Raw genomic sequence first — 56,967 nt, forward strand, 5'->3', positions numbered from 1 at the left:
GTGTGGGTGGGCGGGAGTGGGGTGGGCGGGAATGACTAAGGCCCCGCCGGGGGTGGCGGGGCCTTTGGTCGTGTCGGGGCGGGCGGGCGGCTAGATCGTCGCCTCGGCCTCGGCGGGCCAGCTCATCCGTATCTGGACCCCCTTGGGCGTGGCGGCGATGTCCACATCGTCGGCGAGCCCGGCGATGACCGCCAGCCCCAGCTCCGCCGTACCCTCGCCCAGGCCGTACTCGAGCTCGTCCGCGTCCAGGGCCGTCGGGAGGTCACCCGGAGTGCCGTCGCCGGGCACGGTGTCGCTGACGGTCACCTCGAAGCGGCGGTCGGCGCCACTGAGCTCAAGGCGGACGGGCTCGTCCGGGCAGTGCCGGCGATGCGCCTCCACGGCACGCGAGCACGCCTCACCGACCGCGAGCCGGACCTCGTCCAGCAGCGGCTCGGCGACGCCGCTGCGGCGGGCAACGGCGGTCACGATCAGGCGTGCGGTCCGGACGTGGACGGGCAGCGCACTGAAGGACAGTTCAACGGTCGCCATCTCAGCTACAGGCCGCCTACTTGGCGCCCTTGCGCTTCTCCTCGGCCTCGGCGATCGAGGTGTGGATGCCGAAGACCTTGGTCAGCCCCGTGATCCGGAAGATCTTGAGGATGCGCTCCTGGGTGCACACCAGTTCCAGCGAGCCGTCGTGCGCGCGCACCCGCTTCAACCCGCCGACGAGGACGCCGAGGCCGGTGGAGTCGAGGAACTCCACCTTCTCCATGTCCACGAGCAGGTGGAACTTGCCCTTGTTGACCAGGTCGATGAGCTTCTCGCGAAGCTTCGGCGCCGTGTAGACGTCGATCTCGCCCTCCACGTTGATGACGGTGAGGCCATCGTCGGTGGTGTAGTCGTTCACCTTCAGGTCCACAGATCCTCCACGCGCCGTGCAGCACTATCCGATCCCGATGTCCGGGCCACCGGACGGTGACCGACCATCGAGACTTCGCCGTGATTCAACCACGCTCCGGCGTCGTGTACGCAGGTAATCGCCCACTCGGGCGAAAGTTCGCGCCATCCCGTCTGACCTGCTGATCTACCGGCCAGGGCAGGGGGTACGGGCCCTCCGGCGCCGGGGCGTTCCCGTAGTTTTGCCCAGGCTGGCAAACTGAAAACCTGATGGGCGCCCAAAGATCTTCAACTCCGCTGGACCGGCTCCTCGCCGACCCCGCACGGCGCGATCGCATCACCCATGTGGAGAGCGTTCCCGCACGTCAGGGCCGCCGGGCCGGGTGGCCGTCCTGGGCACCGCCGGTACTGGTCGAGCGGCTCACCGCGGCGGGCATCCAGGCCCCCTGGGAGCATCAGGCCGTCGCCGCCGACCACGCCCATGCCGGACGTTCTGTGATCATCGCCACAGGGACCGCGTCCGGTAAATCGCTGGCCTACCTGCTGCCTTGCATCGAGGCGATCTATGCGGGTGAGGAGAACCCGCGCCAGGAGGGGACGATCCTCTACCTGTCGCCGACCAAGGCGCTCGCCGCCGACCAGCTCCGCGCGCTCCGCTCCCTGCGCCTCACCCGGGTGCGGGCGGCGACCTACGACGGCGACACGCCGTGGGACGAGCGGACGTGGGTCCGGCAGCACGCGAACTATGTGCTGACCAATCCGGACATGCTGCATCGGTCGATGCTGCCCGGACATGCCCGCTGGTCCTCCTTCCTGCGCCGCCTCCGGTACGTGGTCATCGACGAGGCCCACGGATACCGGGGCGTCTTCGGGTCCCACGTCGCGCAGGTTCTGCGCCGCCTGCGCCGGCTGTGCGGGCGGTACCACTCCTCGCCGGTGTTCATCCTCGCATCGGCGACCACGTCCGAGCCCGCGTCCACCGCGTCCCGCCTCACCGGGCTGGACGTGGTCGCGGTCGACGACGACGCCTCGCCGCGCGGGCCCGCCACGTTCGCGCTGTGGGAGCCGCCGTTGACGGAGCTGCGCGGCGAGCGAGGCGCCCCTGTTCGCCGTGCCGCCACGGCCGAGGCAGGTGACCTTCTGGCCGACCTCGTTACGGAGGGCGTCCAGACACTCGCATTCGTCCGTTCCAGGCGCGGGGCAGAGTCGGTGGCGCTCAGCGCCAAGCGCGCGCTGCACGAGGTCGCCCCGCCCTTGGCCGACCAGGTCGCCGCCTACCGCGCCGGTTATCTGCCCGAGGAACGGCGTGCTCTGGAGGAGGCCCTGCGCTCCCGCTCGATCGTCGGGCTCGCCAGCACCAACGCGCTGGAACTCGGCGTGGACGTCTCCGGGCTCGACGCCGTCCTCGTCTGCGGCTGGCCCGGCACCCGCGCGTCCCTCTGGCAGCAGGCCGGACGCGCCGGACGATCCGGACAGGCCGCGCTCTCCGTTCTCGTGGCCCGGGACGATCCGCTCGACACGTTCCTCGTCCACCATCCCGAGGCGATCTTCGGGACACCGGTCGAGGCGACCGTCCTCGACCCCGACAACCCGTACGTCCTGGAACCGCACCTGTGCTGCGCCGCGTCCGAAATGCCGCTCACCGAGGACGATCTGCCGCTGTTCGGCCCGGAGACCGCCGGCCTGCTGCCCGACCTCGTCCGCCGCGGCATGCTCCGCCGCCGCCCCGCCGGCTGGTACTGGACGCGCCGCGACAAGGCCATCGACCTGGCCGATATCCGCGGAGCGGGCGGCGAACCCGTCCAGGTGGTGGAAACGCCGACCGGGCGCCTGCTCGGCACGGTGGACGAACCGTCCGCGCACACCACCGTCCACGAGGGTGCCGTCTACATCCACCAGGGCGAGTCCTACATCGTCCAGACACTCGACCTGGACGATTCGGTCGCGCTCGTAGAAGCGGCCGACCCCGACTACTCGACGACCGCCCGCGATGTGACCGACATCAGCATCGTCGAACGGCTCCGCTCGATCTCCTGGGGTGAGGCCACGCTCTGCTTCGGAACCGTCGACGTGACCCGGCAGGTGGTCGCGTACCAGATGCGCCGCCTGCACACCGGTGAGATGCTCGGCGAGAAGCCCCTGGACCTGCCGCCCCGCACGCTCCGCACCCGCGCCGTCTGGTGGACGCTCTCCGAAGGCCAGATCGCCGCCCTGGACGACCTGGACCTGGCCGGCGCCGCCCACGCCGCCGAACACGCCTCGATCGGCCTGCTCCCGCTGTTCGCCACATGCGACCGCTGGGACATCGGGGGCGTGTCCACGGCGGTCCACCCTGACACCGGGCTCCTCACCGTCTTCGTGTACGACGGCCATGAGGGCGGCGCGGGATTCGCCGAACGCGGCTACGCGGACGCCTCCTCCTGGCTCCGCGCGACACGCGACGCCATCGCGTCCTGCGAGTGCGACTCGGGCTGCCCGTCCTGCATCCAGTCCCCCAAGTGCGGCAACGGCAACGACCCCCTGGACAAGGCGGGCGCATTGAAACTCCTGGCCGTCCTCCTGGACCGGGCCCCCTGAGACCGCCCGTCCGTCAGTTCGGGGCGACGCGCTGGGCCGGCACCGGGGGCTGGTCGTCCATGCCGCGCCGCGCCTGGGCGAGCGCCTGCTGCAGCCTCCGCCGCTCCATCTCCAGCGTCTGCAGGGACTCCTCGTGCTCGTCCCGCAGGTCCCGCAGCTCACGCCGCACGTTCATCGCCCGCCTGAAGCCGAGCGCCGCGACCATCACCCCGGACATGAACACGACCGCGACCACGGCCCCGGCCATGAAGACGTGCCACTGCTGCGTGATCCCCGGAATCTGCTCACCGAACATGGACATCTGGACGTCGCCGGTGTTGTCCAGCACCACGGCGACACCGGCCACGGCGGCGGCGAGCGCCACGATCAGGCCCAGGAAGATCATGCGGGGGTCTCCTCTCCATCAGGCCCTGCGGGGGACAGGACCGAGGTCTCGGACGACAGGGACGCATTCCCGGACGATCCGGGCGTTCCGACTGGCAAGGCAGCCTAGACCCTGCCCAAACCCCCTCGCCACCGTCCCGCCCAAGCCGACACGGCGAGGTCACCCCCGCGGGGTTACTTGCGGCGATGGCCGCGCTTGCGCCCTTCGGCCGAAGCGGACTTGGCCGAGGGAGGCTTGGCCAGCCGGACGTTCACGCCGCCGGAGCCCTTGCCGAGGGTCGCGGGACGGCGGCCCGCCTTCGGCTTGGTGGAGGCGTTGCGCGGCGGCACACCGGGCCTTGCCGGCTTGGCGCGCTTGCCGGAGATGACGGCGGACATGACCGGCGCCGTCTTGGCGCGGGCCTCGGCACGCGCGATCTGTTCGCGCGCCTTGCTCACCCGCTTGCGGCCGGTACCACTGCGCGCCGCACGGGCCGCCATGCCGGTGTTGCTCGTGCCCGCCTGGGCGACGCGCAGCCGGCGCGTCCAGGTGCCGAGGTGCGCGGCGACGATCAGGAGGACCAGCGCGATGCCCACGCTCTTGCCCCACTGGAGCCTGTCGGTCGCCGCGACGTCCTGCGCCTTCGGCGAGTCGGTGGCGATCTGTGGCGCCGGGTAGGTGAAGCCGGGCGTCGCACCGTCCGGCTGGACGGACGGGAGCGTCACCGGCGACTCGTTGTTGAACGGCGTCAGCGGCGTCCCCGCCCTGGGCACGCTGGAGTTCGAGGGGAGGGACGGAACCGTGCCGCCGGGCAGCGCCCCGGACCCGCCGCCCACCGTGGCGGTCGCCGAGGAGGCGCCGGAGTACAGCGACCCGCCCGTCCCGGTGGAACGCCTCGCCCGGACGCCCACGGAGACCGTGCCGCTCGACCGGGTCAGCGCCAGGGTGGTGGAGCAACTCGTCCCCTGGCACAGGGAACCCAGGGAGCCGGACTTGGACTTCACACCGGACCCCGAGAGCGCGTAGCCGATGAGGTCGTCTTCCATGCCGCGGTTCCATTTCACGACGAGCCTGCGGCCGGACACGTCCGCGGACACGCCGGTGGGGGCGGCAGGGGCGATCCGCACGGTGACGGTGTTGGAGTCGTAGACGCCGCCGGTCTGCTTGCCCTTCAGGTAGACCTTGTAGCGGCCGTTCTGAGTGATCGGGAAGGTCCCGGACATGTCCCCGGAGAAGCCCTTCTCCGCGAGGAAGATGTCACCGATCCCCGGGCCGGCCACCCGCAACTGCATCGTGATCGCGAAGTCGAAGTGGGCCTTGGCGGTCAGCTGGGATCCGCTCGTGATGACCGCGCCGTCCGCCGGGGTGATGACGCTCGTCGTCGCGGCCCGCGCGGGCATGGCGCCGAGTACCGGGAAGCTCATCGCAAGGGGCGCCGCGAGCACGACCGCACCGATCCTGCGAATGATGGTCACCTAATCCTCCGAAGGATGTCCTGGCCTTCAGGCCAGGGAGGAATTCGGACTCCGCCAGGAGCGGCCCGGCGCAGTGTCCTGCTCGTCCCGTCCCGCCAGGGGCCTCGCGGGGCTGCACACCGCGTCCGGTGATAACCGTGGGCTTACGGCAGCGTAACGCACCCTCGGGTGGCAGAAGTCACAGGACGATGACAAAGCGCAACGTGTCGGCATCCTCCGCGACCCCTTCCACTCTATTGACACTCAGTGCAACGAGCCGTGCCGCGTCAGGTTACGCCGTCTCGTCCCACAGGACCAGCCCTGGCCCGGGAAACAACCCGCAGGCCCGCGCCCCCCATCGGCACCTTCAGGGGGACGATCACCGAGACATCGACGACGTCTCCGCTCACCCGGCAGCGCGACAACCGGGCACCCGACTCGGCCGCGACGCCCCTCGCCCGCTCGCACGCGGCCCCCTCGCCCTCGGCCACCCGCGCCGCGCCCGCCAAGGCCGCCATGTCGGCCGCCGCGTCACCCCGGTGCCTCGCCCCCCGCACCCCGCCGACCACGATCGCCGCCACACCGACCACCCACACGACGGCCGCGAACGCCACCACCCAAACCGTCCCCGACCCCCGATCCCCCCTGACCGCCCCCCACACCTTCACCAGCCCCTCCATTCACTCAAAACCAGCCTCACCTGCACTGTCGTCCTGATGTGGCGCATCACCCCCGCACGGACGCCGATCGGATTCAGCCGTACCGGGGTGGACGCCGGGCTCCGTATGCCGCGTATCACCTCTTTGTGGACGGCCGGGCCACCCATGGGTGAGCCAATGAGCGCCGAGCAGCTCGCGACACATCACCTCCTTGTGGACGGCTTGTCGGGTCCGGCGGCGCCGGGAGGAACGCCGGGTTCCGTTGCGGCTGCTACGTGGGCGTGGACGGTCAGGGGTGGGAGGCCGGACGCCGCGGGCGGTTCGACCGGGGCGGAGACGTCCACATGGACGGTGGCCTCATCGCGGCGGACCCGCACGGTCGCCTCCTTCGGGACGGCCCTCACCACGAGATCGCGTACAGCAGTGAGGGACTCACCCCGGGCGGCGGCGCGCGCCCCGGTTCGGGCCGCGTCCGTACAGGTGAGCTGGACGGACACGGCCACCAGTGCCCACAGCGCGACCGCGGTGATCAGTACCAGGGCGGGGAGTGCCACGGCGATCTCCGCCGTGGCCATCCCGCGATCGCTCAGCCCGCGAGCCTGAGTGCCTTCTCGATGATCTGTAAGAGCAGCGACTTCACCTGCGAACTGGTCACGATCTTGAACAGCAGGCCGGCGAAGGCCGCCGCCGCGATGGTTCCGACCGCGTACTCGGCGGTGGACATCCCCCGATCCCTGCACGCCCCGGACCATCGCCGCACCACCATCTTCATCGCCCGCATGGGGCTCCTTCCGCTCGTGGTTCCCCTCAAGGCTGCCGACCCGAGAAGCACCCCGGCACCCGAACCCGCTTCTGTGGAAAACGGAATCGCCACCACGGCACCAGCCGAACTCCCTCGGCAGCCGCCCCCCACGTGGTGGCCTAACGGCCATTCCGTCGGCCCTGCCCTTGCTCCAGCGGACAGGGGGCCGCGGTTCCCGCAACCCGCAGCCCCGGGTCGCTTACGCGCTTAGCCCTCGCCCCGCTCCACCATCAGCAGGTCGCCGCGCGGGGCACGGCCGCCGGCCGATCAGCATGGCGCCACGGTCACTGCAGGTCAGCGGGCACACGGTCCGAGGCAGGAACGGCCCGGTGGTCGCCGCTCAGAAGCCCGGAAACCGCTCGGAAGCCTGATGACACCAGGTGTAGAGGCTGTAGCTGCGGGCTTGGGTCGTGACCACTTCTGGAAGCCTGTCAGTGAGGGCGAACCCTGCCGCCTCAGCCACGGCAATGCTGGGGTGATTATCCAGCTCGATCTCCAACAGCACTTGAGGCAGCCCCAACGTCTGATGCGCGTATTCAGTCATCAGCAGGAGGGCACGCGTTGCCAGGCGTTGGCCTCGGTGTGCAGCTCCCACGATGTAGCTGATACCGCCGGTAGAGAGGTTGATGCGCACTTCGCCCTTGGGGTCGCCGCCTTGGGTGATCGCCAACTGGAGGTGCCGTCCGGTCGTGTGGTGCAGCCGGGCTTGATCAAGGTATTCACGGGCGGCACGCAGAGTGAAGGGCGAGGCGAGGGGGGTTCGGAACGCCACTTGCGGATCGTCGAACAGCTCCACCATGACCGGCAGGTCGTCATCCCTCCATGCCCGCAGCACCAGGTCATGCCCCGTGATCCGGAGAGAGCGCCAGTCGTTGAGCGCCCTTTGATCTTCCACGTGGTCATTCTGGCAGCCTTCTGCGGCCTGATACCGTCCGCGCCCGCCTACCGCACGCAGTCATCGGTGGCCGTGGAAAGTGCCCATGCTGATGATTTGGTTCCCAACCAACAGTGATGACGGTCCTGGCGGCATCCCCGGTAGGCGTGCCTCTCCCACCAACTGACGTCCTTGAACCGTCCTCTCGTCGGGGATGTCGCTACGCACACGGCCGACACTCCGGCCGGACGGCTCAGCACCGCCGTGTCATGGCCCATGCACGTCCGCCAGTCCAGCACGATCCCCCACCGGCCGACCATCCGGTGCGCCCCTCGGCGGGGGTCGGGTTCAGCCGAGGGACGCACGCTTTTGGCGAGGTGATTAGAGCGGGATCACTTAACCCAGCTGACACCGCTCATAGCTCACCTCCTAGTAGCTGGTCGATGTGCTCGCGCAGTGTGCGGAGCATGGGCGGGTAGCGGTCGGCGTGAATCTGGAGCACCCTCACCAGTTCGGGGCCGAAGTAGCGCCGATGCCGCCCCTTCTCCTCGGGACGCAGACAAGTGATGACGCCCTTGTCCGCCCAGGAGCGCAGGCGTGAAGCCGGTAGGTCCAGGAGCCCCGCCGCGATGGTCGGAGTGAGCCACGGGCCTTCCTCCAAGCCGTGAAGCGCGGCGATCCAGCCCCAGGCCAGGCGCTCGGTCGTGTCCTGAACATCTATGTCCGGCCGGAGCGTCATGCCATCACTGCCTGCTGCATGACGGACAGTTCAGACCAGACGACCTTCCCCCACGGGGCCACGGGGTAGAAGCCCCAGCCGACCGAGAGAGCATCCACCATGTAGAGGCCGCGCCCGTTCTCACGCTCGAAGTCCAGCGGTAGAAGCTGCGGTTCGCTGGGGCACCTGTCCCAGACCTCCACCGCAACGCTTGACCCGAAACCGAGCAGGCGGATGCGGATCAGCTTGGACGTCGGCATTCGCTTCCACTGCCCGTCCGCGTACTGCTCGCAGACCTTGATGGCGTTCGTCACCAGCTCGGTACCGACGGTGAGCATGTCGTCTATGACGTGCGCTGCACGCCAGTGCTGGAGCGTTCTTTTAAGAAAGATGCGGGCGACAGCTGTTGAGTCGGGCACGGCCACGATGTCAAGGGTGTCGCTGAAACGTACCGGTTTCTTGAGGTGTGTGGCGTGCTTGTAGATCATGCGCCTTTCCCTCGGGGTGGGGGTCATGGTCGGGGTGGTCTGACGGCACCCCTCCATCGGCTACCACCAGACCGCGCCTGGTCACTGCGACGTGACGCTCCGAAGTATTCGCCGCAAGATTCCGATGTGCAAGGCTTTCAGATAGAAATCATGCTGATCGGATTCCACGTATGGGAACCTTGCTTGCAGACTGGTCGATCGGGTGCTTTCATTACGGATGAAAGACCCGGGTCAGAGAGGTGATGCGATGCCGACGCGGCCCACCGGAACGACGGTGCCTCGCCGCCAACTCGGGCGACATCTGCGCGAGTTGCGCGGTAAGGCTCGTCTTACCGTCAAGGCAGCAGCGGAAGCCATGGAATGGTCAGAGACGACCATTTGGCGAATTGAAAACGGGCACACGTCTGTACGCGGGCACGATGTTGAACTGATGTGCAGAATTTACGGTGCTCCTATCAAGCTCACCGAGGGTCTTGTCGGCCTTGCCAAAGAGACGAAGAACGGAAAGTCGTGGTGGCACGCCTACGGCGACGTAATCCCCGAAAGCTTCGACCTGTACATCGGATTGGAGGAGACAGCCGAACGGCTGTCGTCCTACCAGTCCGAGCGAGTGCCGGGCCTGGTGCAAACCGAGGACTACGCCCGAACCCTTATTCGGGCGGACAACCCCAGCGAGAGTGACGAGGAGATCGAACGGCGCGTCCAGGTTCGCGTCCAGCGACAGGCGTTGCTCACCCGGATCGTTGAACCGCCTCAGATCAACTTCGTGCTCCATGAGGCCGTCCTGCGTCCGGCGATCGGCAGTAACGAGATCATGGCTGGTCAGCTCGCCCATCTGGCCGAGGTGAACCGGCTCCCCAACGTCTCGGTGCGCGTAATTCCGTTCGTCCACGGTCTTCACCCCGGCATCATGTCCGGCCAGTTCGTCATGATGCACTTCCCTGCCAATGGGGATGGTCGTCCGAGCGAGCCGACGACCATCTACGTAGAGGGTTTCACCGGAGCCCTCTACCTCGAAAAGCCGGAAGAGGTTGAGCGATACCAAGCCGCCTTCACGTCGACCTGGAATGCCGCTCTCAGTGAAGCGGACAGCACGAGTTTCCTCCACCAAGCAGCAAAGGGCTTTCAGCGTGAGTGACATCGACAAGGAGCGGACGACGTGGCGCAAGTCGAGCCGCAGCAATGGACAGCAGGAATGCGTAGAAGTGGCTGCGGCAGGAAAAGGCCGGGTGGCCGTGAGGGATAGCAAGAACCCATCCGGCCCCATGCTGCTGCTTACGTCCGCCGACTTTGCCGCGATCAGGCGTGGCATCATCGCGGACAAGCACCACGGGGCGTAACCGCCCTCGGATCGGGGAAGCATCGCGCCCGATCAGCCGAGGCTGATCGGGTGCTTCCCACAGCAGTGGACGCCCCGCGATCCCTGTACATCCCAGAGCATCACTACACCACCATCTTCATCGCCCGCATGGGGCTCCTTCCGCTCGTGGTTCTCCTCAAGGCTGCCGACCCGGAAAGCAGCCCGGCGACCGAACACGCTTCTGTGGAAACCGGGTTCACCGGGGCAGGAGGATGGTCGAGGCGATCCCGGCGATGGCTGGGACGACGCCGAGGAGGACGAAGGCGGGCAGGAAGCACAGGCCGAGCGGGGCCAGTGCCCGGACGCCCGCCGCGCGGGCCTTAGCTGCGGCCTCCGTCCGGGCGGCGCGGCGCTGGTCACGCGCGAGGCGGCTGAGGGACGGCGCCAGCGCCGCACCCGTGGACGTGGCCCGGACGGCCGTCCGGGCGAGGGGCGCGAGCATCGGCTCCCTCGTGAGCGCGAGCCACACCTCCGCAGGGTCGGCACCAAGCCTGATCTGGACGGAAACAGATCGCAGTTCATCCCCGAGCGGCCCTCCCACCGCGTCCGCTACCGCGGCCACGGCATCGTGCCAGGGCGCGCCGCCACGCAGACACGCGGCGAGGAGATCCACCGCGACGGGCAGGTCCGCGATGAGGCGTGCCCTCCGGCGCCGGCGTTCCGCGTTCCCGACGCGACCGAACGAGAACCAGACGGCCACCGCGACGAGCGCGCCGATCACTCCGCCGGTCAGGCCACCCACCGTTCCCAGGCCCAGGAGCCCCGCCGCCCCAGCAGCCGCACACCGAAGACGAAGGTCGCGCCGCCGGGCAGCTTCTGAGCGGCTTCCCTCCTTCCCGTCATCCGTCCGCCTCTTCACCTGGCCGTCCGCTCGGCCGAGCACATGGCTCTTCGTCCGTCCGTGGGAAGACGGGTCGACGCGGGTGCGGTCCCAGAGCCGTGGAGCCTGTGTTCTGGTGGCCGCATGCCTCGGTGAGGATGCTCGGAGCTGACCTGCCAGCCGCTGCGCGGCGGCGTTCCTCTCCTTGGGGAGAAGAAAGGCCGATGCCGCCGCGCAGAGCACAGCCGCCAATGCCGTCATTGCTTCACCTGCTCCTCCTCGTTGACCAGGCCACTGTCGTGCGGCTCGGCCGGGACTTCGGCCCGGTGCGAGGCCATGTCACCCATTACCGCCACCGCCTGAGCACACCGCGCGGATCACGGCTCGGGTCCACGCTTTGGCCGCTCCCCCCTGAGAGGAAGGGGATTCTTGAGGCCCCCGCCATGGAGATGTGCGGGGATTCCCCGCTCGGGCCGCCTTCTGCCCCGGCGGGGCAGGAGGTCTTCCACATCAACGCCGTCCCGGTTCAGCCCCGCCCGGACGAGCATCACACGCGCGGAGTTCTTGTCCCTGGGCGAGACGGCTCCGCACACAATGCAGGTGAACGCGATCCTGGAAACGCGCGGTCGGCCCCCGGATGGGCAGGTGTGGCCGCCGTGGGGCGTGACGGCCTTCGGGGAGGCCGGTCCAGGGAGTCTTCCAGGAGCACGGGGGTGACGGTCAGTGGGGTGACTCGGCGTTCTTGGCCAGGTGGCGGGTCCAGTAGAGGCCCAGGAAGTTGAGGGCCATGCCGACGATCAGGCACGCCAGGCCGGGGAGGGTCCCGCAGAGGAACGGGATCGGGTGAGCGCCCAGGGCCGCGGCCATGGCCAGGCCGAGAAGCGGGAGGACGGCGAGCAGCCTGGCCGTCGCACGCGGGCCGGCGAGCTGGACCGACACGTCCTGCCGCTGGGCCTCTTCGGCGCGCAGCGCGCCCGCCAGGCCGTCCAGGACGGTCGCGAGCGTGCCGCCGCGTTCCGCGCCGATGCGCCAGCAGGCCGCCAGGAGACGGAGCCCCTCGGCTCCTGGCCGGGCCGCCAGCTCGTCCAGGTGGTCTGGCGGCGGGCGGGGGATGCGAAGGAGCTCCTCGGACACCTGCGGGTCCAGGACGGCGGCCGCCGCCGTGAACGCCTTGTCGGGGGTCCGGCCGGCGGACAGTTCGGCGGCCATGGCGTCGCAGAGTTCGATGACGGACGTCCGCCACCGCTGCGGGCGGGTCCGGCGTTCTCGCAGGGCCTCGGCTCTGGCTCTCAGGAAGCGCAGGGGGTCGTCCGGCGGCGGGGTGACGAGCCGGTCGAGGCGGTGGGCCGCCGGAGAGGGGGTCAGGAGCATCCAGACGGCGGCGGCCGAGCAGAGCACCGCCAGTGCGATGATCATCGGTCTTCCTCCAGCCGGGTGTGGAGGGCGTCCGCACCGGGGGCCGGAACGACCTCGCCGGACGCGGTGAACGACACGGCCGGGACGGCACCGACCAGGCCGTCGGACGCTCGGCGCAGAAGGCAGATCTCGGCCACGCGGCGGCGTCCGCCGCCCGGGTCGCGGACCAGGTGCACGACGATGTCCAGTGCGGCGGCCAGTTGGCTGTGCACGGCCTCCCGGGTCAGGCCCGCGGCGCACGCCAGCGCTTCCAGGCGCGCCGGCACGTCCGCGGCCGTGTTGGCGTGGAGGGTGCCGCACCCGCCTTCGTGGCCCGTGTTCAAAGCCTGTAGGAGAACGACGACCTCCCGGCCTCTGACCTCGCCCACGACCAAGCGGTCGGGGCGCATGCGGAGTGCCTGGCGGACCAGGTCGTCGAGGGTCACTCCTCCGGCGCCCTCCACATTGGGCGGGCGGGCCTCCAGGCGCACCACGTGCGGGTGGGCCGGTCTCAGTTCGGCGGAGTCTTCGACGAGGAGTAGCCGTTCGGCCGGATCGACCAGCGACAGCAGGCTGCCCAACAGGGTGGTTTTGCCCGTTCCGGTGCCGCCGGTGATCAAGAAGGCGGCTCGGGACCGGATCAGCGCGGCGAGGAGATCCGCGCCCTCGGGCGGGACGGTCCGGGCCGTGATCAGCTCGTCCAGCGTGAAGGCGCGGCGCCGCGGCAGCCGCAGGGACAGGCAGGTGCCGCCCGCGGCCACCGGCGGCAGGACCGCGTGCAGCCGCACCCCGCCCGGCAGCCGGGCGTCGGCGTAGGGGGCCGCGTCGTCGAGCCGGCGTCCGGCGGCGGCGGTGAGGCGCTGGGCCAGGCGGCGCAGGGACGCCTCATCGGTGAACCGCACGGAGGTGCGGACGAGCCCCGAACCCGTATCGGCCCAGACCTCGTCCGGGCCGTTCACCAAGATGTCGGTGACATCGGGGGCACGCAGCAGCGGCTCCAGCGGCCCCGCGCCGACGTACTCGGCGCACAACTCGTCCGCCAGCGCGAGCACCTCCCGGTCGCCGAGCAGCCGCTCCTCCGCGCGCAGGGCCGCGGCGACCCGTCCGGTGGTCGCCTCCGCGCCGTCGTTGGCGAGTCGCTCCCGTACCGCGTCGGACAATCTCGTCATGACGCCTCCTTGGTGACGAGCACGTGGTCAGGCCGCTTCTCGGTAGGCGTAGGGCTGGAGGGCCAGGTCGGCCAGGACGGTGGTGCAGAAGTCGGTGAGGGGGCCGCGCCGGCAGGCCCGTTCCAGGTCGCCTTCGTCGATGGCGGCGGGGAGGCGGCGGTCGCGTTCGAAGGCGCCGGCGGACGGGAGGCCGAGGGCGGTCGCGACCGCGTCCGGGGTGAGGCCGCCCGGGGCCGGGCCCTGGACGACGAGCCGCAGGTCGGCGGTGTCCCGGCGGAGGGCGGCGGCGAGGCCGTCGGCGGCGACGGTGGCGCGGACCTCTGCGGGGACGAGCAGGAACGTGACGTCGGCGGAGCGCAGGGCGGCGCGGCCGACGTCGCCCGGGTAGCGGGGGACGTCCGCGATGACCAGGTCGAAACCGCGGGAGGCGGCGTCGAGCAGGGCGCGGGCGGCCTCGTCGGGGACCGGGACGGGCTCACCGCGCCGCCACGACAGGACGGACAGGTCGCCGGAGCGGGGCAGGGTCTCGCGGAGGGTGGCGGCGCTGAGGCGGCCGCGCCGTTCGGCGAGGTCGGGCCAGCGGGCGCCCTCCCGCGATTCCAGCCCCAGCATGAGCTCGACGCCGCCGCCGAACGGGTCGGCGTCCACGAGGAGGGTGCGCAGGCCCTGGCCCTCGGCGGCCAGGCCGAGGGTGGCCGCGAGGACGCTGGCGCCGGCGCCGCCGCGGGAGCCGACGACGCAGAGCGTCGTGGCCCAGCCGCCTTCGGGTTCGCAGGCCGCGGCGAACGCGTTGATCAGCCAGTCCTCATGGTCGGGCAGGGCGGCGACGTCCTGCGCGCCGGCCTCGACCGCGAGCCGGTACGCCTCGGATGTGGCGCCGTCGCCGGTGACGAGGACGACGCCGGGGCGGCGCTGGAGACCGGCGGACGCCACGTCCGCGGCCATGTCGGCGCCCACGAGGATGAGGGCGGGCCACGTCCAGGCGGGTCTGGCCTCATCGGGCCCGTAGGCGACCTCCGCGTGGGCGTCGGCGGCGGCCGCGAGGCGGAGCAGGCCGTCGGCGAGGGCGGGGTCGCCCGTGACGATCAGTGCCGCGAGGTTCATCGGATGGCTCCTTCGACGTTCGGAGACATCCACCTTGCGGGGCGGGGCGGGGGCACGGACGGCGTTCGGCCGACTGTGGATAACTTCGCCGGAGTGCCTGGTGAGCGGGCCGGGCGGTGGTGCCACCGCCCGGCCGGCTCGAAAACTGGACGACCCCCGCCGGGGGGGAGAGCGGGGGTCGTCGGGCGGGTCCGGCTCCGGGGGGGTAGAGCCGGGTCCGCTTTCCAGGAAAGCCTCAAGGGAGTTCGGCCTGGGCCGTAGGTAAGTTCGTCCTATGGGAGAGGCAAACTCACTCACTCCAGTCTAGGCATATACAACATATGCTGCCCGATCATCGAGAGTGGCGTCGAGGTGCAAAGCCGTCCGGCGGATGACGAGTTTTCTCATCTGGCTGGAACATCGCGCACCGCGAGGTGTCACAAGGCGCAGGCCCCTCCACGACAGGGCGTCCCGCCCCGCGCACACGGCGTGCATAGGGACGGAAGTGGGAGCGTACAGCAGAACTAAAGATCTTTCCGTCCGCACGGCTGATCGGCCGCCAAAAGGAAACGGTCACGGTGAGTGATCAATTCCGGATCCAGCACCCAAATTCCGGATTGTCCGAAATATCCTTAACCAGCCCCGCCGGGTATCGATGTCCCGTCCGGCGCGGCCCGCGGCAGTGCGCCACGATTACCGAACAGGGGCTTGTCAGCGGGGCGGAGGGGGCGTAGACAGGTGTTACGGACCACGTGTCCGTGCACGGCAACCGGGTACCCACGCGCGACCAGCCGCGGGAGGCGCGTCGAGACGGGCTTGACCCGATCCGACGGACTTGAGATGCACGCTTGGTAACCCGGTGTGACGTGCCTGGCGGCGGCGTCCTGGAACGGGGCGCCGCTCGCTCCGTCAGGGGCTATTCCCGGACGTCCAGCCCGAGGGCCGTCGCCAGAACGATCGCCTGGTAGGGGTCGATCACCGCGCCCTTCAGCGCGGCGCCGAACGGGTCGATGGCCGAGATGTCGCTACCGCGCAGATCGCAGCCGGAGAAGTCGGCCTGGTGAAGTGACGCACCCGACAGGTCGACGCCGCGGAACTCCGCCCCCGCGCACCTCGCACCGGTGAGATCGACCTCGCGCATGCGCACGTCCGTGAACGACGCACGGCGCAGATCGGCCCCCGGCAGGCCCGTGAACGACCAGTCGCCGCCCTTCACCTTCAGCAGGTCGTACGTGCAGGAGTCGAACAGGCCGCCCACGAGTTTGCATCCCGTGAAGGCGGCGTCGAAGAACCCGCACCGGATGAACGTGCAGTTCAGGAAGGCGGCATCGGTATGGGTCGACGCATTGAAACGCACACCGCGAAACGTGCAATCGGTGAACACGGCACCGGTGCCCGTGGCCTCGGTCATGTCGACGTCCACGAACAGGACGCTTTCGTGGGTCTCCCCCGTCAGGTCGCGCGAATCCCAGTTCGCCGACGAGATCGTGGTCTCGGTGGGCGGTGCGGGGCGCCCGTGCATGCGATCGACCATGCGCACCAGCATGGCAGCGCCCACCGACAGGATCAGCCCCGCATGAACGCTTCGCAGATCGCCTGCGAGTCCCGTGCGGCGGCGGCCACAGCGGACGAACAATGCACGATCCACCGCGCGACACCCTCGGACGTACCGGACGCATAGTCCCGCAAGGCCGGGGCGTAGTCGTCACCCAGTTCCAGGTGCCCGACCTCGGGAGCCACCAGCGACTTGGGGTCGAACCCACGGGACACCAGCGTGAGGCGCTGCGCCGCACGGGCGACGAGCCCGTCCCCCAAGCCGAACGGACGCAGGGTCAGCAGCTCGCCGTGCACGACGGCCGCGACCACCAGCGCCGGCGCCTTGGTCGACTCGGTCAGCAGCCCGCTGAGGGCGTCCAGGCGCGCCGCCGCCTCGGACGGCGAAGGCGGCTCACCCAGGCCCAGGACGTCCTTCACGGCGGCGCCGGCGGAGCGCGGACGCCCCAGCTCGTCACCGTCCACCACGTCCGCCGCGGCGAGAACGTGGAGCCGGGCGAGCGCCTGCCGGGGCGCCTTCCGCCAGGTCTCCGTCAGCGTCCCCAGCTCGGCCGACACGCGCAGCGAACCCTGCACGACGGGGTCGGACGGGCTCTCGCCGGTCCGCAGCTCGTCCAGCGTGACCGAGGCACCGTCGAGGACGGCCGACGCCCGTGCCCCGCGTAGCGCCGACTCCGTGGACACCTCGGCGCTGCGCCGCCGCAGGATGCGATGGCCGAGCAGCCGGTCCACGGCCTTACGCGCGTCGTCGACGGCATCGGCGACACCGGACAGTTTCGCTACTTCAGCAAGGGCATCGGTCACGGCCCGACCCTATGCGGTCCTCCGCGACGCTCGCGAAACGGCCTGTGGAGGCGTAGAACGGAAGCGGTTCCCCGAACGCGGGCGGGGAAGGTCCGTTGTGCCGGGGGTCACACCACCGGTTGTGTCGGGGGTCACAGCACCATCCGGATTCATGAGGAGCCCGCCGCGTTCGTCTTCCACATCAGGGATTCCGGCCTTGTGGAGACCGGGAACTTCCTGGTGAAGTGGGGATACCGGGCGACCCCGCATCACCTAGCAAGGAGTTCGCGTTGAGCCAGAGCCAAGAAACACTGTCGAACCTTCTGCAGGAGACGCGTCGCTTCGCCCCGCCCGCGGACCTCGCCGCCTCGGCGAACGTCAAGGCCGACGCGTACGAGCAGGCCGCCGAGGACCGCCTCGGCTTCTGGGCCGAGCAGGCCGACCGCCTCACCTGGACCAAGCGGTGGGACGAGGTCCTCGACTGGAGCAACCCCCCGTTCGCCAAGTGGTACGTGGGCGGCGAGCTGAACGTGGCCTACAACTGCGTAGACCGGCACGTCGAGGCCGGGCGCGGAGACAAGGTCGCCTACTACTGGGAAGGCGAACCGGGGGACAGCCGTACCCTCACCTACGCCGACCTCCAGCGCGAGGTGAACAAGGCCGCGAACGCGCTGCTCGAACTGGGCGTCCGCAAGGGCGACCGGGTCGCGATCTACATGCCGATGATTCCCGAGCTGCCGATCTCGATGCTGGCGTGCGCGCGCATCGGCGCGACCCACTCGGTCGTGTTCGGCGGCTTCTCGGCCGAGGCCCTCCGGACCCGTATCGACGACGCGCAGGCCAAGCTCGTCATCACCGCGGACGGCGGGTTCCGGCGCGGCAAGCCGTCCGACCTCAAGGGGATCGTGGACGAGGCCGTCGCACAGACGCCGTCGATCGAGCACGTCCTCGTGGTGCGCCGCACCGGCGAGGAGGTGGCCGAACACGACCGCGACCTGTGGTGGGACGACGTCGTCGGCCGGCAGAGCGAGGAGCACACGGCCGAGCCCATGGACTCGGAGCACCCGCTGTACATCCTGTACACCTCCGGGACGACGGGTAAGCCGAAGGGCATCCTGCACACCACGGGCGGCTACCTGACCCAGTGCGCCTACACCCACTGGGCCGTGTTCGACCTGAAGCCGGAAACGGACGTCTACTGGTGCTCGGCCGACATCGGCTGGGTGACCGGGCACTCCTACATCGTGTACGGGCCGCTCGCCAACGGGTCGACCAGCGTCATCTACGAGGGGACGCCCGACACCCCCAACAGGGGACGCTGGTGGGACGTCATCCAGAAGTACAAGGTGTCCATCTTCTACACCGCCCCCACGGCGATCCGCACGTTCATGAAGTGGGGCGACGACATCCCGGCGCAGTACGACCTGTCGTCCCTGCGCGTGCTCGGGTCGGTCGGTGAGCCGATCAACCCGGAGGCCTACATCTGGTACCGCAAGAACATCGGCGCCGACCGTACGCCGGTGGTCGACACGTGGTGGCAGACGGAGACCGGCGCCATCATGATCAGCCCGCTGCCGGGCGTCACGGCGGCCAAGCCCGGGGCGGCGATGCGTCCGCTGCCCGGGATCACGGCGGACGTGGTGGACGACCAGGGCCGGTCCGTGCCGAACGGCGGCGGCGGGTTCATGGTGGTCAGGGAGCCGTGGCCGGGCATGCTCCGCACGATCTGGGGCGACGACGAGCGGTACGTCAAGACGTACTGGTCGCGTTTCGACGGCCTGTACTTCGCCGGGGACGGCGCCAAGAAGGACGAGGACGGCGACATGTGGCTGCTCGGCCGCGTGGACGACGTCATGCTCGTGTCCGGGCACAACATCTCCACGACGGAGGTGGAGTCGGCGCTGGTGGCGCACCCGAAGGTCGCCGAGTCGGCGGTCGTCGGCGCGACGGACCCGGTGACCGGCCAGGCGATCGTCGCGTTCGTCATCCCGCGCGGCGAGGGCGGCGGCGACGTGGAGGGCGAGGACTTCCTGCGGGAGCTGCGCGACCACGTGTCCAAGACGCTCGGCCCGATCGCCAAGCCCCGGCAGATCATGATCGTGCCGGAGCTGCCGAAGACCCGCTCCGGGAAGATCATGCGCCGGCTGCTCCGCGACGTCGCCGAGAACCGCAGCATCGGTGACGTCACGACCCTGGCCGACAGCACGGTCATGGACCTGATCGCGGAGAAGCTCCCCGCGGCCAAGTCCGACGGCTGATCCGCCTCGGAACGGCCCGCGCCCGCCCCGCCTTTCGTGGGGGGCGCGGGCCGTTCCCATGCCCGCGGCCCCGTCACAGGTGGGTCTCGCCAGGGGCCGCACCTGGGCAGACCCACTAAGGTGGAGTCCGGTGTGCCGGGAAGGCTGGTCGGCAGGTGACGTCCCGTAGTGGTTGCGGGCCGGGCCTTGACCGACCGTCCGCCTCCTTCCCGAAGGTTTCCGCATGGCGCGCACACCCGTGAAGCGCCGCGTCGCCGCGACGTGGCCGTTCCGTCCGACCGTCCGTTACAGCACTCAGGTCGCCAACGCGCTGCGGTTGGAGACCTACGGCGGCATCGTGATGCTGCTGGCCGCGGTCGCCGCGCTGGTGTGGGCCAACACACCGTGGGCGAGCACCTACAAGAGCCTGCAGACATTCGAGATCAGCCCGCATTGGCTGCACCTGGGGCACATGGACCTGCAGCACTGGGCGTCGAGCGGGCTGCTGGCGGTGTTCTTCTTCATCGCCGGTCTGGAGCTGCGTGAGGAACTGACGCACGGCGAGCTGCGCAATCCGCGGGACGCGGCGCTGCCGGTGATCGCCGCGGCGGCCGGCGTGGTGATGCCGGCGCTCATCTTCCTGGCGGTGAGCGCCGGGGAGGCGGGGGCGGCGCGGGGCTGGGCGGTGCCGACCGCGACGGACATCGCGTTCGCGCTCGCGGTGCTCGCCGTGACGTTCACCTCGTGCCCGGCGCCGTTGCGGGCGTTCCTGCTGACGCTCGCCGTGGTGGACGACCTCATCGCCATCGCCATCATCGCGCTCTTCTACACCGAGACCGTGCACTGGACGCCCCTGGGGCTCGCGGTGGTCCTGGTCGGTGCGTATGGGTTCCTGCAGTTCAAGGACGTCCGCTCGCCCTGGGTGTATGTGCCGCTGGCCGTCCTCGCCTGGTACTTCCTACAGCGCAGCGGGATCCACGCAACGGTCGCCGCCGTGGCCATGGGGATGCTCACCAGCCCGAAGGAGACCCCGGACGGACGGCCGACGAACGCGGAACGGGCCGACCACGTGCTGCGGCCGTTCTCGGCGGGCGTGTGCGTGCCCGTCTTCGCGTTCCTGTCGGCGGGGGTCGGGCTCGGCGCGGCCCAGCTGGGCGCCGTGTTCACCGACCGGGTGGCCCTCGGCGTGATCGCCGGGCTGGTGATCGGTAAGTTCGTGGGAGTCCTGGGCGGCGCGTGGGCGGCCGTGCGGCTCGGCTTCGCGACGCTCGGGGAGGATCTGCACTGGCATGAGATCGCCGGGGTCGCGCTCCTCGCCGGGGTGGGTTTCACCGTTTCGCTGCTGATCGGCGGTTTGGCCTATACCGACCAGGCACAATTCGAGAGAGTGACGACTGCGGTCCTGATCGCGAGCGTTCTCGCTTCGGCGGCCGCGGCCGTCGTCTTCCGGAGAAGGGTGCGTGTGCGCGCGCGCCCGGACTAAGGAGAAAGCCATATGTCCGAGGCTCTACCGGGCGAGCGCATCGAGGACAAGTCCCTCGGTGAGCTGGTCGCGCTGGCGTCGAGCAATGTCTCCAACCTGGTCAGGGCGGAGATGGACCTGGCCAAGCTGGAACTGAAGGCCGACGCCAAGAAGGCCGCGCTCGGCAGCGTGATGTTCACGATCGCCGCGCTGATCGGCGGGCTCATCGTGATCCTGCTGTCGATCGCGTTCGCCTACGGCCTGGTGGCCCTCGGGATCTGGCACTGGGCCGCGTTCCTCATCGTGGCGGGCGTGTACCTGGTGCTGGCGCTGATCCTGATCGCCATCGGCTACCAGCGCATCCGCAAGATCGACGGGGCGAAGCGGACCCGGAAGACCCTCAAGGCCGACATCTCCGCGCTGCGGCGCCGCGGCGACTCCGGCGAGCTCGAGCCGACGGACTGACCGGCGCCGTGTCCGGGCACGACGCGTCGCTGATCGAGGTGGACGGGCCGTGGACCCACCGGCAGGTCAGCGCCGGGGGGACGCGGTTCCACATCGCCGAGGCCGGCGAGGGGCCGCTCGTCCTGCTGCTGCACGGTTTTCCCGAGTTCTGGTGGTCGTGGCACCACCAGCTCGTGTCGCTGCCCGCGGCCGGCTACCGCGCGGCGGCCGTCGACCTGCGCGGATACGGCGGCAGCGACAAGCCGCCGCGCGGCTACGACCTGGTCACGCTGGCCGGGGACGCCGCCAGGCTCGTCCGCGCGCTGGGCGAGGCGAACGCGATCATCGTCGGGCACGACTGGGGCGGGCTGCTCGCCTGGACGGCGGCCGTCTACCACCCGAAGATCGTCCAGCGGCTGGCGGTGGTGAGCGTCCCGCATCCGCTGCGGCTGCGGCAGGCCCTCGCCGGTGACCCGCGCGGCCAGGGATGGGCGGCGCGGCACACGCTCGGCTTCCAGGTGCCGCTGTGGCCTGAACGGCGTCTGGTACGTGACAATGCGGCGCTGGTGGGCAGGCTCCTGCACGACTGGTCCGGCCCAGGCTGGCCGGACGAACACACTGAGCAGCTTGTGCGGAAGGCAGTGCAGATCCCTGGCACGGCCCACTGCGCGCTGGAGTACCACCGCTGGCTCTTCCGGTCGCTGCCCCGCCCGGACGGTATCCGCTACGCGCACCGGATGCGCACACCCATCCAGGCACCCACACTCCACCTGCACGGCGCGCTCGACACATGCGTCCTTCCGGCCAGTGCCCGGGGCTCCGGCCGCTATGTGGCGGCCCCCTACCGCTGGAAGCTCATCGAGGGCGCCGGTCACTTCCCCCACCAGGAACGTCCTCACGCGTTCGACAGGCAACTTCTCGGATGGCTCGCCGACCCGGAACCCGAACACTGATCTCCGGGCGTACGGTGGACCCATGCGGGATCGCGACCAGATTGGACGCCCACGCAACGCACGCCCACGGGACGCGTATGGCCGTCCGCTGCCCCATGGAGCCACCGGCATCCCCACCATGCCGGACGACCTCACCATGCCCCCGGCGAAGGCACTGGAAGAGGCACAGCGTCTCCTGGACGCCGACCGCCCGTTCCACGCCCACGAAGTGCTGGAGGCGGTCTGGAAAGCCTCTCCGGAGCCCGAACGTGAGCTGTGGAGGGGCCTGGCCCAGGTCGCCGTGGGGATAACCCATCTCCGCCGTGGAAACACCCGCGGCGCCGAAGCGCTCCTCAGCCGCGCCGCCGACCGGCTCGTCCCGTACGAAACCGAGACTCCGCACAGCATCGACGTCAAGGGCGTCGTTCAGCGGGTACGCGAGCTGGCGGTGCACCCCGAGAACGGTCCTGTGACCCTGCGGCTCACGATCTAGTCAGAGCAGTTCTGCGTGGACACCGGCGCCGTGGACTGCGCGCCCACGCGCGCATCAGGCGCGACCTCGTCCGCGGTGAGCGCGTAGCCGGTGGACGGGGTGTCCAGTGCCGCCGCGAAGATGACGCCGTACACGCGTCCGTCCGTGGACAGCAGCGGCCCGCCCGAGTTGCCGGGCTCGACCTTGCCGCGGAGTGCGTAGATCTCACGGCTGACCTGGCCGGAGTGGTAGATGTCCGGGCCCCGCGCGGTCTGCCGGGCACGGATGCGGGCGGCCCCCGTCGTGAACGGCTGGTTCTTCGGGAACCCGGCGATGATCGCGTCGTCCCGTACGCGGGCCTCCCTGGCGAACTGCAGCACCGGAGCCCGCAGCCCCGGCACGTACAGGACGGCGATGTCGCGCTTGGGGTCGTACAGGACGACCCGTCCCTTGGTGGTGGCGCCGTTCATCGTCGCCACGAGCGAGGCACCGCGCGCACCGGCGACGACGTGCGCGTTGGTCATGATGTGCTGCGGCGCGAACACGAACCCGGTGCCCTCGATGCGGCGCTGGCACTGCGGCGCCGTGCTGACCACCTTCACGATGCTGTTCTTGGCGATCCTGAGGCCCCTGGTCTTCAGCACGGACTCGTCCGGCGGCGGCACCTGCACCACCGACTCGCCGCCGAGCCCGTTGAAGACCTGCGGGAACTCGCTGCCCCGCACGAAGCCCTGGAAGGAGGTGAACCAGGTCTGCGCCTGTGCGGGCATCACGCCGTTGATGCCGCTGATGATCGAGGAGCCCTTGACCTGGGTCCGCAGGGGCTTGAAGTCGGAGTTGGCGACCAGGCTGCCGAAGAACCACGCCACGATCAGCAGCGACGTCGCGCTGACGAACGTGCCGCCGACCGCGTCCGCGGTGCGGGCGTTCATGCCGGTGACCCGGTTGCGCAGCACGGCGCCGAGCGACGAGGCGATCAGCTGCCCGAGGGTGGCGGCCAGGAACGCGATCACGATGGCGAGGAGCGCCTGCTGCGCGGCGCCGTCCACCGTGGCCTCGGCGATCGGCGGCGCGATCAGCACCCCGGCGACACCGCCGCCGACGAAGCCGACGAAGCTCAGCAGGCTCACGATGAAGCCCTGCCGGTAGCCCGAGACTCCGAACAGCACGACGAGCACGAGCAGGATCAGATCGAGAATGTGGTCGTGCAGCACCGCTTCACCGTATAGGTCCGCGCAGCGGGTTCACGTCCCCTCGCCGTACCGGTTTCGGACGTGGCGGGTAGCCGTCCGGAGTGACACGCGGACGTGACCGGAGCCATGCCGGCCGAGAACCCGCCCCTGACCTGCGGATCATTCACTTGACCTTGGAAAAGGCGCGGTCTTGCCGCCGTACGGGGGGTTCTCAGCCGCGCGCGGCGAGGTTCAGGACCTCGGGCGGCAGGTCCTCGACGTGAGAGGTGTCCCACGGCCGGTTCCAGCCGCCGGCGTCCAGCACCTGGGTGAGCAGCGCCGCCGTGAACCCCCACACGAGCATGTCGCGGACGCGGAACGCGGGCCCGAGCCTGATCCCGGAGGGGTGCCGGACCATCAGCCGGTTCTCCGGGTCGACGAGTTCGGCGAGCGGGACGCGTGCGACCATCGCGACCTCGCCCGGATGGCCGGGCGCGACCTCCGACGGCTCCCGCCACCAGCCGGCGACGGGCGTGATGCGGTGCTCGCTGCGCGACAGGTAGAGCTCCGGCAGCGTGCACAGGACGTCCACGCCGGACGGTTCGACACCGGCCTCCTCCCACGCCTCGCGCAGCGCCGCCGCGACCGGGCCGTCGTCCTCGGGGTCGATGCGGCCGCCGGGGAACGCGGGCTGCCCGGCGTGCTTGTTCAGCGTGGCGGCGCGCTCGGTGAGCAGGACGTCCGGGCCCGCCGGCCCCTCGCCGAAGAGGATCAGGACGGCGGCGGCGCGGGCGCCGGACGCGGGCCGGAACATCGGCGGCACCGGTATCCGGGGGCCTTCCACGCGGAAGCGGTCGAGCCAGGCGGGGCTGCTGGGGGTGGTCTCGGTCACGTCCGTCCCAACTCAGGAACGCCCGCGTTCCTTCCCGTCATGAGAACGCCCGTCATGAGAACGGCCCCGGCTTCACGAGCTTGCGCGCGGTCTCCTCGTCGGTCGGCCCTTCACCGAAGGACGGGCACAGCCGCGCGAGCGGGCACACACCACAGGCCGGACGCCGGGCATGGCACATCCGGCGGCCGTGCCAGATGAGCCTGTGGGAGAGCATCGTCCAGTCCTTGCGCGGGATGAGCGTGCCGACCTCCTGTTCGACCTTGACGGGGTCGTCTTCGGTCGTCCAGGCGAATCGCCGCGCGAGGCGGCCGAAGTGGGTGTCGACGGTGATCCCTGGGACGTCGAACGCGTTGCCCAGGACGACGTTGGCCGTCTTGCGCCCGACACCGGGCAGCTTGACGAGGTCCTCAAGGCGTCCTGGGACCTCGCCTTTGAACTGGTCGCGCAATGCGGCGGACAGCCCCATGACCGACTTGGTCTTGGCGCGGAAGAACCCGGTGGGCTTCAGGATCGCCTCGACGTCCTCGGGGTCGGCCGCGGCCAGGTCCTCCGGGGTGGGGTACTTGGCGAACAGCTGGGGCGTGGTCAGGTTGACCCGCACGTCCGTGGTCTGCGCCGACAGGACGGTCGCGACGAGGAGCTGGAACGGGGTGCCGAAGTCCAGTTCGCAGTGCGCGTCCGGATATGTCTCGGCCAGGATCCGGTTCATCCGGCGCGCCCGCCGCACGAGCGCCAGCCGGGACTCGGGCTTGCGCCCGCCCGCGGGGGACGATGCCGTCGTGGTCGCCATCCCGCCAGCGTAGAGCCTTCCTTAAAAAAACATACATGTTCTTTTATGTTAGGGTCCCCGCATGATCCTCGACTCCTCCCGGTGGGCCGCGACCCTCACCGGACGGCGCGTGCTGATCACGGGCGCGGCGCGGGGCATCGGCGCGGCCCTGGCGGCGCGGCTGCACGAGCGCGGCGCCCGCGTCGCGCTCGCCGGTCTGGAACCCGATCTACTCGGGGCCGTCGCGAGCGGGTGCGGTTCCGCGCCTTGGTGGACGTGCGACGTGACCGACCGCGGCAGGGTCGAGGAAGTCGTGAACGACGCGGTCAAGGAACTGGGCGGCCTGGACGTGGTCGTGGCCAACGCCGGTGTGGCCGCGCAGATGCCCGTCATCGGCGGCGACCCGTCCGTACTGGAACAGAGCCTCCGGGTGAACGTGCTGGGCGTCCACAACACGCTCCGGGCAGCCGGACCCCACATCAGCCATGAACGCGGCTACGCGCTGGCCGTGGCGTCCTTGGCGGCGGCCGTTCATCTGCCTCTGCTGGGCGCCTACAGCGCGTCCAAGGCCGCGGTGGAGGCGCTGGGCAACACGCTGAGGGTCGAGCTGAGGCCGTGGGGCGCGAAGGCGGGCGTGGCCTACTTCGCGGAACTCGACACCGACATGACGCGGCGCGGGTTCAGCACTGAGGCGGCGTCCGCGCTGATGGGTTCGGGGCCTGCGAGCAGCCTCATTTCAGGAGTCGCGCCCTTGCGGGTGGGGATCGACGCACTGGAACGCGGAATCGCCCGCCGCTCCAAGCGGGTCGTCGCTCCATGGTGGGTGGGGGGCGTCCTGCCCGTCCGGATGCTCGCGCAACCCGTGCTGGACCGCGTCGTCCAGCGCAAACTGCGCCTCACTCTGGAGGTCGCGCGGAACGAGCAGGTCGAACTGACCACGCCGCAACCGGACTCTCACCTGTGAGTCCTTCCCGCCGGCGGACCCCGCGGGCCTGCGCGCCCCGCGTCGCACCAGGCGGCATCGGCGACATCGGCGTGGTGAACTGGCTCGCCTGCCGCGTCGCGGGCCGGGCCGCCGGAACCGGGCCGCCCAACCTGTTCCTGACCCTGGCACGCCGGCGCGGGCTGTTCCGCGGCTGGCTGTGGTTCGCCGGACGGCTCATGCCCGGCGGCACCCTGCCGCGCCGCGAGACCGAACTGGTGATCCTCCGCATCGCGCACCTGCGCGACTGCCGCTACGAGTTCGACCACCACGTCCGCATCGCCGGCCGTTCGGGCGTGCGGGGGCGGGACGTCGAGCGCGTCAAGGCGGGCCCGTCCGCCGCCGGCTGGACGCCGCGCGAACAGGCGATCCTCGCCGCGGCCGACCAGCTCCATCACGCACGGGACCTGGACGACGAGACCTGGGCACGGCTCCGCACCCACCTCACCGAGGGCGAGTGCGTCGAGCTGACCGTCCTCGCCGGTCACTACGAGATGCTCGCCACCGTGATCACCGCCCTGCGCATCCGGCCCGACCGCCCCCGGCGTCCCGGCCGAAGACCGCAGGAGTGAGCATCACAGCACCTCAGACGGCAGGTCGGGCGTCCAGGACCCCCGCTCGAAGCAGGAGGCGCACATGCTCGGCGACCGGCGGCCCGACCGCCCGCAGCGCCTCCATGTCGCCCATCGCGACCGCCGGCGTCACCATCGTGCTCACCGCGGACACGACGATCTGGCACGCGAATTCGGCCGTCTCGCCGGTCACGCCCATGAGCCCCGCCAAAGCCCCGGCCAGATCGCGCTGCATGGCGGAACGGCGCCGGATGGCCTCGGGCCCGGCCGCGTACACCTCGACCAGGAACAGCCGCGCGTACCCCGGTTCGGACGCCAGCGCCTCCAGGTAGGTGGTGAAAGCCCGCTCGAACCGGGCCGCCGGATCGCCCTCGCCCTCCGCGGCGCCCTCCAACCGGCGGCGGAGCAGCTCGCCCGCCTTGTCGAACGCCGCCATGAAGCAGTCGAGCTTGGACGAGAACAGCCCGTAGAAGTTCTGCCTGGACACCCGGGCCCGTTTGAGGACATCCTCAACCGAGGTTCCGACGTATCCTTTCTCCGCCATCGCCGCCGCCATGGCGGCGCAGAGCCGGTCCCGGTGCACGCGCTCGACCTCCGAGCGGGACAGCGCGTGACGTCCCCGGGGAAGCCGGCGCGGTGTGGAGCGGGGGCCGGAGCTCTGCATCCGCTCAGGGTAAGGCACCGCAGGCAGGAGCCCATCTCGCCCGATTCCGGGTGATTGAGACCGGTGTGATGGCATTCACCCGCTGGTCCGTACACTGGGCAAACGGGACCGTGACCCGCCGCGGGACGCACGACCCCGGTCCCGCGTTTCGGCGCGCCGTGACCTTGCCCTCACGCACGCGGTGGGACGTACGTCACACTAGGCATGTAGGTGTTCGAGGAGGAGAAGCGTGACCGATCGCGACGTGGACGTTCTGAGTAGAGCCCCGCTCTTTGAGGCCCTCGACGAGCAGGGCGCCAAGGCGCTGCGCGCCAACGTGACCGAGGTGCGTCTCGCGCGCGGTCAGACGCTGTTCAACGAGGGAGAGACCGGGGACCGGCTGTACGTCGTCCTGGAGGGCAAGATCAAGCTGACCCGGACGGCGCCCGACGGCCGGGAGAACCTGCTGAGCGTGCTCGGCCCGAGCGAGATGTTCGGCGAGCTGTCCCTGTTCGACCCGCGCCCCCGCACCGCGAGCGCCATCGCGGTGACCGAGTGCCGCCTCGCCGGGCTCGGCCACGACGACCTGCGGCCCTGGCTCACCGGGCACCCGGAGGTCGCCGTGCAGCTGCTCCGCGCCCTGGCGCAGCGGCTCCGCAAGACCAACGACGTGATGGCCGACCTCGTCTTCACCGACGTTCCCGGACGCGTCGCCAAGGCGCTGCTCGACCTCGCCGAGCGTTTCGGGCAGCCGTCCGAGGCGGGGCTGCACGTCCACCACGACCTCACGCAGGAGGAACTGGCGCAGCTCGTCGGCGCCTCCCGCGAGACCGTCAACAAGGCGCTCGCCGACTTCGCGCAGCGCAACTGGCTGCGCATCGAGGCGCGCGCCGTGGTGATCCTCGACATCGAGCGCCTCCGCAAGCGCTCGAAGTGAGCCGCGCTCAGCGGCCGTTCAGATAGTCCAGTTGCGACTGGACCGACCATTCGGCCGCGGGCCAGAGGGACTTGTCGACGTCGGCGTAGACGCGTTCGACGACCTCGCGCGCGGTGCGCGCGCCCGCGGCGACGGCCGCCTCGACCTGTGCGAGGCGCTCCCTGCGATGGTCGATGTAGTAGTCGAGGACGGCGATCGGGTCGTCCAGCTTGGGGCCGTGGCCGGGGAGGATGGTGGCGGCCTCAACATCGGCGGAGAAACGGCGCAGCCGGTCGAGCGAGTCAAGGTAGTCGCCCAGGCCGCCTTCCAGGACCGTCGTCCCGTAGCCGAGAATGGTGTCGCCGGTGAGGACGGCACCGTCCGCCGGAAGCCAGAACGTGAGCGAGTCGTGGCTGTGGCCCGGCGTCTCCATGATCCGCAGTTCCAGGCCGCCCGTGGTGACGACGTCGCCCTCCGAGAGCCCCTCGTCGCCGAGCCGGTGCCGGGGGTCGAGGGCCCGTACCTTGACCGAGCCGCCGGCCAGCTTCGCGAACCTGCCGGCCCCGGCGGAGTGGTCGGGGTGGCCGTGGGTGAGCAGGACGAGGCCCACGCGACGGCCCTGCGCCTCGACCGTTTCCAGCACGCGCCGGAGATGCGCGCCGTCCTTGGGGCCGGGGTCGACGACGACGGCCTCGTCCGCCCCCGGCTCGGCGATGATCCACGTGTTCGTGCCGTCCAGGGTCATGGCGGACGGGTTCGGAGCGAGCACGCAAGTCGCCCTTTCGGTACCCATTCCGTCGATCTCCGTCATATCTCCCATCCTGCCCGAGGTCCGATCCGGGTGACGGGCCGGGTTCCAGCCGAGACGTTCGAGATGCCGGAGCGCCGAGGTGCCCGCCAGCCGCCGCATGAGGGCCTGGGCCGGTGGCATCCGGCGCGCGCTCATCCCCGGGGGTAGTGCTGCGCGGCGCCCTCGGGCAGGACGAGGTACGCCTCGCCGTCGATGATCTCCGCCATGGGCTCGTGGACGACGATCTCCCGCCGCGCGGCCAGCACGTCCGCCACGGTGTCGAACTCGGCCAGCTCCGCCAGCGTCGCGATCGTGGGCGGCAGCATCATCCACTCGCCCTTCAGCGCGCGCTCGGCCGCCTCCTCCGGACGCACCCACGCGACCCGGTCGGCCTCGGTGCTGACGTCCCCGGCCCGCTGCCCCTCCGGCATCGCCGCGACGAAGAAGCGCGTGTCGTAGCGCTTCGGCTCGATCGCCGGGGTGATCCAGTGCGCCCACGGACGCAGCAGGTCCGCGCGCAGGACCAGGCCGCGCCGGGCGAGGAAGTCGCCGAACGACTGGGACCGGTCCAGCAGCGCCCGCCGGTCCGCCTCCCACTCCTCGCCGCGGGTGTCGTCCACGACCGTCTCGCCCGTCGGCCCCGCCAGCAGCACGAGCGTCTCCTCGAACGTCTCCCGGACCGCCGCGCACACCAGCTCCCGGGCCAGCGTCTCGTCCGCGTTGAACGCCGCGCCCCACTCGGCGGGCGGCGGGCCCGACCAGGCCGGCGCCGCCTCGCCGTCACGCGGGTCGACCGAGCCGCCCGGGAAGACGTAGGCGCCCGGCGCGAACGCCATCGACCGGACGCGCCGCAGCAGGAACGCCTGCAGCCCGTGCCGGTCGTGATCGCGGAGCACGACGACCGTCGCGGCGTGCCGCGCGGGCACGGGCTCGGCCCGGCCCGCCCGGATGTCCTCGATCCGCTCCCGGAAGCTCGCCGGCAGCTTCAGCCCGTTCACGATGCTCATGACGGCCCATTCGGGCATACCGAATGGCATTCCGTCAAGCCTCGGGAGCTACTGGACCTCGGCGATGAACTCCACCTCGACGGGCACGTCGCTCGGCAGGACGGCGACGCCCACGGCGCTGCGCGCGTGCTTGCCCGCGTCCCCGAACACCTCGACGAGCAGGTCGCTCGCCCCGTTGATCACCTGCGGCTGGCCGGTGAAGCCGGGGGCGCTCGCGACGAAGCCGACGACCTTCACGATCCGCACGATCCGCGACAGCTCACCGACCTCGGCCTTGAGCGCGGCGATGCCGTTCAGCCCGCAGATCCGCGCCTGCCGGGTGGCCTCCTCCACGCTGACCTCGGCGCCGACCTTCCCGGTGACGCCCAGTTCGCCCTTGACCACCGGAACCTGGCCCGCGGTGTAGACGAGCGAGCCCGTCCGCGCGGTCGGGACGTACGACGCGACCGGCGGGACGACGTCCGGAATCTCGATCCCCAGCTCACGCATCCGCTCTTCGGGCGTGCTCATGACCATTCCTCCTCGTTGAGGTACTGCTCCGTTACGACCGGGCTTCGTTGCAACCGGCTTCGTTGCGACCGGCTTCTAGGACTGGACTTCGCGCTTGAAGTAGGCCACGAGGTTCTCCGGGTTCGGACCCGGCAGGACGGTGACGAGTTCCCACCCGTCCTGGCCCCAGTTGTCAAGGATCTGCTTGGTCGCGTGCACCAGCAGCGGAACGGTCGCGTACTCCCACTTCTTCATGGCGTTCACCCTACTGATTGCCCCGTCGGACCGGCTTCGGGCGGGTCGTCCCGCCGCTCCGCGCGGAGCATCACGCGGCGCAGGAGGTCGGACAGGGTGCGGCGTTCGCCCGGGGTGAGGACGCCGAGGAGACGCTCCTCCTCGGCGCCGACGGTGTCCATCGCGTCCCGCCAGGCGGCGCGGCCCGCGTCGGTCATCTCGACGATGACGCGGCGGCGGTCGGTGGGGGACGGCGTGCGGCGGACGTAGCCGTGGCGTTCCAGCGCGTCCAGCCGGCCGGTGATCGAGTTCGGGGGCATGCCGAGGTCGGCGGCGAGCCGGGACGGCGCGGCGGTGCCGTGCCGTCCCGCGAGCGCGTGCAGCGTGTCGAACTCGTGCCACTGCATGCCGGACGCGGTGAGGGACGCCTCGCGGATCTGCTTGAGATGCCGGACGAAGTGCACCATCCGCGTCACGGCGCCCTCCATGTCGGGATCGAGCTCGGGCAGGATCGGCGTCCACCGCGCCACATGATCATCTGCCCGGTCCCGTGCCGTGTCGCCCATACCGCGATGGTAGTCGGCAACGAATAACTCCTTGCCGAATAGTTCGGTGACGAACTAGATTGCCCGGCATGGCTCACCCACTGCGCAGCCGGGACTTCCGGCTGCTGTTCGGCGCGCGCGTGCTGTCCATGACCGGCGACGCGGCCGTGCCCGCCGCGCTCGCGCTCGCCGTCCTGCGCGCGACCGGCTCCACCGCCGCGCTCGCCCTCGTGCTCGGCTGCGCGATGGTGCCGCGCCTGCTCCTGCTGCCCATCGGCGGCGTCGTCGCCGACCGCCTCGGCACCCGGGGCGTCGCCCTGGCCACCGACCTCGTCAGCGCGGGCGCCCAGCTGTTCGCCGGGCTCGAACTGCTCGGCGGCGAACCGCGGCTGTGGCATCTCGCCGTGACCCAGCTGATCGGCGGGACGGCCGCGGCGTTCCAGGCGCCGACGATCTCGCCCCTGGTCACCGGCACCGTCGAACCGTCCGGGCTGCGGCGGGCCAACGCGCTCATCGGCGCCGCCGGGGGCGCCACCGGCCTCGCCGGGCCCGCCCTCGCCGGGACGTTCGTGCTGACCATCGGCCCCGGCTGGACGTTCCTGCTCGACTCCGCGTCCTTCGCCGCGAGCGCCGTGCTCCTGGCCCTGGCGCACGTCCGGCACGTCCCGCCGCCGAAGCGCTCGCTGCGCGCGGACCTCGCGGAAGGCTGGTCGGAGGTCCGCTCCCGCGACTGGTACTGGACGAGCCTGATCGCGCACGGCGTCTGGAACGGCGCCTCCGCCGTCCTGCTCACCCTCGGGCCCGTCATCGCCGTCGAACGGCTCGGCGGCGAGGGGACGTGGATCGCCACCGTGCAGACCGGCGCCATCGGGCTGCTCGCCGGGGCGCTGCTCGCCGGGCGCGTCCGTCCCCGCCGTCCCGTCCTGGTCGCGAACGCGGGGCTCACCGCCCTGGCCCTGCCCCTCGCGCTGCTGGCGGTCACCGCGCCCGCGCCCCTGGTCATCGGCTCCTACGGGCTGGCGCTGGCCGGTCTCGGCGTCCTGAACCCGACATGGGAGACCGTCGTGCAGAAGAGCATCCCGCGGCAGGCTCTGGCCCGCGTGACGTCCTACGACTGGCTGCTCTCCCTGGCCGCCGCCCCGCTGGGCTACGCGCTCGCCCCCTGGGCGGCGTCCACGTGGGGCGCCTCCGCGCCGCTCATGGCGGCGGCCGTCCTGGTGGGCGCGTCATGCCTGGGCACGGCCGCCGTCCCCGGCGTCCGCCGCCTGACCATGCCGGACACCGCCCACCCGCGGGAGGAGGCGGTGTAGATCAGACGGGCCGGTCCTGGTCGCCCGGCTCCTGGCCGGGCCGGGCACCGGACGCACCGTCGCCGCCCGTGATGCCGCGCTGCTCGCCGGACGGCGCGTCCGAGATCTCCCGCGCGGGCGCCGAACCGTGCTTCGGCTCGTCCAGGCCGATGACCGGCGGGACGTCCTCGACCGGCTCCAGGGTCGAGGGCTGTTCCGCCGCCTTGGCCAGTTCCTCCTCCGCCTTGGCGAGCCGCTCACCGAGGTCGAGCTTGCCGCCCTCGCCTTCCTCGGAGCGTCCGGGACCGCCCGCGGCCCGCTCGAAGAACCGCAGGATCTCGACCGGCAGCGGCATGACCAGCGTGCTGTTCTTCTCGGCGGAGACCTCGACGACCGTCTGCAGCAGGCGCAGCTGGAGGGCCGCCGGATCCTGCGACATGATCTCCGCGGCGGCGGCGAGGCGCTTGGACGCCTGGAACTCGCCGTCCGCGGTGATGATCCGGGCGCGGCGCTCCCGCTCCGCCTCCGCCTGCCGGGCCATCGACCGCTTCATGCCCTCGGGCAGCGAGACGTCCTTGATCTCGACCCGCTCGATCAGGATGCCCCACGGCCCCTCGGTGATCTCGTCGATGATCGCCCGCAGCCGCATGTTGATCTTCTCGCGCTCGCTGAGCAGCTCCTGCATGTCGGCCTGCCCGATCACCGACCGCAGCGACGTCTGCGCCACCTGCGACACCGCGTTGCCGTAGTTGTAGACGTTCACGATCGCCTTCACCGGGTCGATCACCCGGAAGTAGACGACCGCGTCGACGCGGACGCTGACGTTGTCCTGGGTGATGCCCTCCTGCGCCGGCACCCCCATGGTGATCGTCTGCCGGCTGACCTTCTGCATTCGGTCGGCGATCGGCACGATCACCGTCAGGCCGGGTGCGCGCACCGCGCCGGGACGCAGTTGCCCGCCCCGCTGGACCTGGCCGAACCGGAACACGATCCCCTGTTCGTACTGCTGGACGACCCGGACCGACGACGCCAGGGCGATCAGTCCGACCACGACGACGATGAGCAAGATGACGAGGGCCACCGCTTCCATCACGGGCACCTTTCTCGTGTGGACGCCGGGGCCGCAAGCGCCTGGGCTCCGGCAGAACCCTGGACCCTGGAAGATCCAGCCGGAACCGCCCGGGGACGGTTCACGTTTCCCAGCTAACCGCGTGGGCACGCCCGTGTACAACGCCCGCACGAATGATCTTGCGGGAAACCGTGTCAGGGATCACTTGCATAGGGGCCGGAGCCCTCTGAAGTGTTTGCCGAGTGAACGATATGGTCGATTGGGTGAGCGCGAGAGACACCGACTGGGACGGCGTACGCCTCCATGTGGTCACCGGGAAGGGCGGGACGGGCAAGACGACCGTCGCGGCCGCCCTCGCCCTTGCCCTGGCCGCCGGAGGCCGCAAGGTCCTGCTCGTCGAGGTCGAGGGGCGTCAGGGCATCGCCCAGCTCTTCGACTGCCCGCCCCTCCCGTACGAGGAGCGCCGCGTCGCGGTCGCCCCCGACGGCGGGGACGTGTACGCGCTCGCCATCGACACCGAAGAGGCGCTCATCGAGTACCTCGAAATGTTCTACAACCTCAAACGCGCCGGCAAGGCGATGACCAAGCTCGGCATCGTCGACTTCGTCACCACCATCGCCCCCGGCCTGCGCGACGTCATCCTCACCGGCAAGACGTCGGAGGCGGTGCGCCGCAAGAAGAAGGACGGCACGTTCATCTACGACGCCGTCGTGATGGACGCCCCGCCCACCGGCCGCATCACCAAGTTCCTCAACGTGAACGACGAGGTGTCCGGGCTCGCCAAGGTGGGCCCAATCCGCAACCACGCCGACACGGTGATGCAGGTCGTGCGCAGCCCTGAAACCGCTGTGCATTTCGTCACCCTCCTCGAAGAGATGCCCGTCCAGGAGACGATGGACGGAATCCGAGACATCACCGGGGTCGGGCTCCCCGCCGGCGCCGTCATCGTCAACATGGAGCACCAGCCCGTCCTCACCGAGGACGACCTCGCCGCGGCCGCCGCCGGCACCCTGGACACCGACGAGATCATCCGGGGCGTGAAGGCCGCCGGGCTGGAGCACAACGCCGAGTCCATCGCCGCCGAGCTCGCCGCCGAGGCCGGCGACCACGCCCGCCGCACCGCCCTCCAGCGCCGCGAGAAGGAGCGCCTCGACTCCGTCGACCGCCCCCGCTACACCCTCCCGCTGCTCTCGGACGGCATGGACCTCGCGGGCCTCTACGACCTGGCCGCCGCCCTCCGCGCCCAAGGTGCCGCATGACCGCCCCCGCCGACAGCGAACGCGCCGCGCGCACGGCTCCCGCCCAGCACGACAAGGGCTACCGCCCCCACGCGACGGCATACACCGGACGACCGCACTCAGGCCACACCACGTCCCGCAGCGGGACGTTCCTGGGAGTACATGCAGTGATGCGTAGAGAAGCACGGGCTGGGACAGCGACGTTGCAGGGCGTGTCGTGGGTCGCCCTGGCAGAGAAGCACGCCGCCTTCGGCCACGGCACGCCGGACGCTTTCGCGGGTGGACGTGCGGTGAAGGGCCGCGCGGCACGGTCCGGTGGCCCTGTGGAGCGATCCCGGCGGAGCGCAGAGGTGAACCGATGAGCCCGGCCGGCAAGACCCCTCCCGTCCTCGACGTCGACGCCCTCCTCGACGACCCCCGCACGAAGATCATCGTGTGCTGCGGTTCGGGCGGGGTCGGGAAGACGACCACGGCCGCCGCGCTCGGCGTCCGGGCGGCCGAGCGGGGCCGCGACGTCGTCGTCCTCACCGTGGACCCGGCGCGCCGGCTCGCCCAGTCGATGGGCCTGTCCGAGCTCGACAACAGCCCGCGCAAGATCGAGATCGAGGGCGACGGCGAGCTGCACGCCATGATGCTCGACATGAAGCGCACCTTCGACGAGATCGTCGAGGCGCACGCGGACCCGGACCGGGCGAAGCAGATCCTCGCCAACCCCTTCTACCAGTCGCTGTCGTCCAGCCTGTCGGGCACGCAGGAGTACATGGCGATGGAGAAGCTCGGGCAGCTGCACCGCTCCGGCGCCTGGGACCTGATCATCGTGGACACGCCGCCGTCCCGCAACGCCCTCGACTTCCTGGACGCCCCCGAACGCATGGGCCGTTTCCTCGACGGCCGCTTCATGCGGATCCTCGCCGCCCCGGCCAAGACCGGCGGCCGCTTCGGCGTCAAGGTGATCAGCACCGGGTTCGGCATGTTCACCGGCATCATCAACAAGGTCCTCGGCGTCCAGCTGCTCCGCGACGTGCAGACGTTCGTCGCCGCGTTCGACACGATGTTCGGCGGGTTCCGGGAGCGGGCCGAGAAGACGTTCAAGCTGCTGCAGACCCCCGGGACCGCGTTCCTCGTCGTCGCCGCGCCCGAGCCGGACGCGCTCCGCGAGGCGTCCTACTTCGTCGAACGTCTCGCCGAGGAGCGGATGCCGCTCGCCGGGCTCGTGGTCAACCGCGTCCACGAATCCGCGGCCGACTCGCTGTCGGCCGCCCGCAGCCAGGCCGCCGCCGAGAACCTGGAGGAACGCGGCGAGCACGCGCTGACCGCGGCCCTGCTCCGCCTGCACACCGACCGCATGCAGCTCGCCGCCCGCGAGGAACGCCTCCGCGACCACTTCGCGTCCGCGCACCCGACCGTCCCGGCCACGGTGGTCCCCGCCCAGGCCGAGGACGTCCACGACCTTGAGGGCCTGCGCCAGGTGGGCGAAGACCTGGCCGCCCCCACCGCACCCCCATCCGCCGCATGACCTTCATGGTGGACCGTGCTCGATGATGTACCGGCCACGGAAACACCGGCCGGGCGGATGATCGCCGGGTTCGCCGGGCACGCACTGCCGACGAGTACGGGCCGGGGCAAAGCATTCGGCGGAGGCTGATCGCACCGATCGGCGGGCCGAGGAAGCGGACGCCGCCGGCACGCCGCATTCGCCGCCGGACCGGACGATCAGCGAGACGCGGAAAGCGCGGCGACGGCCCACATCGCGAAAGGCGATGCGGGCCTGTCACCACGCTTCTCATTGAGCCCTGCCGGGCCCTGAACCTCTGCCGGACGAGCCGATCACCCGGCCCGAGATCAGCTGGCGACGAGCTCCTGCTCGTCCACCTCGGCCGACCGCTCGTACTCTTCCTTCGCGGTCTCCAGCAGGTCGCGCCACGACCGCACATCCGGCCGCCGCCGCAGCAGAGCCCGGCGCTCACGCTCGGTCATCCCGCCCCAGACACCGAACTCGATCCGGTTGTCGAGGGCGTCAGCGAGACACTCCGTGCGCACTGGGCAGCCGCGGCAGATGAGCTTGGCCCGGTTCTGCGCCGCTCCCTGCACGAACAGGGCATCGGGATCCGCGTTACGGCAGGCGGCGCGCGCGGTCCAATCCGTGATCCACATCTGGCCCCACTCCCCTAGGGTCTGTGTCGATTTGCGCTCCTTGGCCGGACGGGCGCGGACGTCAGGCCGCCAAACGAAAGCCGTGGGGAAGAACTTACGGAAGCGAGAGACGTTTCAACAGCCCCCGATGGGCCCATTCTCGATATAGCCCACCGGGGCCATACCGCCGGAACGGACTAGTTACCTATCGTTGACGCGCCAGACACGGCGCCGGTTGTCCTGATGAGGGCATAACGGACGAACGTTCCACCCCGGCCGGGGTGGAACGCGGCACGCTGGGGACCTGTCCCTAATGCACTGCTCGTCCCCCGTACCCTAGACCACGTGCGCGTTGCGAATATGGATCGGGGCAAGGCCGCCTCCACACTGTTCAGACTGCTCGGTGCCGGGGTGGTGGCGGGCCTCATCGTCGCCCTCATCGCACTGCCGTCCGTCGGCAGCGCAGGGCTCACCGCTCGCGACGCCGCGAACAACTTCGACGACATGGACAGCCAGCTCAAGACGACACCACCGTCCGAGAAGACGGTGATGTACGACGCGAACGGCAAGCAGATCGCCACGTTCTTCGACAAGTACCGCGAGTCCGTCCGGCTCGACCAGGTGAACCCGATCATGCGGCAGGCCATGATCGACATCGAGGACTCGCGGTTCTACCAGCACGGCGCCCTCGACCTGAAGGGCACCGTCCGCGCACTCGCGTCCAACGTCGAATCCGAGCAGACCCAGGGCGGGTCCACGCTCACGCAGCAGTACGTCAAGAACCTCCTGGTCGACAGCGCCCGGACGCAGGAGGAGTACCGCGACGCCACCGCCCCCACGGTCGGCCGCAAGATCCGCGAACTCCGCTTCGCGCTCGACATCGAGCAGCGCATGACCAAGGACCAGATCCTTGAGGGCTACCTCAACATCGCCTACTTCGGTGCAGGCGCGTACGGGGTGCAGGCAGCGGCGAAGCGCTACTTCAGCATTCCCGCGTCCAAACTGAAGCTCGGCCAGGCCGCACTGCTGGCCGGCATCACACAGAACCCGACGGCCTACGACCCCATCCTCAACCCGAAGGACGCCCGGCACCGGCGCGACGTCGTCCTCTACCGGATGGTGCAGCTCGGCCACATCAGCAAGGCGCAGGCCGACGAAGAGGCCGCCAAGCCGATCCGGCTGAACCGCACCGACCCGGTGGGCGGCTGCCAGTCCAGCAAGGCGCCGTACTTCTGCGAGTACGTGAAGTACGACATGCTCAACATCCTGTCGGACGGCAAGTACCGGAAGCTCAAGCCGAAGCAGCAGCAGAACGTCGTCAACGAGCTCAACCGGGGCGGCTACACGATCCGCACCACCCTCGACCTCCAGGACCAGCGCGCCGTCGACAGGGCCCTGCGCCAGACGGTCGCCCCCGGCGGCAACCGCGTCGGCGCCGAGGCGATGGTCGAGCCCGGCACGGGCAAGGTCCGGGCGATGGGCGTGAGCAAGCGGTTCGGCCCGGGCAAGGGCCAGACGACCATCAACCTGGCGGCCGACGCCGCGCACGGCGGCGGCTCCGGCGTGTCGGCGGGCTCGACCTTCAAGGTCTTCACGCTCGCCGCCGCCCTCGACCAGGGCATCCCGGTCAGCACGACGATCAATTCGGGCAACAGCACGACGGTCACCGGGCTCACCACCTGCAAGGGCGACGGAACCGCTCCCTGGAGCCCCGGCAACGCGGACCCGGCCGAGGCGGGCGGTTACAACCTCAAGACCGGCACCTGGCATTCGGTCAACACCTTCTACGCCCAGCTTGAGAAGCGCGTCGGGCTCTGCAACGCGGTCAAGACGGCCGAGAAGTTCGGGATGAAGCGGGCGGACGGCCGCCCCCTGTTCCAGGTGCCCTCGCAGGTCCTCGGCACCAACGAGATCGACATGGTGCACCTCGCCGCCGCGTACGCCGGGTTCGCGGCCCGCGGCAAGTACTGCGCCCCCATCTCGGTGACGGAGGTCATCGACGCCCAGGGCAAGCGGCTGAAGCTCCCCAAGCAGGACTGCCACCAGGCCCTGGACACCGACGTCGCCGACAAGGTGAACTCCATCCTGCAGGGCGTCCTGACCAAGGGCACCGCGCGACGACTCGGCGGCATCGGCAGGCCGGCCGCCGGCAAGACCGGCACCTGTGAAGAGCACTCGTGCGCCGTCTTCGCCGGGCACACCCCCAACCTCGCCGCTGCCGCCGCCTACTGGGACTACCGCGGCCCCTACCGCTACAAGGTCTACGGCGTGTTCGGCGCCGACCAGCCCCTGACGATCTGGTCGCAGAGCCTGCGCGGCGCCCTCGCCGGCAAGCCCGCCCCCGACTTCAACACCCCGTCCCGCGACTTCGGCGACACCACCCGCGTCCCGCAGGTGAAGGGCGCCACGGTCGCCGCCGCCACGGCCAGGCTCCAGGCGGCCGACCTGAAGGTCAAGGTGGCACCCGGGTCCGTCGACTCCGACCAGCCGCGGGGAACGGTCGTATCGACCTCCCCGGACGCCGGCACCGAAGTCCCGCCCGGCACCACCGTCATCCTCTACCTGAGCAGCGGCAAGAAGGGCGACGGGGGCCACGACCAGCCGGGCGGCGGCTGGCCCCCGTGGGGCGGCAACTGACCGCGAAGGGCCCGGCACACGCCGGGCCCTTCCTCATTCCGCGAGCTGCCGCTTGACCTCGGCCGCGACACGCCCGCCCTCGGCACGCCCGGCGACCTTCGGGTTCACGACCTTCATGACCTGCCCCATCGCACGCGGCCCCGCCGCCCCCGTCGCGGCGATCGCGTCCGCCACCAGCGCGGTCAGCTCCTCGTCCGCCAGCTGGGCGGGAAGGTACTCCTCCAGCACCTCGCCCTCGTCCCGCTCCGCCCGCGCCTGCTCCTCGCGTCCCGCGTCACCGAACGCCGTCGCGGCCTCGCGGCGCTTCTTCGCCTCCCGGGTGAGCACCTTGACGACGTCGTCGTCGGACAGCTCACGCGCCCGCTTACCGGCGACCTCCTCGTTCTTCACCGCGGTGAGCGCCATGCGCAGCGTGCGGGTACGCACCTCGTCGCGCGCCTTCATCGCGGACGCGAGGTCGGTCTCCAGCTTCTCCTTCAGGGTCATGCCAACATCATGCCCGTCCCGCACCTTCTGCCTCATCAGGATTACCGCGCGGTGCCCATCTCTGAAAGCATGGACCCCTGAGAAGGGAGAGCCGTGCGAAAGATCTACGCCGTGCCCCTCGGCCTGCTGGGCGCGGGGGCAGCGACCTTCGGGTACGCCTCGGTGATCGAGCGGAACTGGTTCCGCCTCCGCCGCGTCGACGTGCCGGTGCTGCCGCCCGGCCGTCCCCCGGTGAAGATCCTGCACATCTCCGACGCGCACCTCACGCCCGGACGCTCACGCCTCATCCACTGGCTCCGCTCCCTGGACGCCCTTGAGCCCGACCTCGTCGTCAACACCGGCGACTCCCTCTCCCACCGGGACGCGATCGGCCCCTTCCTCGAAGCCCTCGGCCCCCTCCTCGACCGCCCCGGCGTCTTCGTCTACGGCTCCAACGACCTGTACTCCCCGGTCCTGAAGAACCCGCTCCGCTACGTCTGGCGGACGAGCAAGTCCGACTACGAGCGGCACCGCCGCGAACCCGACCTCCCGTACCGCGAACTCGGCTCGTCCCTCCAGGCCGCCGGCTGGCTCGACCTCAACAACCGCATAGGCCGCCTCAAGGTCGGCGAACTGGACGTCGAGTTCGGCGGCATCGACGACTCCCACATCGACCGCGCCCGCTACGACAAGATCGCGGGCCCCGTCGACCCCCAGGCCGACGTCCACCTCGGCGTCATGCACTCCCCCGAACCGCGCAACCTCGACCGCTTCGCCGCGGACGGCTACGACCTCCTCCTCGCCGGCCACACCCACGGCGGCCAGGTCTGCGTCCCCTTCTACGGCGCCCTCGCCACCAACTGCGGCATCGACCGTCCCCGCGTGAAGGGCCTCCACGAACACCGCGGCTCCTGGCTCCACATCTCCGCCGGCCTCGGCACCTCCCCGAAGGCCCCCATGCGCTTCTGCTGCCCGCCCGAGGCATCCCTCCTCACCCTCGTCCCCCGCCACCAAGAGGCACCATGACCACCCCTAAATAGGGACGCAGCACCCTCTGGCATCCGCTAGAGTGGTCTAGGCGCCGGGAGCACGTACGATCTCCCGGGCAGCCGCCACCGGGGTGTAGCGCAGCTTGGCAGCGCGCTTCGTTCGGGACGAAGAGGTCGTGGGTTCAAATCCCGCCACCCCGACAGAAACCGCCAGCTCAGAGGCCGGTTCTCCGCACAGGAGACCGGCCTCAAGATCTTTCAGCCGTACTCCGTCCTCGCCGAGACGTACACCCTGGTCACGTGGATCATGGTCAGGCCGGACGACCCGCTCGGCTGGATCGCCGCTGACCGAGCCCGCATCTTGCCACCGCATCCGGCGGCCCACTCGTGGTCGGCGAAGCAGCTCACAACCTCACCGTGCCGGCACGCCGCGCAGACTGGCGCACCTAGGCAGCACGGATAGCGATGGACACGGCCGAGGACGAGATGGTGCAAGCCCACGACCCGCCCACGTCGGCGGCTTCAGCCCTTTCACCACCGGGCAGCCAGATAAATTTGAATCAGCTCACTATTCAGTGTCGATCTCGGAGCCGCCATGGTCGCTCGGTTCAACGGTCGCCGCCATGGTCTCGATGAAGCGCCATTCCTGTTTCGCCAACTCAGCGCCGCGCATGCTGATGAACTCTTCATCGCTGCCCGAAGCCAGAAGCTTGAGGGCCTCTCTGGAGATCCCGAGTATTCCGAAAGCCTGTGCCCTTCCCAGGCTTGCGATCATATAGTCCTTCGAGTTCATCCCTGGATTGGGTTCCAGGACGACACGGTTGGCCGGATGCGAGCCGTTGGACAGCCCAGCCTTGTTGGAGACACGCCGGAAGGCGGCCGTGTCGAGCCGCCGGATCACATCGATCGCCTGGTATTCCGCACCCGTCACGCTGTGACGTACAGGGAACTTCCGCAACTCCCAGAGCAGATAGGCCCGAACCCGCGCGCTCCGCAGGTCGAACTTTTCGGGAAACGGCCGGGGGCGTTGATCGGCAAAGTCGAACATCCCCTGCCCACCTGCGAAGTGGGCCAGTTCCTTCCTCTCCGTCGCGAAGGCCCGCATGTCCTGAATGGACTGCCTGCTCGTTGTCGAGTTCATGCTGGCGAACTGCCCGGACCACGATGTGATCCAGAACCATCGGATGAGCCCGTCGATCTGCTCGTCGGAGGGATCCGGGCAGAGGTGGAAGAACAGTGCCAAGAGCATGAGCTGGTAGTTGTACGGGATGAGACGGGCCAGCGGAACCCCTACCCGCTCGCGGAGGAAATCCACCGCAAGGGACAGGGCCAGGTCGGCGTCCTCCACCGCCTGCGAGACCCTGCCCTCCACTCTCCGAGCCAGCACGTCCCAGCGTGCGCCCGTGACCTCCTCCTCACCTGCGACGGCCAGCACGGCACGAAAGCCGGTCGTGGAGTTGATCTCTCCAAAGCCCTCCTCGGCGATGCGCTCCAGGATCGTGTCGATGCGGTTGGCTAGGCTCTCCTCTCCTCCGCCTTTGTAGGTCAGCGCCGACACCATCTGGTCGGGGCTCATCGCCTGCCCCTTGCTGTTGACCCGGGAGAACACCTCCACTGCCTGGGCAAGGTTCCCGCCCAGCAGGGTCACAACTGAGACTTTGTACGACTTGATGCGCTGGGCGACCTGCTCGGCCTCTTCGACCAGCTCGTCATATCTCTGACCATCGTAACTGCCGGCGAGGGTACGGGCGTAGGCAAGGAAATCGAGGGTTCTTCGGACGGAGCTCACCGGCAAATAGTTGGGCGGGGGCGGCCCGGCTTTCTTCCAATGAACATAGCGGTTGGCTCGCGTGTCTCCCTGCCCCAGAATGCGGTAGATCCGCCATAGCCAAGGCGCTGAGTCGTCCTCCGCAACGGTCTTGCCGACCTCGGTGAGGTAAAGGCAGGAATAGAGGGTTGACAGCCGCTGGTGTCCATCCAGCACGTAGGTGACGACCTCGCGTGGAGCGGTGGGGACGGGTAGGCCGCCCACATGGTCAAGGCTTTCCAGTTCCAGCCCCGTCTCCCAGAACAGCAAGGCGCCGATCGGATAGCCCCGCTCAATGCTGTCGAACAGATCGAGCATCTGATCGGGGCGCCAGACGAAGGGACGCTGGAACTTCGGGATCCGCAGTTGGCCTTTATGGACTTCGGCAAGGTAGGTCTCCAGCAAGTTGACGTCCGGGCGGACGCCGATCTCGCCGCCGGTCCCCTCGTAGTCGCTGGAACCGGCAAGTCCGTGCTGGTTTTCTTGGATGGCCATGACCTTTTCCTAAAGGATCCGTTGCACCAGGTCGAGGATCGCGCGCAGTTCATCGCACACGTCCGGGCCGAGCGCGGTGAAGTCGGTCTCCTTCAGGTGGCCGGCCTCGGCCTCGCGCAGGAGAACCTGCATGAGCCCGTCACCGAACCCCAGCCGAAGCCCGACTCGGGCTGACTCCGGTACAGAACGATAGAGCTTCTGCTGCTCAGGGCGGATCTCGTATCCCTGTCCCCGACGGTCGGCGAACCCCTTCTTCATGTCGAAGTGGGCTCGCTGCTCATGGGAGAGCACCTTCAGATGCGCGATCCGCTCGGTCAGCGGAACGTTCCGCGGCTCGGGCACGGAAGCCGCGGCCAAGACCCGATTAGGCACATAGTTTTCGATTTCCCGGAAGCACAGGATGTGTCCGAAGATACCCGCATCGCGAAGCTCGCCGACAGCCGCCTCGTGCTTGGAGGGCTCGCCGGGAGTCATGCGGTCGCTGTCGAGTAAGAACGTCACCCGGCACGTCCGTTTGAAGTCCTCGCGCTCGTTCCGCGCGACCTTGGGGACCTCGCCGCTGCCCCCACCCTGGACGAACTTCAGCCAGCCGCGCTCCTTCGCCGCGACGACTCTCCCCGCACCGAGGACGTGGGCGATGGCCAGCACGAACGCGCCATCCCCCGCCCCGTTCTCCAAGACGAGCCGGGCGGCCGAACCGAGATCGTGAACGTCGTCGGCCAGGCTCTCGCGGGTGACCTGGACGCCGGGCCGACGGGACGAATCGGGCGCCCAGAAACCGCTGACCTGGCTCTTCCTGGCCAGGTCGCCCCAAATCCCGGCCCGGGTCGGAGCATGCCGCCGGAAGTACTCTTCCACGAAATCGATATGGCGAATGTCCACGACCCACTCATGGCGCGTCTCGGTAAAATATAAGATCAGCGTGACGAGGCATTCATAGCCCTCCTCAGTGAAGGCATCGGGGAGGATTTCAACTCTCATCGCGCCCCCTGGCGAACTGGGCTTCGGCAATACTCTTGGTCTCCTCGAAATCCTCAGAGAAGACTCCGCTGGGCCAGTAGTCCAAGTTGCCGAGTTCGTCGATCTCGATTCGGCGGGCATATGAGGCGCCGTCCTGATGATCCACGAAGTAGACCGCTACGTCCTCGGGGGTTATTTTCTTCTCCGCGATTCGTCGGCGAAGTCGGAGCAGCAGGGTCTCGCTGTGCGTCTCGATGAGGAATCGTACGCGTTGCGCGGCCGCCGCAATGAAAAGATCGGCGAGCAGGGCATGGAAGGCGGGGTGGAGGTGCAACTCCGGCTCTTCGATCACCTGGAGGGTTTCGCGCCGGGGCTCGACGACCATGTCCTGAGCGCGCTGTACGAGGAGGGGAAGGACCTGTGCCACGCCGGTACCGGAGTCAAGGAGGTTCACCATGAGATCCGGATCCGTGCTGGAGCGCAGATTCACGGCGTAGACCGGACCCTGCGGTTCGACCTCCAGGCTCCAGCCCATCAAACTGTCACCGAGCAGCGCGTTGACATGGTTGATCAGCGCCCGATCGCCCCGGACGTAGTCATTGACGAGCATTCCCGTCGCATTCTCTCCTCCGGAGCCGACCTCGGTGGCCGTTCGAGAAGGAAGCCGAGTGAGGCGTGAGGGACGCTGTCGATAGGGACCCAGGTAGCGGACGAGGCCGACTCCTCGGACGATGAAGTGGCAAACATCTTCCAGCTCCCGGTCGAAATAATCGCGTAACATACTTCGCGGAATGAGTCCTTTGAATTGCACCGGCCGAATCTCGGGAAGCCATTGCCCCAACGCTATGTTGTAGACATTACCGCCTTCATCGGGCTCCCATTCGAATCGACCACGCCATCCCTCCGATTCGATCTCCAGTTCGCGCACGAATTGAGTCTTCTTTTCGTCCACGTTTTGAATCGTCGCTTTGACGTCCACCGTCTGCCCATTGAATTCAGTGGTCAGTTCGAGCCCGAGTGGGCGGTGTACGTTGCGCCCGTAGACCAGATCCAGGAACTCCGGTGGATCGTCTCCGAGCGCGTCGAGATCAAGGGGAAGATCCGAATCGGTACGAATTCCCGTTTCGAGGATCAATGGAAGGCGGGTAAGGGCGCTCTTGCCGGAGTTGTTCTTGCCGAGGATGACGGTGATCGGCCGGAGTTCGATCTCCTGCCGTTCTTTGAACGAGCGGTAGTTCTCCACCGCCATGCGCAGCAGTGCCATGCGGCTCACTCTAACGATGGACGGCCTGGTGCCGTCAGGGTTTGTTCTCCCCGGTCAGGTTCGGTCGGAGACGGTGAAGCGGGTGGCTTCGTCGAGTACCTGCTCGGCGCTGTCGAGGTCGGCTAGGCGGGCTGCCACGGTTGCGGACGCCAGATGAGCGGGCAGAGCCGCTGAGAACTTCAGGCCCCGGACGGCTCGAGGGTCGACGTCGGGCAGCACGAGCGGGGTTTCGGCGCGGGCGGCCTTCCACATGTCGGGTGTCAAGTCCTCGCGGAGCCGCACATACAGGTCCGTGGGGCGCTGGACCTGGTCGGTCACGGACGACAGTGTCGCGGTCAAGGTGGCGTTGGCGCGGTACCCGGCCCATGTCCACCAGCGGACGTCGGTGCCCGCGCGGGTGATGATCAGGCCGGCCGGATGGACCGACCCGGGTGCCTCCTCCGCCCGCATGTGCCCCAGCCGCGCGCTTGCCCTCCGGGTGAGCGCGACGGGCGGTTCGGCGCCGAGCAGGACGTCGCGCATGGCACGGGTGAGGTTGAACGACAGGCCCGCTATGCCGCCCGCGGTCCATTTGGCGATGCCCCCGCCTTCGGCCGGTTCGACGAAGCAGCGGCGCCGCTTCCAGTCAATGTAGGTGACTTGCCACGTCCGCCCGGCGAGGAGGAGCCTGCACGGCCCCGGACGCTCCTCGGTGAGTACGGACGGGTCGGTACGGCCGATCTCCGCGCGTCCTGCCAGGACGGTGAACTGAGGCGGTGCCGTGAACGACGCGGTGAGGTCCATGAAGTGGCGGTGGCCGAACCGTTTCTCCGCTTCGGGGCCGATGAACAGCATGCCGCCGTCCTCGTCGAGGAAGCCTTCCGTGACGAGGTGGCGCAGGATCGGCTCGCCCGAGCGGTCGAACGGCGGCAGGCCGTTCCACTGCTCTACCCAGAGCCTGTTCCCGAGCCGGTGTTCTTGGAGTGCGACGGCCAGGATCTGCTGCGCGACCAGGTGACGCGGTGTCGGCGGAGGGGCGACGTCCTCGACCCACCCCCGCCCCCACAGCAGCAGAAGCCCCGCCGCCTGGAGGAGCGTGCGCTCCTTGGTGGCGAGGAACAGGCAGGACCGTTCGGCCCCGGGCCGGCGGCCCGTGCGTCCCAGGCGTTGCAGGAAGGACGCCACGCTGGCGGGGGAATCGATCTGGATCACGCGGTCCAGGTCGCCGACGTCGATGCCGAGTTCCAGGGTGGACGTCGAGACGATCACACAGTCACGCGCCTCCGCGAACGCCTGTTCCGAGCGGCGGCGTTCGTCGGCCGACAGCGAGGCGTGGGACAGGAAGGTGGTGACTTCGCGGGCCCGCAGGGCCGCGCCCAACTGCTCGACCTGGCTCCGCGAGTCACAGAACACCAGGCGTTTCTCTCCGCGGTGGAGGGACGCGATGACCTTGGCGGCGTTCTCGATGGAGCCGACGTAATCCAGTTCGACCCGGGCGGCGGGCGCCGGCGAGGCCGCTTCCGGGGCGACGACCTGGGCGGGCCGGGTTCCGGCGCCCGCGCCTTGAAGCCAGGTCAGCAGCCGGCGAGGGTTGCCGACGGTCGCCGACAGGCCGATCCGCTGGATGGGCCTTCCCGTCACGCGGGCGAGGCGTTCCAGGACGGCGAGCATATGCCAGCCGCGGTCGTCTCCGGCGAAGGCATGGACCTCGTCGACGATCACCGCGCGGATCTTGCCGAGCATGTGGGTGTGATCGGTCTTGTAGCTGATGAGCATGGCCTCCAGCGACTCGGGCGTGGTCAGCAGGAGGTCCGGCCGGTCCAGGCGGATGCGCCGCCGCTCTGATTCACGGGTGTCGCCGTGCCAGAGTCCGGCGCGGCGGCCGAGCCACTGGGCGTACTGGTCGACGCGGGGGGCGAGGTTGTTGAGCAGTGCCTTGAGGGGGCACAGGTAGAGCACCGAGATGCCGGTCCATTCTTGTTCGGCCATGGCGGTGAGGACCGGGAACACCGCCGCCTCGGTCTTGCCGCCCGCGGTCGGGGCCAGCAGGAGCGTGTCGTCGCCGTTGAGGATCGGGCCGACGGCCTGGTGTTGCAGCGGGCGCAGGTCCGGCCACCCGAGCGTGTTGACGATGTGATGCAGGACGACCGGATGCAGCCGTTCCATCACATGTCCAGGTCGATGTCGTCCGCGGTGAGGTTCCGTTCCACGTCGGTGAGTTCGGTGCCGGAGACGGTGAGCGTGTAGTGCACGCGGGGATCGAAGTCGGGGAACTGGTCGATGCGGTCGAGGACGTCGCCGACGAGTTTCTTGAGGAACAGCCGCGGCGCGACGCCGACCTTCCCGCCGAGGGCGCCGCCGACGGCGCGGGCGAGGTCGGCGATGTAGGCGTCGTCGGCGAGCGCCTTGATCCGTTCAGGCGCGTCGGCTCCCGCCGCGTACAGGTCGCGGATGGTGACGCCGAGCCCGGTCAGCGACTCCAGGGTGAAGCCGGGCAGCCGGACCTGGACGGCCCGCGGGTTGTCGAAGCGCGGGTCGGTGGTGAAGTCGGTCGCGAGCCGCTGGGCGAGCGGCGGGAGGCGCTGCACGCCCTGCCGCCCGTCGTAGAACGCGGGCGTCCCGGTGATCACGAGGTAGAGGCCGGGGAAGCGGCCCGCGTGGACCTCGTCGATGAGCTGCCGCAGCGCGTTGAGCGCCTTGTCCCTGACATCGGAGCGAACCCGCTGCAGTGTCTCGACTTCGTCGAGCACCACCAGCAGGCCGGGATGCCCGCAGTCCCGCAGGACGGTCAGGAGACCCTGGAGGAAGCCGAGCGCGCCGAAGTGGTCGAGGTTCCCGCGCACCCCGGCGCTGTGCCGGGCCGCGGCGGCGACGTGCGGCTGTCCGCCGAGCCAGGCCAGGACGGCGGCGGCGGTGGCCTCGTCGCCCGTGGTGAGCGCCGTCCGGTAGCCGCGCAGCGCGGTCGCGAACGACTGCGCCTGCCGCGACACCTCCGCGAGCCGCGCCGTCAGCAGCCGGTCGACCGCGCCGGCGAGGTCCTCTTCGGACGCCCCGGCCGCCAAGGCGTCCTCCTCCAGCGCGTAGAACCACGCGTCCACCACGGACCGCAGCGCGCTCGGCGGGAAACTGGCGGTGGCGAGCCGTTCGGTCAGCCGCCGGTAGACGGTCTCCAGCTTGTGCAGCGGCGTCTCGGTCTCGGAGATCTGGATCTCGGCGACGGCGAAGCTGCGGCGTTTCGCGCGTTCGCCGAGCCACCGCGTGAAGAACGTCTTACCGGACCCGTACTCGCCGCGGACGGCCTTGAACACCGAGCCGCCGGACGCGGCCGTGTCCAGTTCCGCGTCGAGCGCGGCCTCGAACCGGTCGAGCCCGGTGGCGAGCAGGTCGAGCCCGCTGTCGGGCACCGCACCGCGGCGGAGCGCGTCGATGACGGCACGCCGCCGGACGGCGCTGACCTGGTTGGATCGTGCGGTGCTCACGCCCACCAGTGTTCCATCACCCCCTCACCGCACGTCGAACTGCTCGCGCAGCAGGGCGGTGTTCAGCCGCAGTGTGCGGCCGTCCGGCAGGATTTCGAGGACCTGGACGCCGTCGTAGTTGAGCACCTGGCCGAGTACGGCGGCGAAGCCGTCGGCGCGGGTGAGCGGGTATCCGACCCGCTGTGCCAGGGCGGTGACGGGCAAGGTGCCGGAGTCCAGCAGGGCCCGCACCGCCGCTTCGAGCTTGCCGAGGGGCGGTTTGCGCGCCACCAGGTCCAACTGCTGCCGGAAGGTCTCCGACGCGAGCAGCAGGGCCGCGAGGTCGTCGGGCGCCGGTGTCGGTGTCGGCGCGGCCTCCGGTTCCGGGACGTTGCGCCGTTCGGTCTCCAGGTCGAACAGCGCATCGGACGAAGGCTTCACCGCGACCGTCTCGGCGGGGACCGTCTCGGCGGGGACCGTCTCGGCAGCCGCCGGCTCCTGGCGGCGGGTCCCGGTACGCGGCGGCGCCAGCTCCAGCCGCCACCAGGGGGGACGCTGGTCGCCCAGTTCCCGCCATCCCTTCGGCGGTTCGGCGTTGAACGGCAAGAACGCCAGCACGGGGATCGCGAACTCGGCGAGCGCCGCGCCGCCGTGGTAGCCGGCCTTCTGCGCCGTGTACCGGAGGTCGCGGTCCCACAGCGCCACGATCTCGCCCCCCGGCACGTCCAGGACGACGCGGGCGCCGGACAGCGCGACCTCGCCGTCGGCGAGCGGTCCGCCGGGCGGCCGATGCCGTGCCGACGCGGCGCCCGCACCGTTGATCTTGGTTCCGCGGCGGTCCACGACATGGCCGTGATCGCTGGTGAGGAGCACCGCCATGCCGCGCTCGGCGGCCTCCCGCAGCAGTTCCCTGAGTCCGCCGATGTGGTCCAGCCGCCAGGTGGCGTCCCCGAGCTTCCGCTCCTTGTCCAGCCGATCATCGATGGTGTTCAGCACGATCGCGATGTGGGCCTTCTCCTGGTCGAGCGCGTCGATCACGGCCTGGCCGAACGGGGAACCGGCGGTCTCCCCGCGCAGGTCGTCCTTGTGGAAAACGGCAGTGGGCGCATCGCCCCAGAACCTGTGCCGGGGAAACAGCCGCTTCTCGTCGGCCTGCGTGCCGCGCATCAGCGTGGCCGCGAACAGTGACGTCCGCGAGACCGCCGTCACGGTGGGCAGGGCGGCGGCCATGGCGCGCCGCTGTGGCGGCCTGCCGGAGGCGTCGGGTACCGGGTCGTACTCGGCCCAGTCGCGGCGCAGTTCCTCGGCGAGTTCGGCCGCGATGGCGGCGCTCATGCCATCCAGCACCAGCAGCAGCACCCGGCGCGCGGACCTGCCCGTCACCACCGGCTTGACGATCCGCGGGAGGAACGTCTCCACGGTCAGCATCGAGCCGGGGCCGGTACCCGCCGCCGTCCATTTCTCCAGCGCTCCGGCGAAGGACCTGTCGATCCGGCGGCGCCGGTCGCGGACCCGCTCGCCGATCAGGTCGTAGGCGGACTTCAGGGCCGGGTCGGGGTCGCCGCCCGCTTCGATGTGGTCGAGGGCCTGGTCGGCCCAGCCCGTCTCGGTCACGTGCCGGTCGAGCGCGTCCCCAACCGTCGGCACGTCCGAGCCGGGGTCGGTGGCCAGCCAGTGGACGAGCCGGGCCGCCATCCGAGCCCGTTCGATCCGCACCCCCGCATCGTGGCCGGCGGACAGCTTGTGGGTCTCCAACGCCGCCAGGCCGGTCGCGACCGCTTCGGGGTCTTCCACCCGCAGAGCTCGGCCCAGGGCGGCGAAGCGCTCGCCCAGCCCTTCGGGCAGGACGGTGCTGTACGCCGCCTGCTCCTCGATCCCGAACTGCCGGCACAGCTCGGAGGCGCGTGCCAGGACCCGGTCGCCGATCCGCCTGGCCGCGCGCCCCGCCTCACCGTCGCCGTCGGCGTGACCGACCGCCAGCAGCGTGGTGACGTACTCCTGGCAGGACCGTCCGAACCAGCATAGGAAGGTGTCGAGAGCCTCTCCGGTGGCGGGCGGCGGGTCGCCCAGCCAGCGTTCGATCCGGCCGCGCGCCTGGTAGGTGCGGGTGTCGGCGGGCGCGTCCAGCCACAGGGCCGCGCAGAGCAGCCCGAACGGCACCGCGTCCGGTCCGTGGTCGGCCTCGACGAGCGCGAGGAGGACGCGTCCGGCGCCGCCGGCCTGCTCTTCCTCGCTCAGGAACGCGATCAGCCCTTCGCGTTCGGGACGGCGCAGGGCCAGGAGCCGGTCCGGCCCGCCCGGTTCGAGCGACCAGCGCAGCAGCATGCGGGTGTCGAGGCCGCCGGCGTCGGGACGTCCGGCGTCCGGATCGCCGGTTTCCGGGGCGGGGGCGTCGGCGTCGGCGGCGTACCGGCCGAGCCGCAGCCGCCGCAGCGCGAGCGACGACAGCGCGACGCGCCGGGACAGCCAGCCGCCGGACAGCTGGGGCCAGCCGCCCGGCGGGGTGGCGTCCAGGAGCGCTTCGGCCGCCCAGCCGTCCTCGCTCAGCCGCGGGTCGCGCCGCCCGGCGCCGAACGTCTCCTGGACGAGGTTCCAGCTGTCGACGGTCTCCACGCGCTGCCGGTGCACGCGGGCGAGGATCCCCGGGTCGAGTTCGTTCTCCTCCCGGTCGGTCAGCACGACGAGCACCTGCGGGCCGCCCGTGTCCGGCCCGAGATGCGCCAGGACGAGTTCGTGGACCGCGAGCGGCGACGGCGCGGGAGCGATCCTGGCCTGCTGTTCGGTGCCCCAGGACAGCTCGTCGGGCCCGTCCCACGACGGGACGGCGCGCAGCAGCACGACCCGCCGCTTCGGGCGCTCGTTGATGCTCTTGCGGGCGGCCAGGTATTGGGTGACGGCCGCGACGCTGAGCCGCATCGCGCCGTTCCCGGTGGTGACCGGCATCAGTCCACCACGCGCCAGGTGATCTCGATGGTCGCCCCGGCGGGCAGTTTCAGCTCCGCGAGCTCGCGGCGCAGGTCGTCCGCCGCCCGGTCCGCCGACGTCCGCCGCGTGCCCGACCTGCGCGCCGTGCCGGAACCACCGCCCGACGGAGTGGTGTCGTCAGGCGAGACGGGTGGATGGCTGGAGTCGTTCCCCAGGTCGATGTCGTCCGGCTTCTCCGGTCCGGGCGGCGGCGTCGGCCCCGGCGCCGGTCCGGGCGGCGCCGGTCCGGGCGGCGGAGAGGGCCGGTCGCGCCCGAGCAGCGCGGTGACCTCCCTGCGGGCGTCCTTGAGGGCCTCGACGAGGTCGGCGGTCCGCTGGTCGACGCGGGCCACGCCGCGCAGCTTCTCCAGCACCGCGGCCCCCTCGAAGCCCTGCGTGCCGGCGAGCGCGATGACGTCCCACGCCGCCCCGGCCAGCGCCTGAGCGACATCATGGGCGCGCTTCACGGACGTCCCGTACCGGTCGGCGGACACCTCGCCCAGGTCGAAGCGGGCGAAGGTCTCGACGGTCTTCTTCGCCCCGGCGCTGCCGTGCCCCACCGATTCCAGCGCCTTCAGCAGCTCCACCGACCGGCGGGCGATCTGGAGCCGCCCGCTGCCGTCGATCTCGTCCAGCTTCAGGAAGCCCGAGTGCTCCTCCAACTGCCGGACGAGGTCGGCGGCGGCGCTCCGGTGGGCCTGCGCCTCCTCGCTGATCTGCCGGGCGAACTGGTTCACCAGCCGCCCGCGCCGCAGCGCCGGCGCGGACCGGCCGAAGATGGCCTGGAAGCGCTCCCCGGCGGCGTCCCAGTCCTGCTGGCTCGGCAGGGGCTGGGTGCGCAGGGCGTCGCCGTTCTTGATCTGGTTCAGTTCCGGCGCGGGCGTGAGCGGGACGCCGCCGCGCACCCACACCCGGTCGTCCATCTCGGCGAACGAGGCGACGATCAGGTGCGCGAGGAACGTGTCCAGCCCGCGCGGCCGGGGCCGGTCGATCCAGTCCAGCAGCGTGATCAGGCTGAGGTCGCCGGTGACGCCCTCGCTCTTCGCCTTCAGCCTGAAGTCGTCGGCCCAGGCGTGGGACAGCTTGAAGTACGCCTCCCGCTGCGTGCCGAGGCGCAGCGGCTCGACCAGCCGCGCCATCAGCCTGCGGTCCTTGGCGGGGACCTCGACCTGGTGGTCGCGGGCTTCGGCCGCGGCCCGCACGTAGCCGAACACGGTCCTGGCGTCGGACGGCTTCACCGCCGTGCCCGTCCCGCCGGGGTCGAGGTCGGGGTGCGCCGGGAACTGCGCCTCCAGCAGCCGGCCCGCGATGTGCCGGACCGCCTCCCGCATCGACCGCCCGAACTGCACCTTCAGCTCGGGCAGATCGCCGGGAAGCGGCTGGAAGTGCTGGTCGAACTCCACCTGGACGTGCGCGGCGTCCTTGGGCTTCAGCCCGTACGCCTGCCGGAAGGCGTCCTTGACCTGCCTGAGCAGCGCGGCGTGCTGGCTTTCCAGCAGTCCCTTGGCGCGGTCGCGGTTGTCGGCGTTGAGGTGCGCGGCGTACTGGGTGGCGAACCGCTGGTCATCCGCGAGGGCCTTGTCGATGATGACGAGGCGCTCGAAGTCCTCGTAGCGCTGCGCCGACAGGTGAGTGGGGAGCCACGCGACGGTCCGGGCGGGGTCGCGCTGCTTCGCGCGGAGTTTCCGGATGCGGTTGACGTCCTCGGCCGGGCCGTAGTTGCCCTCGTCGAACGGCAGGTCGATCACGATCCGCCAGCGGCCGTCGATCTGCGGCATCAGGTCGTGGTCGGGCAGCTCGTCCTCATCGGCGACGTTCCCGAAGACGACCTCGAGGGTGCGCTGCGACCCCTTCCACACGAGGTTCAGCTCGTCGCCTCCGCCGAGCCGGCCGGACGTGTGCTCGACGCCCAGCTCCTCGACCAGCAGGCGGCGGGCCAGCGCGCCGCGGTTGCCGGGGTTGTTGTTGACCCGGGCGTTGGCGATGACGGAGTCGACGTCCACGCCCGTCAGTTCCAGCCGCACGCCCGGATTGGCGGGGGTGCCGGTCTGCTTGATCTCGGGGAACCGGGCCGCCCACTCTTCGATCTTGCTCTTGATGATGCCGACCTCGCTGCCCGGGATCGGCGCGATGACCGAGCCGTGGTTCAGCGCGCCGAGCCGCCGGAGCGTCAGGTCGTTCAGCGCGGGCACGCTCGGCGCGAGCGCGGACAGCAGCAGCGTGCAGACCAGCCGGTTGTCCCCGACGAAGACCTTGCACCGCAGCGCCAACTGCGGGTCGGTGACGTCCTCGGGGTCGTGCAGGTACCGCTGGACGTCGTCCTCGGTGACCTCATGCGTGTTCAGCAGGTAGGGGCGCAGCTTGGTCTTGTAGAGCTTGTCGGCGGCGGCGAACACCACCTTCAGGTCGTCCACGAACGGCTTGTCGCCGCCCCTGGCGATGACCGGATAGAGGTCGCCGACCGCGATCAGGTCGCCCAGCCGCAGGTGGTCGCGGTTCGCGGCCAGCAGCTCGCCCATCAGCTTCAGGCCGGTCCTGGACCGCTGCAGCGCCGACGAGATGTGGACGAGCGTGTCCATGAACGCGGGCGAGAACGGATAGGTGAGCCGGAACGACTCCTCGTCGGCGCCCGTGGTGCTCTTGTCGGACCCGAGCAGCGTGTCCCAGATGTTCGGGCCGAGCGCCTTGATCTTCTGGAACGCCTCGTCGATCTCCTGGGCCGCCGGCCCGGACGGCCCGCCGATGGGGGTGAGCAGCCGCGCGTTCGCGATCTGCGGCAGGTTCCGGTCCTCCAGCGTGATCTTGTCGAACCGCCCGGACGCCAGGTTCAGGGTGTCCTGGATCGCCGCCTCCGCCGCCCCGGACACCTCCTCGCCGACCAGCTCCCGCAGGTCGCGCTGGCGGGCGATGAACGACACGACCGGGATGGCGCGCCGCGCGTCCCCGCCCTCCACGAAGTTCGTGATCTTCCCGGCTTCGCGGGCCACGAGCTTCTGGTCGTGGATGAGCGTCGCCAGCCACAGGACCAGCTCGTCCAGGAACAGGATCAGCCCGTCGTAGCCCAGCGACTTCGCGTGCTCGGCGATCACGGAGAGACCGGCGTCGAGCGAGATGAAGCCGTGCTCGTCCTCGGCGGCCTTCTTGGCGAACCCGGGCAGCAGGCGGGTGGAGGCGTCCTGGACCAGCTTGGCGCGCAGCTCCACCGGGGTCGAGGGGTTCAGCAGGTCGAGCGCGACGCCTTCCTCGTGCGACTCCTCCGCGGCCAGGGCCCGGTCGAGCAGGGCCGGCGTCCATCCGAACGAGTCGCCCCAGTCGTCCTCGTCATCGTCGCCGGCGTCGGCCACGCCGAGACCGTTGATGACGGCGTCGTCGCCCATGCTCGCACGCAACCGGCGGATGTCGTCGAACAACGCGTCCGTCTTGTACACCTGCGGGACGGGCGCGTCCGGGTGCAGGCGCTTGACGTACTCGACGTACCGGCCGAGCACTCGCTGCTCCAGCGACTGCGCGCCCAGCATGTGGTACGGCACCAGCAGGAACTTCTTGCCGTCGTTCTGGATCCACTCGTGCCGGGTCAGCACCGGGTCGAAGTCGGGGTCGCCCCACACCTTCCGGTTGCGGGACAGCAGCGCGTACAACACCGCCATGAAGTGCGACTTACCGGAACCGAACGAGCCGTGCAGGTAGGCGGCCTTGGACGTGTGCCCGTCCACCGCCGACTTGATCAGGTCGAGGGCCTCGTTGAAGTTCTCCCGCAGACGGTCGGTGAGCACGTAGTTCGCAAGGGCGCGCTCGACCCCCTCGGGCGTGGTGGCCTCGGCGAGGCTCAGCACGTAGTCCGAGGTGGAGATCGACTCCTTGATCGGGATGAGGTCGCGGAGCAGCGGTGGCCGCTGTGCCATGTGTACTCCCTCTGTCTGTCCGCCGTCCGGTTGCTTCTACCTGGCCGCTCTCCGGCCCCGCGCCGCCGGTTCCGGCCGCCAGCTCCGCAGGTCGTCGTCGGTCAGGCCGTGCTCGCCCGAGATCTGCTGCCGGTAGCCGCTGAAGAACGCGGCGGGGGAACCGCTGTACTGCGGATGGAACTCATCGTGCCACTGGTCCAACCACGGCTGGAGCTCCAGCAGACCCGCGAGGAACGGGGTGATCTCCTCGCGCGTCAGCGCCTGGTTGGTGAAGTGGGTCGCGAGCGCCTGCGCCTGCTCCCGATGGTCCCAGCCGGCCCACCCGAAAAGCCTCGGCTGGACGCCGAGGGCCGTCGGATAGGAGATGAACCGCTCCTTGGGCACGTCCAGCTTGCCGCGCGCCCGCCAGTAGGACGGCTTGAGGAAGTCGGCCGAGGTGTACTTGGGCGGGGTGGGGATCGAGTCCCGGATCTTCCGCTTGGCCATCTCGCCCTCGGCGGCGTCCTCCCGCCGCTGGAGATCCCAGACGTGCTCCCAGTCGGCCCGCTTCCTGAGCCCGGACGGTTTGTAGCGCAGCGGAGGCAGGAAGGGGACGTGCTCGTCGGCCATGAGCTCGGCGACGACCTTCGCGAACTCGTCGCGCGGCCGGTACAGCTTGGCGACGGACACGAAGTCGTCGTCCCGGGACAGCATGTCGATCAGCCGCGACAGATTGACGAGGACCGGCATGTCGTTCGCGTCGAACCAGTGCTCGCGCTTCTCGATCCGGTCGAGCAGCCAG

Annotated in this window: 53 protein-coding genes and 1 tRNA gene (1 of these 54 only partly in view); 17 read left to right on the plus strand and 37 right to left on the minus strand. The window is 70.2% G+C overall.

The genetic code is table 11. From position 1 onward, the window contains the following. Window positions 1-90: 90 nt before the first annotated feature. Together AF1_RS09650 and AF1_RS09655 are read right to left on the minus strand one after the other, a co-directional pair. Window positions 91-531, minus strand: coding sequence for an ATP-binding protein (locus tag AF1_RS09650; RefSeq protein WP_067795367.1), 441 nt, complete (start codon window positions 529-531; stop codon window positions 91-93). Window positions 532-547: 16 nt separating this feature from the next. Beyond that, window positions 548-901: an STAS domain-containing protein gene (locus tag AF1_RS09655; protein WP_067795371.1), complete on the minus strand. Its 354-nt coding sequence runs from the start codon at window positions 899-901 to the stop codon at window positions 548-550. A 248-nt stretch (window positions 902-1,149) separates the two neighbouring features. Here AF1_RS09655 and AF1_RS09660 point away from each other — a divergent pair, with 248 nt between their 5' ends. Continuing rightward, window positions 1,150-3,456, plus strand: coding sequence for a DEAD/DEAH box helicase (locus AF1_RS09660; RefSeq protein WP_067795374.1), 2,307 nt, complete (start codon window positions 1,150-1,152; stop codon window positions 3,454-3,456). Between the two features lie 13 nt (window positions 3,457-3,469). Here the strand turns inward: AF1_RS09660 and AF1_RS09665 are convergent, their stop codons facing one another. The 8 genes from AF1_RS09665 to AF1_RS09700 form a co-directional block, all read right to left on the minus strand. After that, window positions 3,470-3,841, minus strand: a complete 372-nt coding sequence (locus AF1_RS09665) for a hypothetical protein (protein ID WP_067795377.1) — start codon at window positions 3,839-3,841, stop codon at window positions 3,470-3,472. Between the two features lie 173 nt (window positions 3,842-4,014). Further along, the gene (locus tag AF1_RS09670) at window positions 4,015-5,295 is read right to left on the minus strand and encodes a hypothetical protein (RefSeq protein ID WP_067795381.1); all 1,281 of its coding nucleotides are present in this window, start codon (window positions 5,293-5,295) and stop codon (window positions 4,015-4,017) included. Between the two features lie 266 nt (window positions 5,296-5,561). Then, a complete protein-coding gene (locus AF1_RS09675; RefSeq protein WP_067795385.1) occupies window positions 5,562-5,954 on the minus strand; it encodes an Rv3654c family TadE-like protein in 393 nt (130 codons plus the stop codon). A 182-nt stretch (window positions 5,955-6,136) separates the two neighbouring features. Further along, a complete protein-coding gene (locus AF1_RS09680) occupies window positions 6,137-6,508 on the minus strand; it encodes a TadE family type IV pilus minor pilin (protein WP_131732365.1) in 372 nt (123 codons plus the stop codon). A gap of 11 nt (window positions 6,509-6,519) precedes the next feature. Continuing rightward, window positions 6,520-6,714, minus strand: coding sequence for a DUF4244 domain-containing protein (locus AF1_RS09685; protein ID WP_084262719.1), 195 nt, complete (start codon window positions 6,712-6,714; stop codon window positions 6,520-6,522). Between the two features lie 361 nt (window positions 6,715-7,075). Beyond that, complete coding sequence (locus AF1_RS09690) at window positions 7,076-7,630, minus strand: GNAT family N-acetyltransferase (protein WP_067795389.1); 555 nt, start codon at window positions 7,628-7,630, stop codon at window positions 7,076-7,078. Window positions 7,631-8,024: 394 nt separating this feature from the next. Beyond that, on the minus strand, window positions 8,025-8,348 hold the full coding sequence (locus AF1_RS09695; protein ID WP_067795394.1) for a MerR family transcriptional regulator: 324 nt from the start codon (window positions 8,346-8,348) through the stop codon (window positions 8,025-8,027). Continuing rightward, window positions 8,345-8,815, minus strand: a complete 471-nt coding sequence (locus tag AF1_RS09700) for an ATP-binding protein (protein ID WP_157419161.1) — start codon at window positions 8,813-8,815, stop codon at window positions 8,345-8,347. The genes AF1_RS09695 and AF1_RS09700 overlap by 4 nt, the downstream gene beginning before the upstream one ends. A 247-nt stretch (window positions 8,816-9,062) precedes the next feature. Here AF1_RS09700 and AF1_RS09705 point away from each other — a divergent pair, with 247 nt between their 5' ends. Together AF1_RS09705 and AF1_RS33130 are read left to right on the plus strand one after the other, a co-directional pair. Then, entirely contained in the window at window positions 9,063-9,953 is an 891-nt protein-coding gene (locus AF1_RS09705; protein WP_067795402.1) for a helix-turn-helix domain-containing protein, read from the plus strand. Beyond that, entirely contained in the window at window positions 9,946-10,155 is a 210-nt protein-coding gene (locus AF1_RS33130) for a DUF397 domain-containing protein (protein WP_084262713.1), read from the plus strand. Before AF1_RS09705 ends, AF1_RS33130 begins: the two co-directional genes overlap by 8 nt. Before the next feature lie 216 nt (window positions 10,156-10,371). Here AF1_RS33130 and AF1_RS36235 read toward each other — a convergent pair whose 3' ends face one another. The 6 genes from AF1_RS36235 to AF1_RS09735 form a co-directional block, all read right to left on the minus strand. Beyond that, complete coding sequence (locus AF1_RS36235; RefSeq protein WP_242608593.1) at window positions 10,372-10,917, minus strand: type II secretion system F family protein; 546 nt, start codon at window positions 10,915-10,917, stop codon at window positions 10,372-10,374. A 798-nt stretch (window positions 10,918-11,715) separates the two neighbouring features. Continuing rightward, window positions 11,716-12,411, minus strand: a complete 696-nt coding sequence (locus AF1_RS09715) for a type II secretion system F family protein (protein ID WP_067795405.1) — start codon at window positions 12,409-12,411, stop codon at window positions 11,716-11,718. Then, window positions 12,408-13,559, minus strand: coding sequence for a TadA family conjugal transfer-associated ATPase (locus tag AF1_RS09720; RefSeq protein WP_067795407.1), 1,152 nt, complete (start codon window positions 13,557-13,559; stop codon window positions 12,408-12,410). The genes AF1_RS09715 and AF1_RS09720 overlap by 4 nt, the downstream gene beginning before the upstream one ends. Window positions 13,560-13,586: 27 nt before the next feature. Next, on the minus strand, window positions 13,587-14,663 hold the full coding sequence (gene ssd / locus AF1_RS09725) for a septum site-determining protein Ssd (protein ID WP_067795410.1): 1,077 nt from the start codon (window positions 14,661-14,663) through the stop codon (window positions 13,587-13,589). Between the two features lie 895 nt (window positions 14,664-15,558). Beyond that, window positions 15,559-16,176, minus strand: coding sequence for a pentapeptide repeat-containing protein (locus tag AF1_RS09730; protein WP_067795513.1), 618 nt, complete (start codon window positions 16,174-16,176; stop codon window positions 15,559-15,561). Between the two features lie 32 nt (window positions 16,177-16,208). Continuing rightward, window positions 16,209-17,000: a Fic family protein gene (locus AF1_RS09735; RefSeq protein ID WP_067795413.1), complete on the minus strand. Its 792-nt coding sequence runs from the start codon at window positions 16,998-17,000 to the stop codon at window positions 16,209-16,211. A 269-nt stretch (window positions 17,001-17,269) separates the two neighbouring features. On the opposite strand from AF1_RS09735, the gene acs reads away from it, so the two are divergent. From acs to AF1_RS09760, 5 genes are all read left to right on the plus strand, one after another. Then, entirely contained in the window at window positions 17,270-19,237 is a 1,968-nt protein-coding gene (gene acs / locus AF1_RS09740) for an acetate--CoA ligase (RefSeq protein WP_067795415.1), read from the plus strand. Window positions 19,238-19,460: 223 nt separating this feature from the next. After that, a complete protein-coding gene (nhaA, locus tag AF1_RS09745; protein ID WP_242608594.1) occupies window positions 19,461-20,699 on the plus strand; it encodes a Na+/H+ antiporter NhaA in 1,239 nt (412 codons plus the stop codon). Between the two features lie 12 nt (window positions 20,700-20,711). Beyond that, window positions 20,712-21,143, plus strand: a complete 432-nt coding sequence (locus AF1_RS09750; RefSeq protein ID WP_067795417.1) for a phage holin family protein — start codon at window positions 20,712-20,714, stop codon at window positions 21,141-21,143. Window positions 21,144-21,151: 8 nt separating this feature from the next. Next, window positions 21,152-22,075, plus strand: coding sequence for an alpha/beta fold hydrolase (locus tag AF1_RS09755; protein WP_067795421.1), 924 nt, complete (start codon window positions 21,152-21,154; stop codon window positions 22,073-22,075). Between the two features lie 118 nt (window positions 22,076-22,193). Further along, window positions 22,194-22,547 (plus strand): DUF309 domain-containing protein, encoded by a 354-nt coding sequence (locus AF1_RS09760; protein WP_242608595.1) that lies wholly within the window; start codon window positions 22,194-22,196, stop codon window positions 22,545-22,547. Here the strand turns inward: AF1_RS09760 and AF1_RS09765 are convergent. The 3 genes from AF1_RS09765 to nth form a co-directional block, all read right to left on the minus strand. After that, window positions 22,544-23,740, minus strand: a complete 1,197-nt coding sequence (locus AF1_RS09765; protein ID WP_174548835.1) for a MarP family serine protease — start codon at window positions 23,738-23,740, stop codon at window positions 22,544-22,546. The two genes, AF1_RS09760 and AF1_RS09765, sit on opposite strands and share 4 nt — an antisense overlap. 190 nt (window positions 23,741-23,930) lie before the next feature. Then, entirely contained in the window at window positions 23,931-24,512 is a 582-nt protein-coding gene (locus AF1_RS09770; protein ID WP_084262723.1) for an NUDIX hydrolase, read from the minus strand. Window positions 24,513-24,642: 130 nt separating this feature from the next. Further along, window positions 24,643-25,380 (minus strand): endonuclease III, encoded by a 738-nt coding sequence (gene nth / locus AF1_RS09775; protein ID WP_067795432.1) that lies wholly within the window; start codon window positions 25,378-25,380, stop codon window positions 24,643-24,645. A gap of 61 nt (window positions 25,381-25,441) precedes the next feature. Here nth and AF1_RS09780 point away from each other — a divergent pair, with 61 nt between their 5' ends. Together AF1_RS09780 and AF1_RS09785 are read left to right on the plus strand one after the other, a co-directional pair. Continuing rightward, window positions 25,442-26,323 carry an SDR family NAD(P)-dependent oxidoreductase gene (locus AF1_RS09780; protein WP_067795435.1) on the plus strand — a complete coding sequence of 294 codons (882 nt, stop codon included), beginning with the start codon at window positions 25,442-25,444 and terminating at the stop codon, window positions 26,321-26,323. After that, complete coding sequence (locus AF1_RS09785) at window positions 26,320-26,913, plus strand: carboxymuconolactone decarboxylase family protein (protein WP_067795439.1); 594 nt, start codon at window positions 26,320-26,322, stop codon at window positions 26,911-26,913. Before AF1_RS09780 ends, AF1_RS09785 begins: the two co-directional genes overlap by 4 nt. Window positions 26,914-26,926: 13 nt before the next feature. Here the strand turns inward: AF1_RS09785 and AF1_RS09790 are convergent, their stop codons facing one another. Beyond that, the gene (locus tag AF1_RS09790) at window positions 26,927-27,577 is read right to left on the minus strand and encodes a TetR/AcrR family transcriptional regulator (protein WP_131732367.1); all 651 of its coding nucleotides are present in this window, start codon (window positions 27,575-27,577) and stop codon (window positions 26,927-26,929) included. Window positions 27,578-27,806: 229 nt separating this feature from the next. Here AF1_RS09790 and AF1_RS09795 point away from each other — a divergent pair, with 229 nt between their 5' ends. Next, window positions 27,807-28,493 carry a Crp/Fnr family transcriptional regulator gene (locus AF1_RS09795; protein ID WP_067483689.1) on the plus strand — a complete coding sequence of 229 codons (687 nt, stop codon included), beginning with the start codon at window positions 27,807-27,809 and terminating at the stop codon, window positions 28,491-28,493. 7 nt (window positions 28,494-28,500) lie between these two features. Here the strand turns inward: AF1_RS09795 and AF1_RS09800 are convergent, their stop codons facing one another. From AF1_RS09800 to AF1_RS09815, 5 genes are all read right to left on the minus strand, one after another. Continuing rightward, window positions 28,501-29,283, minus strand: coding sequence for an MBL fold metallo-hydrolase (locus AF1_RS09800; protein WP_242608596.1), 783 nt, complete (start codon window positions 29,281-29,283; stop codon window positions 28,501-28,503). 131 nt (window positions 29,284-29,414) lie between these two features. Beyond that, on the minus strand, window positions 29,415-30,269 hold the full coding sequence (locus AF1_RS09805; protein WP_084262724.1) for an NUDIX hydrolase: 855 nt from the start codon (window positions 30,267-30,269) through the stop codon (window positions 29,415-29,417). Between the two features lie 48 nt (window positions 30,270-30,317). Further along, window positions 30,318-30,779, minus strand: a complete 462-nt coding sequence (locus AF1_RS09810) for a RidA family protein (RefSeq protein ID WP_067795529.1) — start codon at window positions 30,777-30,779, stop codon at window positions 30,318-30,320. Between the two features lie 75 nt (window positions 30,780-30,854). Beyond that, window positions 30,855-31,013 carry a DUF4177 domain-containing protein gene (locus AF1_RS34210; protein ID WP_021591512.1) on the minus strand — a complete coding sequence of 53 codons (159 nt, stop codon included), beginning with the start codon at window positions 31,011-31,013 and terminating at the stop codon, window positions 30,855-30,857. A 5-nt stretch (window positions 31,014-31,018) separates the two neighbouring features. Beyond that, window positions 31,019-31,558: a MarR family winged helix-turn-helix transcriptional regulator gene (locus tag AF1_RS09815; protein ID WP_067795445.1), complete on the minus strand. Its 540-nt coding sequence runs from the start codon at window positions 31,556-31,558 to the stop codon at window positions 31,019-31,021. 68 nt (window positions 31,559-31,626) lie between these two features. Here AF1_RS09815 and AF1_RS09820 point away from each other — a divergent pair, with 68 nt between their 5' ends. Further along, window positions 31,627-32,847 (plus strand): MFS transporter, encoded by a 1,221-nt coding sequence (locus tag AF1_RS09820; RefSeq protein ID WP_067795447.1) that lies wholly within the window; start codon window positions 31,627-31,629, stop codon window positions 32,845-32,847. 1 nt (window position 32,848) lies between these two features. Here the strand turns inward: AF1_RS09820 and AF1_RS09825 are convergent, their stop codons facing one another. Then, the gene (locus tag AF1_RS09825) at window positions 32,849-33,916 is read right to left on the minus strand and encodes a slipin family protein (RefSeq protein WP_067795449.1); all 1,068 of its coding nucleotides are present in this window, start codon (window positions 33,914-33,916) and stop codon (window positions 32,849-32,851) included. A gap of 242 nt (window positions 33,917-34,158) precedes the next feature. Between AF1_RS09825 and AF1_RS09830 the strand changes: the two genes are divergently transcribed. Together AF1_RS09830 and AF1_RS09835 are read left to right on the plus strand one after the other, a co-directional pair. Beyond that, complete coding sequence (locus AF1_RS09830) at window positions 34,159-35,154, plus strand: ArsA-related P-loop ATPase (RefSeq protein ID WP_084262726.1); 996 nt, start codon at window positions 34,159-34,161, stop codon at window positions 35,152-35,154. Between the two features lie 337 nt (window positions 35,155-35,491). After that, complete coding sequence (locus tag AF1_RS09835; protein WP_067795455.1) at window positions 35,492-36,649, plus strand: ArsA family ATPase; 1,158 nt, start codon at window positions 35,492-35,494, stop codon at window positions 36,647-36,649. Between the two features lie 326 nt (window positions 36,650-36,975). Here AF1_RS09835 and AF1_RS09840 read toward each other — a convergent pair whose 3' ends face one another. Next, window positions 36,976-37,287: a WhiB family transcriptional regulator gene (locus AF1_RS09840; RefSeq protein ID WP_067795458.1), complete on the minus strand. Its 312-nt coding sequence runs from the start codon at window positions 37,285-37,287 to the stop codon at window positions 36,976-36,978. Between the two features lie 324 nt (window positions 37,288-37,611). Between AF1_RS09840 and AF1_RS09845 the strand changes: the two genes are divergently transcribed. Beyond that, complete coding sequence (locus AF1_RS09845; protein WP_131732368.1) at window positions 37,612-39,903, plus strand: transglycosylase domain-containing protein; 2,292 nt, start codon at window positions 37,612-37,614, stop codon at window positions 39,901-39,903. Window positions 39,904-39,936: 33 nt separating this feature from the next. On the opposite strand, the gene AF1_RS09850 is transcribed toward AF1_RS09845, so the two are convergent. Then, on the minus strand, window positions 39,937-40,389 hold the full coding sequence (locus tag AF1_RS09850) for a GatB/YqeY domain-containing protein (protein WP_067795465.1): 453 nt from the start codon (window positions 40,387-40,389) through the stop codon (window positions 39,937-39,939). Window positions 40,390-40,482: 93 nt separating this feature from the next. Between AF1_RS09850 and AF1_RS09855 the strand changes: the two genes are divergently transcribed. Together AF1_RS09855 and AF1_RS09860 are read left to right on the plus strand one after the other, a co-directional pair. Then, entirely contained in the window at window positions 40,483-41,394 is a 912-nt protein-coding gene (locus AF1_RS09855) for a metallophosphoesterase (RefSeq protein ID WP_067795472.1), read from the plus strand. Window positions 41,395-41,484: 90 nt separating this feature from the next. Next, window positions 41,485-41,558 (plus strand) — tRNA-Pro (locus AF1_RS09860). A 57-nt stretch (window positions 41,559-41,615) separates the two neighbouring features. On the opposite strand, the gene AF1_RS34215 is transcribed toward AF1_RS09860, so the two are convergent. The 9 genes from AF1_RS34215 to pglX form a co-directional block, all read right to left on the minus strand. Further along, the gene (locus AF1_RS34215) at window positions 41,616-41,765 is read right to left on the minus strand and encodes a hypothetical protein (protein WP_157419163.1); all 150 of its coding nucleotides are present in this window, start codon (window positions 41,763-41,765) and stop codon (window positions 41,616-41,618) included. Window positions 41,766-41,925: 160 nt separating this feature from the next. Continuing rightward, window positions 41,926-43,659 carry a DUF262 domain-containing protein gene (locus AF1_RS09865; protein ID WP_067795476.1) on the minus strand — a complete coding sequence of 578 codons (1,734 nt, stop codon included), beginning with the start codon at window positions 43,657-43,659 and terminating at the stop codon, window positions 41,926-41,928. Between the two features lie 9 nt (window positions 43,660-43,668). After that, a complete protein-coding gene (locus AF1_RS09870; RefSeq protein ID WP_067795479.1) occupies window positions 43,669-44,640 on the minus strand; it encodes a hypothetical protein in 972 nt (323 codons plus the stop codon). After that, entirely contained in the window at window positions 44,630-45,883 is a 1,254-nt protein-coding gene (locus tag AF1_RS33145) for an AAA family ATPase (RefSeq protein WP_084262716.1), read from the minus strand. Before AF1_RS33145 ends, AF1_RS09870 begins: the two co-directional genes overlap by 11 nt. A gap of 54 nt (window positions 45,884-45,937) precedes the next feature. Next, window positions 45,938-48,028, minus strand: coding sequence for a DEAD/DEAH box helicase (locus AF1_RS09880; protein WP_067795486.1), 2,091 nt, complete (start codon window positions 48,026-48,028; stop codon window positions 45,938-45,940). Then, a complete protein-coding gene (gene brxD / locus AF1_RS09885; protein ID WP_084262728.1) occupies window positions 48,028-49,341 on the minus strand; it encodes a BREX system ATP-binding protein BrxD in 1,314 nt (437 codons plus the stop codon). Before brxD ends, AF1_RS09880 begins: the two co-directional genes overlap by 1 nt. A gap of 24 nt (window positions 49,342-49,365) precedes the next feature. Next, window positions 49,366-52,263, minus strand: coding sequence for a BREX-2 system phosphatase PglZ (pglZ, locus tag AF1_RS09890; RefSeq protein ID WP_067795490.1), 2,898 nt, complete (start codon window positions 52,261-52,263; stop codon window positions 49,366-49,368). Beyond that, window positions 52,263-56,186 carry a BREX-2 system ATPase PglY gene (gene pglY, locus AF1_RS09895; protein WP_067795492.1) on the minus strand — a complete coding sequence of 1,308 codons (3,924 nt, stop codon included), beginning with the start codon at window positions 56,184-56,186 and terminating at the stop codon, window positions 52,263-52,265. The genes pglZ and pglY overlap by 1 nt, the downstream gene beginning before the upstream one ends. A gap of 36 nt (window positions 56,187-56,222) precedes the next feature. Continuing rightward, on the minus strand, window positions 56,223-56,967 hold the 3' end of the coding sequence (pglX, locus tag AF1_RS09900; RefSeq protein ID WP_067795497.1) for a BREX-2 system adenine-specific DNA-methyltransferase PglX. It continues 2,843 nt past the right edge of the window; 745 of the gene's 3,588 nt are visible here — the last part of the coding sequence; its start codon lies beyond the right edge, outside the window; it ends in the stop codon at window positions 56,223-56,225.

This window comes from Actinomadura formosensis NBRC 14204 (genome assembly GCF_001552155.1).
Lineage (GTDB): Bacteria > Actinomycetota > Actinomycetes > Streptosporangiales > Streptosporangiaceae > Spirillospora > Spirillospora formosensis.

What these genes read in the sequence shown, in the direction of transcription:
- AF1_RS09650 (WP_067795367.1), bottom strand. Translation starts at nt 531, where the DNA reads ATGGCGACCGTTGAACTGTCCTTCAGTGCGCTGCCCGTCCACGTCCGG.
- AF1_RS09660 (WP_067795374.1), top strand. Translation starts at nt 1,150, where the DNA reads ATGGGCGCCCAAAGATCTTCAACTCCGCTGGACCGGCTCCTCGCCGAC.
- AF1_RS09665 (WP_067795377.1), bottom strand. Translation starts at nt 3,841, where the DNA reads ATGATCTTCCTGGGCCTGATCGTGGCGCTCGCCGCCGCCGTGGCCGGT.
- AF1_RS09675 (WP_067795385.1), bottom strand. Translation starts at nt 5,954, where the DNA reads ATGGAGGGGCTGGTGAAGGTGTGGGGGGCGGTCAGGGGGGATCGGGGG.
- AF1_RS09680 (WP_131732365.1), bottom strand. Translation starts at nt 6,508, where the DNA reads ATGGCCACGGCGGAGATCGCCGTGGCACTCCCCGCCCTGGTACTGATC.
- AF1_RS09685 (WP_084262719.1), bottom strand. Translation starts at nt 6,714, where the DNA reads ATGCGGGCGATGAAGATGGTGGTGCGGCGATGGTCCGGGGCGTGCAGG.
- AF1_RS09695 (WP_067795394.1), bottom strand. Translation starts at nt 8,348, where the DNA reads ATGACGCTCCGGCCGGACATAGATGTTCAGGACACGACCGAGCGCCTG.
- AF1_RS09700 (WP_157419161.1), bottom strand. Translation starts at nt 8,815, where the DNA reads ATGATCTACAAGCACGCCACACACCTCAAGAAACCGGTACGTTTCAGC.
- AF1_RS09705 (WP_067795402.1), top strand. Translation starts at nt 9,063, where the DNA reads ATGCCGACGCGGCCCACCGGAACGACGGTGCCTCGCCGCCAACTCGGG.
- AF1_RS09715 (WP_067795405.1), bottom strand. Translation starts at nt 12,411, where the DNA reads ATGATCATCGCACTGGCGGTGCTCTGCTCGGCCGCCGCCGTCTGGATG.
- AF1_RS09720 (WP_067795407.1), bottom strand. Translation starts at nt 13,559, where the DNA reads ATGACGAGATTGTCCGACGCGGTACGGGAGCGACTCGCCAACGACGGC.
- ssd (WP_067795410.1), bottom strand. Translation starts at nt 14,663, where the DNA reads ATGAACCTCGCGGCACTGATCGTCACGGGCGACCCCGCCCTCGCCGAC.
- AF1_RS09730 (WP_067795513.1), bottom strand. Translation starts at nt 16,176, where the DNA reads ATGGTCGATCGCATGCACGGGCGCCCCGCACCGCCCACCGAGACCACG.
- nhaA (WP_242608594.1), top strand. Translation starts at nt 19,461, where the DNA reads ATGGCGCGCACACCCGTGAAGCGCCGCGTCGCCGCGACGTGGCCGTTC.
- AF1_RS09750 (WP_067795417.1), top strand. Translation starts at nt 20,712, where the DNA reads ATGTCCGAGGCTCTACCGGGCGAGCGCATCGAGGACAAGTCCCTCGGT.
- AF1_RS09760 (WP_242608595.1), top strand. Translation starts at nt 22,194, where the DNA reads ATGCCGGACGACCTCACCATGCCCCCGGCGAAGGCACTGGAAGAGGCA.
- AF1_RS09770 (WP_084262723.1), bottom strand. Translation starts at nt 24,512, where the DNA reads ATGTTCCGGCCCGCGTCCGGCGCCCGCGCCGCCGCCGTCCTGATCCTC.
- nth (WP_067795432.1), bottom strand. Translation starts at nt 25,380, where the DNA reads ATGGCGACCACGACGGCATCGTCCCCCGCGGGCGGGCGCAAGCCCGAG.
- AF1_RS09780 (WP_067795435.1), top strand. Translation starts at nt 25,442, where the DNA reads ATGATCCTCGACTCCTCCCGGTGGGCCGCGACCCTCACCGGACGGCGC.
- AF1_RS09790 (WP_131732367.1), bottom strand. Translation starts at nt 27,577, where the DNA reads ATGCAGAGCTCCGGCCCCCGCTCCACACCGCGCCGGCTTCCCCGGGGA.
- AF1_RS09800 (WP_242608596.1), bottom strand. Translation starts at nt 29,283, where the DNA reads ATGACGGAGATCGACGGAATGGGTACCGAAAGGGCGACTTGCGTGCTC.
- AF1_RS09805 (WP_084262724.1), bottom strand. Translation starts at nt 30,269, where the DNA reads ATGAGCATCGTGAACGGGCTGAAGCTGCCGGCGAGCTTCCGGGAGCGG.
- AF1_RS09810 (WP_067795529.1), bottom strand. Translation starts at nt 30,779, where the DNA reads ATGAGCACGCCCGAAGAGCGGATGCGTGAGCTGGGGATCGAGATTCCG.
- AF1_RS34210 (WP_021591512.1), bottom strand. Translation starts at nt 31,013, where the DNA reads ATGAAGAAGTGGGAGTACGCGACCGTTCCGCTGCTGGTGCACGCGACC.
- AF1_RS09815 (WP_067795445.1), bottom strand. Translation starts at nt 31,558, where the DNA reads ATGGGCGACACGGCACGGGACCGGGCAGATGATCATGTGGCGCGGTGG.
- AF1_RS09820 (WP_067795447.1), top strand. Translation starts at nt 31,627, where the DNA reads ATGGCTCACCCACTGCGCAGCCGGGACTTCCGGCTGCTGTTCGGCGCG.
- AF1_RS09825 (WP_067795449.1), bottom strand. Translation starts at nt 33,916, where the DNA reads ATGGAAGCGGTGGCCCTCGTCATCTTGCTCATCGTCGTCGTGGTCGGA.
- AF1_RS09835 (WP_067795455.1), top strand. Translation starts at nt 35,492, where the DNA reads ATGAGCCCGGCCGGCAAGACCCCTCCCGTCCTCGACGTCGACGCCCTC.
- AF1_RS09840 (WP_067795458.1), bottom strand. Translation starts at nt 37,287, where the DNA reads ATGTGGATCACGGATTGGACCGCGCGCGCCGCCTGCCGTAACGCGGAT.
- AF1_RS09850 (WP_067795465.1), bottom strand. Translation starts at nt 40,389, where the DNA reads ATGACCCTGAAGGAGAAGCTGGAGACCGACCTCGCGTCCGCGATGAAG.
- AF1_RS09865 (WP_067795476.1), bottom strand. Translation starts at nt 43,659, where the DNA reads ATGGCCATCCAAGAAAACCAGCACGGACTTGCCGGTTCCAGCGACTAC.
- AF1_RS09870 (WP_067795479.1), bottom strand. Translation starts at nt 44,640, where the DNA reads ATGAGAGTTGAAATCCTCCCCGATGCCTTCACTGAGGAGGGCTATGAA.
- AF1_RS33145 (WP_084262716.1), bottom strand. Translation starts at nt 45,883, where the DNA reads ATGGCACTGCTGCGCATGGCGGTGGAGAACTACCGCTCGTTCAAAGAA.
- AF1_RS09880 (WP_067795486.1), bottom strand. Translation starts at nt 48,028, where the DNA reads ATGGAACGGCTGCATCCGGTCGTCCTGCATCACATCGTCAACACGCTC.
- pglZ (WP_067795490.1), bottom strand. Translation starts at nt 52,263, where the DNA reads ATGCCGGTCACCACCGGGAACGGCGCGATGCGGCTCAGCGTCGCGGCC.
- pglY (WP_067795492.1), bottom strand. Translation starts at nt 56,186, where the DNA reads ATGGCACAGCGGCCACCGCTGCTCCGCGACCTCATCCCGATCAAGGAG.